The sequence below is a fragment of the Cellulomonas gelida genome, from assembly GCF_006538725.1.
Taxonomy (GTDB): Bacteria; Actinomycetota; Actinomycetes; order Actinomycetales; family Cellulomonadaceae; genus Cellulomonas; species Cellulomonas gelida.
The window spans coordinates 1-42690 of sequence record NZ_BJLQ01000029.1; the positions used below are offsets into that span (position 1 = coordinate 1).

General features: G+C 74.2%; 38 protein-coding genes. 20 read left to right on the forward strand and 18 right to left on the reverse strand.

Going from position 1 to position 42690, the window contains the following annotated elements; translation table 11 throughout:
* On the reverse strand, window positions 1-1622 hold a 1622-nt coding region (locus CGE01nite_RS12330), incomplete at its 3' end, for a penicillin-binding transpeptidase domain-containing protein (RefSeq protein ID WP_141371243.1).
* A 281-nt stretch (window positions 1623-1903) separates the two neighbouring features.
* On the reverse strand, window positions 1904-2116 hold the full coding sequence (locus tag CGE01nite_RS12335; protein ID WP_048342460.1) for a BldC family transcriptional regulator: 213 nt from the start codon (window positions 2114-2116) through the stop codon (window positions 1904-1906).
* 196 nt (window positions 2117-2312) lie between these two features.
* Between CGE01nite_RS12335 and CGE01nite_RS12340 the strand changes: the two genes are divergently transcribed.
* The 4 genes from CGE01nite_RS12340 to CGE01nite_RS12355 all read left to right on the forward strand — a co-directional run bounded on the left by CGE01nite_RS12340 (window position 2313) and on the right by CGE01nite_RS12355 (window position 5327).
* Window positions 2313-2894, forward strand: a complete 582-nt coding sequence (locus CGE01nite_RS12340; RefSeq protein ID WP_229747336.1) for an RNA polymerase sigma factor — start codon at window positions 2313-2315, stop codon at window positions 2892-2894.
* Window positions 2891-3967 carry a hypothetical protein gene (locus CGE01nite_RS12345; RefSeq protein WP_141371245.1) on the forward strand — a complete coding sequence of 359 codons (1077 nt, stop codon included), beginning with the start codon at window positions 2891-2893 and terminating at the stop codon, window positions 3965-3967. Before CGE01nite_RS12340 ends, CGE01nite_RS12345 begins: the two co-directional genes overlap by 4 nt.
* 93 nt (window positions 3968-4060) lie before the next feature.
* Window positions 4061-4501, forward strand: coding sequence for a YciI family protein (locus CGE01nite_RS12350; protein ID WP_141371246.1), 441 nt, complete (start codon window positions 4061-4063; stop codon window positions 4499-4501).
* Between the two features lie 109 nt (window positions 4502-4610).
* Window positions 4611-5327, forward strand: coding sequence for a DUF5701 family protein (locus CGE01nite_RS12355; protein WP_229747335.1), 717 nt, complete (start codon window positions 4611-4613; stop codon window positions 5325-5327).
* Between the two features lie 63 nt (window positions 5328-5390).
* Here CGE01nite_RS12355 and CGE01nite_RS12360 read toward each other — a convergent pair whose 3' ends face one another.
* Window positions 5391-6179, reverse strand: coding sequence for a VOC family protein (locus CGE01nite_RS12360; RefSeq protein WP_141371247.1), 789 nt, complete (start codon window positions 6177-6179; stop codon window positions 5391-5393).
* Between the two features lie 94 nt (window positions 6180-6273).
* Complete coding sequence (locus CGE01nite_RS12365) at window positions 6274-7197, reverse strand: NADP-dependent oxidoreductase (RefSeq protein WP_048342432.1); 924 nt, start codon at window positions 7195-7197, stop codon at window positions 6274-6276.
* 51 nt (window positions 7198-7248) lie between these two features.
* Here CGE01nite_RS12365 and CGE01nite_RS12370 point away from each other — a divergent pair, with 51 nt between their 5' ends.
* The 4 genes from CGE01nite_RS12370 (at window position 7249) to CGE01nite_RS12385 (ending at window position 13581) form a co-directional block, all read left to right on the forward strand.
* On the forward strand, window positions 7249-7974 hold the full coding sequence (locus CGE01nite_RS12370) for a M50 family metallopeptidase (protein WP_048342431.1): 726 nt from the start codon (window positions 7249-7251) through the stop codon (window positions 7972-7974).
* A gap of 90 nt (window positions 7975-8064) precedes the next feature.
* Window positions 8065-8835 carry a YqgE/AlgH family protein gene (locus tag CGE01nite_RS12375; protein WP_141371248.1) on the forward strand — a complete coding sequence of 257 codons (771 nt, stop codon included), beginning with the start codon at window positions 8065-8067 and terminating at the stop codon, window positions 8833-8835.
* A gap of 305 nt (window positions 8836-9140) precedes the next feature.
* Window positions 9141-11963 (forward strand): cellulose-binding domain-containing protein, encoded by a 2823-nt coding sequence (locus tag CGE01nite_RS12380; RefSeq protein ID WP_141371249.1) that lies wholly within the window; start codon window positions 9141-9143, stop codon window positions 11961-11963.
* 115 nt (window positions 11964-12078) lie between these two features.
* Window positions 12079-13581 (forward strand): HNH endonuclease signature motif containing protein, encoded by a 1503-nt coding sequence (locus CGE01nite_RS12385; protein WP_141371250.1) that lies wholly within the window; start codon window positions 12079-12081, stop codon window positions 13579-13581.
* 41 nt (window positions 13582-13622) lie between these two features.
* On the opposite strand, the gene CGE01nite_RS12390 is transcribed toward CGE01nite_RS12385, so the two are convergent.
* Complete coding sequence (locus tag CGE01nite_RS12390; RefSeq protein ID WP_141371251.1) at window positions 13623-15191, reverse strand: YfcC family protein; 1569 nt, start codon at window positions 15189-15191, stop codon at window positions 13623-13625.
* 2 nt (window positions 15192-15193) lie between these two features.
* Complete coding sequence (locus tag CGE01nite_RS12395) at window positions 15194-16558, reverse strand: M20/M25/M40 family metallo-hydrolase (RefSeq protein WP_082156271.1); 1365 nt, start codon at window positions 16556-16558, stop codon at window positions 15194-15196.
* A gap of 146 nt (window positions 16559-16704) precedes the next feature.
* On the opposite strand from CGE01nite_RS12395, the gene CGE01nite_RS12400 reads away from it, so the two are divergent.
* On the forward strand, window positions 16705-18504 hold the full coding sequence (locus CGE01nite_RS12400) for an SLC13 family permease (RefSeq protein ID WP_141371252.1): 1800 nt from the start codon (window positions 16705-16707) through the stop codon (window positions 18502-18504).
* Window positions 18505-18566: 62 nt separating this feature from the next.
* Window positions 18567-19478: a cation efflux transmembrane domain-containing protein gene (locus CGE01nite_RS12405; protein WP_170210965.1), complete on the forward strand. Its 912-nt coding sequence runs from the start codon at window positions 18567-18569 to the stop codon at window positions 19476-19478.
* Between the two features lie 23 nt (window positions 19479-19501).
* Here CGE01nite_RS12405 and CGE01nite_RS12410 read toward each other — a convergent pair whose 3' ends face one another.
* The 5 genes from CGE01nite_RS12410 to CGE01nite_RS12430 all read right to left on the reverse strand — a co-directional run bounded on the left by CGE01nite_RS12410 (window position 19502) and on the right by CGE01nite_RS12430 (window position 25112).
* Window positions 19502-20269, reverse strand: coding sequence for an HAD family hydrolase (locus CGE01nite_RS12410; protein ID WP_307722645.1), 768 nt, complete (start codon window positions 20267-20269; stop codon window positions 19502-19504).
* A 67-nt stretch (window positions 20270-20336) separates the two neighbouring features.
* Window positions 20337-21584, reverse strand: a complete 1248-nt coding sequence (locus CGE01nite_RS12415; RefSeq protein WP_170210966.1) for a M20/M25/M40 family metallo-hydrolase — start codon at window positions 21582-21584, stop codon at window positions 20337-20339.
* A 115-nt stretch (window positions 21585-21699) separates the two neighbouring features.
* Window positions 21700-22686: a YcaO-like family protein gene (locus CGE01nite_RS12420; RefSeq protein ID WP_141371256.1), complete on the reverse strand. Its 987-nt coding sequence runs from the start codon at window positions 22684-22686 to the stop codon at window positions 21700-21702.
* A 9-nt stretch (window positions 22687-22695) separates the two neighbouring features.
* On the reverse strand, window positions 22696-23478 hold the full coding sequence (locus tag CGE01nite_RS12425) for a TOMM precursor leader peptide-binding protein (protein ID WP_141371257.1): 783 nt from the start codon (window positions 23476-23478) through the stop codon (window positions 22696-22698).
* Window positions 23469-25112, reverse strand: coding sequence for a hypothetical protein (locus CGE01nite_RS12430; RefSeq protein ID WP_170210967.1), 1644 nt, complete (start codon window positions 25110-25112; stop codon window positions 23469-23471). The genes CGE01nite_RS12425 and CGE01nite_RS12430 overlap by 10 nt, the downstream gene beginning before the upstream one ends.
* Before the next feature lie 320 nt (window positions 25113-25432).
* Between CGE01nite_RS12430 and CGE01nite_RS12435 the strand changes: the two genes are divergently transcribed.
* A complete protein-coding gene (locus tag CGE01nite_RS12435) occupies window positions 25433-26326 on the forward strand; it encodes an AfsA-related hotdog domain-containing protein (RefSeq protein WP_048343681.1) in 894 nt (297 codons plus the stop codon).
* Here the strand turns inward: CGE01nite_RS12435 and CGE01nite_RS12440 are convergent.
* From CGE01nite_RS12440 to CGE01nite_RS12450, 3 genes are all read right to left on the reverse strand, one after another.
* On the reverse strand, window positions 26323-26949 hold the full coding sequence (locus CGE01nite_RS12440; protein ID WP_048343682.1) for a ScbR family autoregulator-binding transcription factor: 627 nt from the start codon (window positions 26947-26949) through the stop codon (window positions 26323-26325). The genes CGE01nite_RS12435 and CGE01nite_RS12440 overlap by 4 nt on opposite strands.
* A gap of 98 nt (window positions 26950-27047) precedes the next feature.
* Window positions 27048-29252 (reverse strand): putative bifunctional diguanylate cyclase/phosphodiesterase, encoded by a 2205-nt coding sequence (locus CGE01nite_RS12445; protein ID WP_170210968.1) that lies wholly within the window; start codon window positions 29250-29252, stop codon window positions 27048-27050.
* 241 nt (window positions 29253-29493) lie between these two features.
* On the reverse strand, window positions 29494-30060 hold the full coding sequence (locus CGE01nite_RS12450) for a hypothetical protein (RefSeq protein WP_141371260.1): 567 nt from the start codon (window positions 30058-30060) through the stop codon (window positions 29494-29496).
* A 203-nt stretch (window positions 30061-30263) separates the two neighbouring features.
* Between CGE01nite_RS12450 and CGE01nite_RS12455 the strand changes: the two genes are divergently transcribed.
* The 8 genes from CGE01nite_RS12455 (at window position 30264) to pknB (ending at window position 39716) form a co-directional block, all read left to right on the forward strand.
* Window positions 30264-30449: an antitoxin gene (locus CGE01nite_RS12455; RefSeq protein WP_141371261.1), complete on the forward strand. Its 186-nt coding sequence runs from the start codon at window positions 30264-30266 to the stop codon at window positions 30447-30449.
* Window positions 30450-30572: 123 nt separating this feature from the next.
* Entirely contained in the window at window positions 30573-31280 is a 708-nt protein-coding gene (locus CGE01nite_RS12460; protein ID WP_048343687.1) for an FHA domain-containing protein, read from the forward strand.
* Between the two features lie 21 nt (window positions 31281-31301).
* The gene (locus CGE01nite_RS12465; RefSeq protein WP_048343685.1) at window positions 31302-31817 is read left to right on the forward strand and encodes an FHA domain-containing protein FhaB/FipA; all 516 of its coding nucleotides are present in this window, start codon (window positions 31302-31304) and stop codon (window positions 31815-31817) included.
* A 4-nt stretch (window positions 31818-31821) separates the two neighbouring features.
* Entirely contained in the window at window positions 31822-33324 is a 1503-nt protein-coding gene (locus CGE01nite_RS12470) for a PP2C family protein-serine/threonine phosphatase (RefSeq protein ID WP_141371262.1), read from the forward strand.
* Window positions 33325-33329: 5 nt separating this feature from the next.
* Window positions 33330-34874 carry an FtsW/RodA/SpoVE family cell cycle protein gene (locus CGE01nite_RS12475; RefSeq protein WP_141371263.1) on the forward strand — a complete coding sequence of 515 codons (1545 nt, stop codon included), beginning with the start codon at window positions 33330-33332 and terminating at the stop codon, window positions 34872-34874.
* Complete coding sequence (locus tag CGE01nite_RS12480; RefSeq protein ID WP_141371264.1) at window positions 34871-36322, forward strand: peptidoglycan D,D-transpeptidase FtsI family protein; 1452 nt, start codon at window positions 34871-34873, stop codon at window positions 36320-36322. The genes CGE01nite_RS12475 and CGE01nite_RS12480 overlap by 4 nt, the downstream gene beginning before the upstream one ends.
* Window positions 36319-37707 (forward strand): serine/threonine-protein kinase, encoded by a 1389-nt coding sequence (locus tag CGE01nite_RS12485; RefSeq protein ID WP_141371265.1) that lies wholly within the window; start codon window positions 36319-36321, stop codon window positions 37705-37707. The genes CGE01nite_RS12480 and CGE01nite_RS12485 overlap by 4 nt, the downstream gene beginning before the upstream one ends.
* Window positions 37707-39716: a Stk1 family PASTA domain-containing Ser/Thr kinase gene (pknB, locus tag CGE01nite_RS12490; RefSeq protein ID WP_141371266.1), complete on the forward strand. Its 2010-nt coding sequence runs from the start codon at window positions 37707-37709 to the stop codon at window positions 39714-39716. Before CGE01nite_RS12485 ends, pknB begins: the two co-directional genes overlap by 1 nt.
* Before the next feature lie 105 nt (window positions 39717-39821).
* On the opposite strand, the gene CGE01nite_RS12495 is transcribed toward pknB, so the two are convergent.
* The 4 genes from CGE01nite_RS12495 to CGE01nite_RS12505 are packed head-to-tail and all read right to left on the reverse strand — an operon-like array spanning window position 39822 to window position 42292.
* On the reverse strand, window positions 39822-40445 hold the full coding sequence (locus CGE01nite_RS12495; protein ID WP_048344569.1) for an aminodeoxychorismate/anthranilate synthase component II: 624 nt from the start codon (window positions 40443-40445) through the stop codon (window positions 39822-39824).
* Window positions 40445-40603 carry a hypothetical protein gene (locus CGE01nite_RS17015; RefSeq protein ID WP_048344582.1) on the reverse strand — a complete coding sequence of 53 codons (159 nt, stop codon included), beginning with the start codon at window positions 40601-40603 and terminating at the stop codon, window positions 40445-40447. Before CGE01nite_RS17015 ends, CGE01nite_RS12495 begins: the two co-directional genes overlap by 1 nt.
* Window positions 40604-40658: 55 nt before the next feature.
* A complete protein-coding gene (locus CGE01nite_RS12500; protein ID WP_141371267.1) occupies window positions 40659-41450 on the reverse strand; it encodes a class E sortase in 792 nt (263 codons plus the stop codon).
* Window positions 41447-42292, reverse strand: coding sequence for a DUF881 domain-containing protein (locus tag CGE01nite_RS12505; protein WP_141371268.1), 846 nt, complete (start codon window positions 42290-42292; stop codon window positions 41447-41449). The genes CGE01nite_RS12500 and CGE01nite_RS12505 overlap by 4 nt, the downstream gene beginning before the upstream one ends.
* Before the next feature lie 210 nt (window positions 42293-42502).
* On the opposite strand from CGE01nite_RS12505, the gene CGE01nite_RS12510 reads away from it, so the two are divergent.
* A partial coding sequence (locus CGE01nite_RS12510; RefSeq protein WP_141371269.1) for a cell division protein CrgA occupies window positions 42503-42690 on the forward strand: 188 nt, incomplete at its 3' end.

A 42690-nucleotide genomic window follows, 5' to 3' on the forward strand; every position in this document is an offset into this window, starting at 1 on the left:
CCCGCCGCGACGGACGCGGCCACGGCCGCCATGCCGAGCGGTGAGGCGAGCACGCGGCCCTGCCCGATCATCGTCGCGGCGTGGTCGGTGCCGCCGGAGTCCGAGGGGACCGCACCGACGAACGACGAGAAGCCGAGCGACTGCGCCGGCAGCAGCCCGAGCGATCCCGCGGCGTCGACCAGCGCGTCCTGCGGTGCGGCGTCCCGCAGACCGATGAACGCGGTGTTGCACGAGTTCGCGAACGCGGTGCGCAGCGGGACGTCGCCGAGCGACGCCGCCGGGTAGTCGGGGAAGTTGTCGAAGCGTCGACCCTCGACCGTGATGCCGTCCGGGCAGGTCACCGTGCTGTCGGGCGTGAGGCCCGAGCGCAGGAGCGCGAGCGCGCTGACCACCTTGAAGGTCGAGCCGGGCGCGTACTGGCCGAGCGTGGCGGTCGACAGGCCCTCGCTGCCGGGACCGCTCGCGGCGGCGAGCACGTCCCCCGACGAGGGCCGGATCGCGACGATCGCCGACGCGGGCCCCACGCTCGCCAGGATGTTCTCGGCCGACTGCTGCACGAGCGGGTCGAGCGTGATGCGCAGCGGCTCGCCGGGCTTCGGCTCGACCGTGAAGAGCGCGCGCGCCTGACCCTCGGTGGCACTGCCCTCGATCCCACGGGCCTCGATGCGCAGGCCCGGGGTACCGCGCAGCTGCGCGTCGAACTGGCGCTGCAGCCCCGACAGGCCCGTGAGGTCGCCCGCCCGGATCGCGCCCTCGGACTTCTCGACCACCTCAGCCGTGGCCGGGCCGACCGTGCCGAGGATGGGCCGCGCGAACGTGCGCGTGGGTGCGAGCGGCAGCGAGTCCTTCACCGCGTTCACGCCCGGCAGCGCGCGCAACGCCTCGACGTCGTAGCTCCCGTCCTCGCGACGGACGACGATCGCCTCGACGAACGCCTTGGGCCCCGCCGACTCGACGCGCTTGGCGTACTCGTCGGGGTCCATGTCGAGCGCCGCGGCCAGGCCCCGCGCGGCCTCGCCCGCCTCGGCCGCGGGGACCAGGGTCTTGTCGATGCCGATCCGGAGCACGTCCCGCGCCTCGACCAGCACCTCGTCGGCCGCGCCCAGCACGTTCGCGCGTTCGGGGGTCTGACGGGTCAGGACGAGGTCCTCGGTGTCCGTGAGGCCGGGCGCGAGGATCGCCGGGGTCCAGCTGGTGCGCCAGACGTCCTCGTCGTCGCGCGTGAGGCGTGCGGTCGTCGTGTACGTCCACCGGCGGCTCGTGTCGGCGGCAGTCGTCGAGCCCGCCTCCCCGCCTGGGGACCACGTGAAGCCGAGGACCGCCTCGGCGAGCGCGTCGTCGTCCTCGTCCTGCTGCGCGCGCACGACGGTCACACGCAGGGCGTCGTCACCGAACGTCGCGAGCACGTCGTCGAACGCGTCGGTGCGCTGCTGCTCCGCCTGGGCCGCGGTCGTGCCCGCCGCGAACGCGACGCCGTCCAGCGCACCCGACTGCAGGCCGGCCGCGAGCGCCGTCGCCGCGTCCTGCGGTCCCGGCGGGGAGTCCGTGCAGGCGGTCACGCCCAACGTCGTGACCAGGGCGATCACAGCCGTCGTCGCGATCGTCCGTCTCCGCGCAGCCATCCGTCGGCCCCCTTCGTCGCGTGCCTGATCCAGCGTGACCCGCGTCTGCCGGGCGGCTCAGCCCTCACGGCGCGGTCGCGTCCCCGACGCGCTCGCGCCTGCGTACGGCGACGAGCCGGCACCCTGCCGAGCGGCTTCCAGCCTGCGAGACGGGTGTCCACAGCGGGACCTCGGCACTCTATCGGGCACCACTGTCAGCCGCGGAGCGCTTTGCCCTCGGACCCGGCAGAGCGGTGTCAGGACAGAGCGCTGTCCTCGGGCGCTCGCGGAAAGTGCGCTCGCTAGTCGCCCGGCGGGGCCGGCGTCGGAGGCTCGCTCAGCGCCGCCCGGATCTCGGACTCCCGGTACCGCCTGTGCCCGCCCAGCGTCCGGATCGACGAGAGCTTGCCCGCGCGCGCCCAGCGCGTCACGGTCTTCGGGTCCACCCGGAAGAGGGAGGCCACCTCCCCCGGCGTGAGCAGGCCCTCGGTGTGGTTGTCCTCGTCGTGCTGCATCTGCGACATCGGCGCCTCCCGCATCCGTTTCGCGCGGCAACTGATCACCCATGGTGCGCAGACCGTCCCGTTCGCGCCTTTCGCGGTGGGCAGTTCCCCCGAATGCAGTAGCCCGTGCTCCCGGTCGCGAGGCGCGCCGAGTCCGCCCGGGCGATCGGCGATGTGACATCCCGACGCTGCCGGACACTGCATGGATGTGAGCATCCTTCGAGCGGAACGCCTGGCGCCCGACATCGCCGCGGTGAGGTTCGCGTCCCTGTGGGACGAGCACGCCGCGCGCGTGCAGGCGTACGCGGCCCGGCACGTCGGCGTCGAGGGCGCGCAGGACGTCGTCGCCGAGGCGTTCCTGGTGGCGTGGCGCCGACTGGCCGACGTCCCGGACCCGGCCCTGCCGTGGCTGCTGGTCGTCGCCCGGAACACGATCGCGAACGCGCGGCGGTCGTCGTCGCGTCGCAGGGCGCTCGAGGCCGAGCTGACGCGCGTCGCCCACCTCGTGGACCGCGACGACGACCCGCACGTGCCCGTCGGTGAGCGCGAGAGCCTGCTGGCCGCCCTGGCCCAGCTCACGGGGCGGGAGCGCGAGGCACTGCTCCTCGTCGGCTGGGACGGGCTCGGGCCGGTCGACGCCGCGCGCGTCGCCGGGTGCAGTCCCGCGACGTTCCGGATGCGGCTGTCCCGCGCGCGTCGAAGGCTCACCGCGGCCGCCGACGGCCCCGCCCACGCACCCGATCCCGCCCCGTCGCCCGCGAGCGCCCTGAACCTGGGAGTCCAGCCATGACGCGAGACCCGTGGTCCGTCCTCGTCGACGTGGCACCCGCTGCCGTCGACCCGACCTCTCTCGACCGGGCCAGGGCTCGGGTCGAGGCCGACCGCCGCGAGGTCGTGAGCCTCGGTCGGGCGCGTCGCCGCACGCGTCGCGTCGTGCTCGTCGCCGGCCTGTCCGTGGCAGCGGCCGCGCTCGCGGTCGTCGTGCCGGTCCTCGGCCGCGGTGAGACCGAGACGCCGTCACCCGTCGCGCGCATCCTCGGCGTCATCCCGGCCGCGGCCGTCGGTGAGAACTGCTCCAACCAGCAGGACCCGGTACCCGGCCCGGCGGACCCCGACCGGCCCGTCGCGCGCGACCAGTGGGCGAGGATCCCCGCCGTGCGTGGGCTGCTGCACCTCGTCGGGGACCGGGTGCCCGAGCACTCCGCGGTGAGCTCGGGCCCGGGCGTCTGCGACGCGATCCCGGTCGCGGTCCTGCACGACGAGCCCGGCCGACGCGGCATCGTCGTCTACCGCGACGTGACCGAGCCGTTCCGGGGCGTCGGGCCGACCCTCGACGACGCGACGGTCCGCGGGTTCGCCGCGCACGTGCTGAGCCCGCCCGCCGGGCACCACTACGTGGCCTGGACCGACGACGACGGGATCCGCTGGTTCGTCGAGGCGAACGGCATGACCGTGCCGGAGCTCGTCGCGACGCTCGACTCCGCGCTCGACGACACGGGCCTGGCCGCCGTCCCGGACGACTACGTGGCCGTCCCGGTCCCGCCGCACGACCCGACGGGGACGGTGTACCGGTGGACGGTGCAGTACGACGAGGGTGGCTACGTGTACCTGGAGGTCACGAGCCCCGCCCGCACGCCCGTCGACGCCCGCGCGTCCTGGCCGGGCGAGCAGGAGTACACGACCGTCGCCGGCGTGCGCGCGCTGTACCTGCCGCAGGAGCAGGGGGGTGCGGGCCTGCGGTGGTCGACTGCGGACGCGAGTTACCGGCTCGTCGTGGCGGGGGCGGACCTCGCGCAGCTCCGGGAGATCGCCGAGCACCTCGAGCCCGTCTCCCCGGACGACCCCCGCCTGCCCGCTCGGTAGCGCGCGCAGCGGCGACGCGCCGCAGCTGTCGAACATGCGGCCCCTCGCGCGTCACGCTGAGGACAGCACCAGCACCAGCCGAGGGAGACACCCATGCCGCGCTACCTGCTCATCGTCGACTTCCAGCCCGGGACCGACCCGACGCCCATGGAGGAGTGGACGCCCGACGAGGTCGACGCGCACATGGCCTACTACCGGCGCCTCAACGACGACCTCGCCGCGACGGGCGAGCTCGTCGGCGGGGAGATCCTGTCCGGGCCGGACGTCTCCTACGTGGTGCGCTCGTCGGGCCGCGACGCGACGAGCGTCACCGAAGGTCCGTTCGCGGAGTTCAGCGAGTGGGTCGCGGGGTTCCAGGTGGTCGAGACGGCGACGGTCGAGCGCGCGCTCGAGATCGCCGCGCTCGTCTCGGCGGTGCCCGGGCGCGGTGGCCGCCCGCTGGCGCAGCCGATCCAGGTCCGCGAGGTCGTCGGCACGCCCCCGCGGGACGCCGTCGAGATGGCCGGGTGGCTCGACGACGTGCAGGGCGTCTGAGCAGGCGTCCGGCCGCCCGCTTCACCCGGCGCCGGGGCACGAACCGGACGCGCGGCGCGTTGAACCTTCTTGCGCCGCGTTCCCGACGAGCCTGCGGAGGTCCACCGCCATGACCGTGCCCACGACGATCCCCATCGACGCGACGAGCCGCTGGTCGTCGCCGACCGCGGAGTCCTCCGTACCGCCCCTGCCGTCCCTCGTCGACCAGGCCGAGCGCCTCGTCGCGCTCGGCGTCGCGGAGCTCGCGGGCCTCGCCGCCGACGACCTGCGTGGCCTGGCCCGCACGGCCGACCCGGCACCCGGCAGCCTGCTCGTCGTCCCGCCCGAGCTCGCGCCGGTCGCGGCGCTCGCCCCGCTGCTGCGGCGCGGCGAGCGAGCGGGTTTCGTCGTCGAGGACATGACCGACGTCGCGCAGTTCGAGCCGCTCGCGGGGCTCGACGTCCCGGCACCTCCCCTCGCGCGGGCCTACGTGGTGTCCGGTCTCGACCGCGGCGACGACCTCGCGAACTGGTCGCCCGACGAGGCGCTGCCCGCCCTCACGGCGCGCGGCCGCACGCCGCTCACGCTCGCCGAGGGCGTCCACTGGGTGCTCCAGGCGCCCGACGTGCTCGAGCGCAACCACTGCTTCATGACGATCGGCTCGCGCCTCACCAAGGCGAACGGCCGGCTGGACGCGCGCACGCCCGCGCTGTGGATCTCGAACGGCACCGGGCGCGACGGACGGGACCGGCGCGACGCCCCCAAGGTCGGGTGGTGCTGGGCGGGCAACCGCCACACCTGGCTCGGCTTCGCCTCGGCGACCGCGCGCACGCCGTTGGTCGGCTGAGCCGGCTCGTCGGTCGGCCCGAGGTCCGACGAGCGAGCGCGATGCGGTCGGGCGGGTGCCCGGTCAGTCGGGGAGGCGGCCCGTCGTCGGGTCGCGGTCGGTCAGGCAGTACGGGTGGCCGGACGGGTCCGCGAGCGTCGTCCAGCGGGGTCCGTCCGCGAGCACGCGCGCGCCCGCGGCGACGTGCACGCGTGCGAGCGCGGCACGGCGCGTCGTCGCGAGGTCGAGGTGCGCGGTGACCTCGCGGCGCGGGTCGTCGTCGCCCAGGCGCTGCACCATGAGGCGCAGCGGCATGCCGTCGGGGCGGTCGAGCACGACGAACTCGTCGCGGCTGCCGGTGTGCGCGGGCCACCGCGTGAGGGCGGACCAGAACTCGACCTCCGCCGCGAAGCTCGCGCGCGGGACGTCGAGGCAGAGCTGGTCGACGAGCGCCGTCGCGACCGCGCGGGGCTCGTCGGACCGGGCCGGGGTCTGCACCCGCACCGCCCCCGGCCGGCGCGCGTGCCCCGCGTCCCTGACCAGGCAGAAGACGTAGCCGCCGGGCGAGGACAGCACCACGTGCGTGCGCGCGTCGTGCTCGAGGCCCGCCCCCAGCGCCAGCGCGCGCACGAGCTCGGCGCGCACCGCCTCGTCGTCGCCCACGTGCAGGTCCAGGTGCACGCGCGGCCCGTCGGCGAACCGCTGCACGCGCAGGAAGTCGTCACCGTCCGGGGCGACGAGCGTCGCGAACTCGTCGTCGTCACCCCGCCACGGCGACAGGCTCGTGCCCGTCACGCCCAGCCAGAACGCGAGCGTCGCGTCCAGGTCGGCGGGCGGCAGGTCGAGCATCGCGGTCGTCCAGCGGATCGCCATGGACGGTCACGCTAGCCGCCCCCGAGCGCGACGGCCGAGCACGTCCTGCGCCAGCCCCGCCGACCACCCCGCGCGGCCACCCGCACCCGGCGCGTCAGACCCGGACGACGACCTTGCCGCGCACGTGCAGCGACTGGCTCGCCTCGTGCGCCGCGGCGGCGTCGGCGAGGTCGAACACCTCCGCCACGTCGACGCGCACCTGGCCGGCGTCGATCAGGGCCGCGAGCGCCTCGAGGTCCGGCGTGCTCGGCCGCACCCACACGTAGTGCCCGCCGAGCTCGTCGCGCGCCTTCGCGTCGACGATCGACGCGACGCTCCCCCCGGGCCGCAGCAGCGCCCTCGTGGTCCCGACGAGGTCGTCGGTGCCGTAGTCCAGGACCACGTCGACCCCGTCCGGCGCGAGCGCACGCACGTCGTCGACCAGCCCGGCGCCGTACGCGACCGGCTGCGCACCGAGCGCGCTCAGGTGCTCGTGGTTCCGCGCAGACGCCGTGCCGATCACCCGGGCACCGCGCGCCGCGGCGATCTGCACCGCGAACTGACCGACGCCGCCGGCTGCCGCGTGCACGAGCACGGTCTGGCCCTCGCGCACACCGGCGCGCTCGATCGTCTGGAACGCCGTGAGCCCCGCGAGCGGGACCGCGGCGGCCTCCTCGAACGACAGCGTCGCGGGCTTGCGCGCGAGCGTGCGCACCGGAGCCGCGACGTACTGCGCGAACGTCCCCCCGTGCATCCAGTCCTTGCGGACGTAGCCGTAGACCTCGTCGCCGACGCTCAGCTCCGGGGTGTCGAGCCCCACGCGCTCGACGACCCCCGCGACATCCCATCCCGGGACCACGGGGAAGGTCGTGTCCATGAGCCCGTCGAGGTAGCCCTCGCGGACCTTCCAGTCGACGGGGTTGACCGACGCGGCCCGGACCGCGACGAGCACCGAGTCGGGACCGACCTTCGGGACGGGGAGGTCCACGAGCTCCAGGACGTCGCTGTGGCCGTACTTGCTGTAGGCGATGGCACGCATGTGGGGAGCAACCGGGCCGTGGCTGCCGATGTTCCCCGTACGCTCACGCCCGTGGACTGGCTGCGCGAGACCTGGGCGGACGTGACGACGGCGAGCCCGGTGCCGCAGACGTGGGTGGTGGTCGCCACGGCCGTCGCGGTGCTCGTCGCGCTGACCGTGCCTGTGGCGTGGCGGGTCGCGCGGCACGCGCTGACGATCGTGCACGAGGCCGGGCACGCGGGCGTCGCGCTGCTCGTCGGGCGCCAGGTGTCCGGGATCAGGGTGCACTCCGACACGTCCGGCCTGACGCTCTCGCGCGGCAAGCCCCGCGGGCCCGGCATGATCGCGACCGCGTTCGCGGGGTACCCCGCGCCGACGGTCGTGGGCGTCGGCGCCGCGTGGCTGCTGTCGCGCGGGTACCACCTGGCGCTGCTGTGGGCGTTGCTCGTGCTCGTCGTCCTCGTGCTCGTCGCGATCCGCAACTGGTACGGGCTGTGGGCCGTTCTCGTGAGTCTCGCCGCGCTCGTCGTCGTGACGGGGTGGGGCTCGCCCGACGTGCAGGCCGTGTTCGCGTACGTCGTCACCTGGTTCTTCCTGCTGGGCGCCCCGCGCGCGGTGCTCGAGATGCAGTCGGCACGACGAGACTCGCGGCGACGCGGCGGCCGCGACACCTCCGACGCGGGCCTGCTCGGCGGCCTGACGCACACCCCGGGCGCGCTGTGGGTGCTGGTGCTCGGGCTGGTCACCCTCGCGGGGCTCACGCTCGGCGCGGTGTGGCTGATCGGGCTGCAGGTCTAGGCCTGCCGCTGTCGGGACGTGCCGGAACGCCCGGCGCCGGCGCGCCCTTTGTCGGGTGGCGACGGCCGTCCGACCGCTGATGATGGAGGCATGACCCTCAGCGGACGGTTGCTCGTGGCCTCGCCGCACCTCGTCGACCCCAACTTCCACCGCACGGTCGTCCTGCTGCTCGACCACAACGACGAGGGCGCGTTCGGCGTGGTGCTCAACCGCCCGCTGCCCGTCGAGGTGGACGCCGTGCTCCCCGGGTGGCAGGACGTGGTCAGTCACCCTGACGGCCTGTTCCAGGGCGGACCCGTGGGTCTGGACGGCGCGCTCGGCATCGCGGTCCCCGCCGCCGACCCTGCCCGCCGACCCCCGCCCTCGGCGACCGCCCCCGCACCCACCCCGCCCGCGAGCGAGGTCCCCCCGACCGCGTCACCCACCGCGCCCGCAGAGGACCTCTCGTCCGACGCGTGGCCGGGAGACCCCTCGTCGGACCCGTTGCCGGGAGATCCCTCGTCCAGCCCGCTCGCCGGCGCCCTCCTGCCCGGCGGCGCGCGCGGCGACGGCACCGCGCAGCCGCCGGACGACCACCTCGTCGACCGGTTCACGGGGCTGTTCGGGCTCGTGGACCTGGACGCGGACCCGTCGACGGTCGTCGGGCGGTTCACGGGCCTGCGGATCTTCGCGGGGCACTCGGGCTGGGGCGGCGGGCAGCTCGAGGAGGAGATCGGCGAGGGTGCGTGGTTCGTCGTGCCGTCGGAGCCCGCCGACGTCTTCACCGCGGACCCCGAGACCCTGTGGAGCCGCGTGCTGCACCGCCAGGGCGGCGACCTCGCGATGCTCGCCCACTACCCCCCAGACCTCCGCCTCAACTGACCCCTCCCCCCCCCGACCCAGTGATCGCTCCGGCCAACCCGCGCCCCAGCCGGAGCAACCCCTGGGTCACCACCCACCACCGCAACGACCCAGCGCCCACTCCGGCCAACCCGTGCGCAGGCCTGAGCAGGCGCAGGGTCGGGTGGGGGACCTGGGTGGGGTGGGGCGGGTGGCGTAATCGTTTTGCGGGGTGTGGCCGGTCGAAGCGCTTCGATTAACGTCGCCGCTGCCGCGCCGCCTGACGGGTCGACGGCGTCCTGCCGGGGGCCTCTCGGCAGGTCAGCACGCCACGAAGGAGTGAGCGGATGCGCGCCCTGTCCCTGCCCGCGGCATCGATCACCAGGCGCGCGGCGGCGTGCGTCCTCGCGACTGCGCTCGTCGGGACGGGTGTCGCGGTGGTCGCCGCGACCGCCGGTCCCGCGGGCGCCGCGGACGCGCCCGACGCGGCCGGCTACACCTGGAGCAACGTCGAGATCGTCGGCGGCGGGTTCGTCCCCGGGATCGTCTTCAACCAGGGCGAGAAGGACCTCGTCTACGCCCGGACCGACATCGGCGGCGCATACCGCCTCGACAAGACGACGAAGCGCTGGATCCCCCTGCTCGACCACATCGGCTGGGACGACTGGTCCCGCACCGGCGTGCTGTCGCTGGCCACCGACGCGCGCAACCCGGACCGCGTCTACGCGGCGGTCGGCACCTACACGAACGACTGGGACCCCAAGAACGGCGCGATCCTGCGATCGAGCGATCGCGGCGAGACGTGGCAGCAGACCGAGCTGCCGTTCAAGGTCGGCGGCAACATGCCGGGCCGTGGCATGGGCGAGCGCCTGCAGATCGACCCGAACGACAGCCGCGTCCTGTACTTCGGCACCGAGAGCGGCAACGGCCTGTGGCGCTCGACCGACTCGGGTGTCACGTGGGCCAAGGTCACGAGCTTCCCGAACGCCGGCAACTACGTGCAGGACCCGACGTCGAGCAACTCCTACCTGACGTCGAACCAGGGTGTGGTGTGGGTGACGTTCGACCCGACGAGCGGCTCGGCCGGAAGCCGGAGCCAGACGATCTACGTCGGCGTCGCGGACAAGCAGAACGGCGTCTACCGCTCGACGGACGGCGGGACGACGTGGTCGCGCGTCGCCGGTCAGCCGACCGGCTACCTCCCGCACAAGGGCGTGTTCGACAAGGTCGGCAAGCAGCTGTACATCGCGACGAGCGACACCGGCGGCCCGTACGACGGCGCCAAGGGCGACGTGTGGCGCCTCGACACGACGAGCGGCGCGTGGACGCAGATCTCACCTGTACCGTCGTCGAACTCCGACTTGTACTACGGCTACTCGGGCCTCACGATCGACCGCCAGGACCCCGACACGATCATGGTCGCGACGCAGGTCTCCTGGTGGCCGGACGTCATCATCTTCCGGTCCACCGACCGCGGCGCGACGTGGACGCGGATCTGGGACTGGGCGGGCTACCCGGACCGTTCGCTGCGCTACTCGCAGGACATCTCCGCCGCGCCGTGGCTGGGCTTCGGCGCGACGAACCCGCAGCCCCCGGAGCCGGCCGTCAAGCTCGGCTGGATGACCGAGTCGCTGGAGATCGACCCGTTCGACTCGAACCGCATGCTCTACGGCACGGGCGCCACCATCTACGGCACCGACAACCTCACCGCGTGGGACACCGGCGGCACGGTGCGGATCAGCGTCAAGGCGCAGGGCATCGAGGAGACCTCGGTCCTCGACCTCGCGGCCCCGCCCGGCGCGGTCGAGCTCGTGTCCGGGCTCGGTGACCTCGGCGGCTTCGTGCACACGGACATCACCAAGGTGCCCGCCAAGCAGTTCACGCAGCCGTTCCACGGCAGCGGGTCGTCGGTGGACTTCGCGGAGAAGAACCCGGCGACGATGGTGCGGGTCGGCTACGCGGTCTCGGGCACCGTGGAGTCGCACATCGGCGTCTCGACCTCGTCGGGCTCGTCGTGGTGGGCCGGGCAGGAGCCCGCGGGCGTCACGAGCTCCGGGACGGTCGCGATGTCCGCGGACGGCACGACGATCGTGTGGTCGCCCGAGGGCGCAGGCGTGCACAGGTCGACGACGCTCGGGTCGAGCTGGACCGCCGCGACCGGCGTGCCGGCGCAGGCGCGGGTCGAGTCCGACCGCGAGGACGCCAAGGCGTTCTACGCGTTCTCGGCGGGCAGGTTCTACGCCTCGCGCGACTCGGGCGCGACGTTCACGCAGTCCGCCGCGACCGGGTTCGCGACCACCGGCAACGTGCGGTTCGGCGCGGTCCCGGGCAAGGCCGGGCACGTGTGGCTCGCTGCCGAGAACGGTCTGTGGCGCTCGTCGGACTACGGCACGACCTTCGCCAAGGTCGCGGGCTTCACCGACGGCGGCGCGGTCGGGTTCGGCAAGGCGGCGCCGGGGGCTTCGTACCCGGCGATCTACACGACCTCCCAGTACGACGGCGTGCGCGGCTTCTTCCGGTCGATCGACGACGGGTCGACGTGGACGCGGATCAACGACGACGAGCACCAGTACGCGTGGACCGGGTCCGCGATCACGGGTGACCCGGACGTGTTCGGGCGGGTGTACATCGGCACGAACGGGCGCGGCATCGTCGTCGGGAGCACGGGCGTCTCGCCCACCGCCCCGCCGACACCGACGCCCACCCCGACACCGACTGTGACGCCGACGCCGACGCCGACGCCCACGCCCACGCCCACGCCCACGCCCACGCCCACGCCCACGGTGACGCCTACGCCGACACCGACGCCCACGCCGACACCGACCGCGTCGCCGACGGCACCGCCCGCCGGCGGGTGCGCCGTGACCTACACGACGAACGACTGGCAGACCGGGTTCACGGCGTCCGTCAAGCTCACGAACACCCGGGCGAGCGCGCTGAGCTCCTGGACCCTGGCGTTCTCGTTCCCCGGCAACCAGCAGGTGACCAGCGGCTGGTCGGGCGAGTACACGCAGAGCGGCCAGGCGGTCACCGTCACCAACGCCCCGTGGAACGGCGCGATCCAGGCGGGCGGCTCGGTGGACATCGGGTTCAACGGTGCGTTCACCGGCGCGAACCCCCGGCCCACCAGCTTCACGCTCAACGGAGTCACCTGCGCGGTCCGCTCCTGACGCGCGCGCCGGCCACCGGACGTCGAACCTGACGCGTCCGGTGGCCGGCTCGCTGGGGTCAGGCGCCTGTGGATGACGGATCGGGCATGTCGGGGCATGTCGGTACGATTCGAACATGCATTCGAACGTCGCGATCGCTCCGAGCACGGGCGTCGCCGCCGCCGACGAGGCCGCCCGCCTCGGCGCGGTGGCGCGTGCGCTGGCGGAGCTCTCGCGTGGGGCCACGTCGTGGGAGCGCCCGGACAGGCACGCCGTGCTCGCCCGGATCGACGAGGCTGTCGCGGCGCTCACCGCGGCCAAGGCGCACCTGCTGCATGCCGAGCAAGCTGCGGGGACGTGGCAGGGGCACGGCGACCGCGATCTCGCGGCGTGGCGCGGCCGGAGCACGAGGGCCGGGGCAGGAGCCGCGGGGGCTGAGCTGCGCGGGGCGCTCGTCCTGACGTCCATGCCGGCGCTCGAGGACGCGCTGCTGGCCCGGGAGCTGTCGACGACGCACGTCGAGGTGCTGTCCCGCGTGGCCGCCCGCGCGACACCCGCCGTCGCGGCGGCGCTCGCCGAGCCCGCGACCCAGCGCGAGCTCGTCGCTCTGGGTCGTCAGCTCGACGGACGGGAGTACGCCAAGGCGGTCGACCGGTTCGTCGCGCAGACCGACCCGGTGTCGGTCGAACGCGAGCACGCCGCGCAGCGCGAGCGACGGCACCTGTACGTCACCGACCTGCCTTCGGGCACGCGCGTGCAGGGCATGCTCGATGCGCGTGCCGGACACCGGCTGCGGCTCGCGCTCGAGGCCGCGGCGGGTCGCCCGGCTCAGGACGACGAGCGGTCGACGGAGCAGAGGCGCGCGGATGCTCTGGTCGCGCTCGCCGAGCACGCGCTCACCGCGCCGGAGATCGTGGCGGGGGCCGCCTCGCGTCCGCACGTGTCGGTGGTCCTCCGCGAGCAGACCTTCCGCGCGCTCACCCGCGCCCTGCGCGAGGGCGCCACGCCTCGGCCCGCTCGGGACGAGCGGCGTGCGACGACGCCCGCCGACGAGCTCGCGCAGGCCTCGCGCGACGACGCCACTCCTGCGCCCGCCCCGGTCGACCGGCGCACGACCACGCCCGCGGAGGAGCTCGCTGCGGCGCTCGTAGGCGTGCCGGCCGCGACGGACGAGGACGGCACGACCCTCCCGGTGAGCGAGGTCGCCCGCATCCTGTGCGACTGCGCGTTGACGCGCGTGGTGGTCGATGCCGAGAGCCGACCCGTCGACGTCGGCAGGACGCAGCGGCTGTACTCCGGCCACCTGCGGCGAGCAGTCGTCGCGCGCGACGGCGGGTGCGGCTGGTCGGGCTGCGGCAGTCCTGCCCGGTGGTGCGAGATCCACCACATCCGCTGGTGGGACCGCGACCGCGGCGTGACGTCGGTCGAGAACGGGATCACGCTGTGCTCGTACCACCACCACGTGGTGCACGAGCGCGACCTCTCGATCGTCCGCCACCCGCCCGCGCCTCCACCTCCTCAGTCCTCGCGGGGCAGCGCTCGCGCTCCGTCGGTCACGGGCTCGGTCGCCACCGTGACGTACACCTTCCGGACGCGAGGAGGTGAGGTCGTGCGCTCGGGGAGAATCCCCGGCGGCTGAACCCCCGGACGAGCGCGACGATGACCCACCCGGGAGGCGCGTCAGCCCGTGGCTGCGGCGATGCCGATGACCGCGACGACCAGCACGAGGTTGACCACCAGGAGCGGCCAGACGAACTTGAGGTACTTGTCGTAGCCGACCTTGGCGATCGCCAGACCGCCGACGACGACGGCGTTCGTGGGCGCGAACAGCAGCATCCACCCGTGGCCCATCTGGAAGGCGGTGATGACGAGGGCGCGCGAGACGCCGGCGAAGTCGCCGAGCGGGGCGAGCAGCGGCATCGCCAGGGTCGCGTGACCCGACGAGGACGGGATCAGGAACGCGAGCGGGATGTTGACGAGCGTCACGAGGATCGCGAACCCCGCGGCGGACGCGCCCTCGACGGCGCGTTCCATCGCGTGCAGCACGGTGTCGAGCGTCTCGGTGTTCGTCATGATCACCGAGACGCCGCGCGCCAGGAGGATGACGATCGCCGGGCCGATCATGTCGGCTGCGCCGCGGCCGATGAGCGAGACGATCTTGGCCTCGCCCATCCGTGCGACGACGCCGACGAGCACGGCGGCCAGGACGAACAGCATGGTGAGCTGCGGGAACCACCAACCGAGCTCGAACCAGTACGGCTCGGTGGTCGTCTGGTGGACGAGCTCGTCCTCGGCGGGGCCCGCGGTGGCACCGAAGATGCTCGACCAGGGGATGACGGAGAAGATCATCAGCGCGAACGTCAGACCGGTGATGACGAGCACCCAGGTCTGCGTGCGGTCGAGCTTGGTGCCGGGCGCGACGGGCGAGGCGTCGGCCTCCTCGTCGGACACCACCTCGGCGAACCCGACGATCGACGCGGACGGGTCCCGGCGCACCTTCGCCGCGTAGCGCAGCACGAACGCCACGGCGATCGCGGTGAGCAGCACCCACAGGACGACGCGCAGCACGATCCCGTCGCCGATCGACACACCGGCCTCGCCGGACGCGACACCGATCGAGAACGGGTTGACGGTCGAGGCCATCGACCCGGTGAGCGCGCCGAGGATGATCGCGGCGGCGGCGACCATGCGGTCGTAGCCGAGCGCGAGGAACAAGGGGATGAGCAGCGGGTAGAAGCCGAACGTCTCGACCGAGAAGCCCATCGTCGAGCCGAGCAGCGAGAACAGCACCATGATCGCGGCGATCAGCAGCCACCCGCGCGAGCCGAGGCGCTGCGCCATCGAGGAGACGGCGACCTCGAGGCTGCGGGTCGAGAAGCTCACGGAGATGAACGCGCCGAGCGCCATGATGAACATGACGACACCGATCGAGCCGAACATCCGGCCGACGTTCTCGGTGTTGACGAAACCGGTGGTCCCGTCCTGGATGCCGTACAGGCCGTTGACGGGCGACAGGATGAGCTCGCGGATGCGGTCCCAGCCTTCGAGCGGCGAGGGGACCTCCTCGAACGAGCCGGGGATCGGCGCTCCGGTCTCGTCGGTCTGGTACTGGCCGGACGGGATGAAGATCGCCGCGACCCACACCAGGACGGTGACGATCGCGAGCGTGGTGATCGCCGTGGGGAACTTGAGCCTGCGCTTCTTCTTCGGGGCGACCCCGGACGGCTTCTCGGCGGTCGTCGCGCTCATGCTCAGCTCTCCTTCGTCGCCGCGAGCTCGCGCCAGAACGTCGCCATCGCGACGATCGTGCGCTGCAGCTCGTCGATGAGCAGCCGTTCGTTGGGGCCGTGCATGTTGCAGTACCCGTCGCTCGCGCCGAACAGGATCTTCTCGGCGGCGGGCTGGGCCTCGTGGAAGGACATGACGATCGGGATCGAGCCGCCGAGCGCCATGGTCCCGGGCTCGGCACCCCACGCGAGGCGCAGCGCCTGCTCCGCTGCGCGGAACGCGGGGCCGCCGGTCTCCGCGAGGATCCCGTTGCCGGCCTCACCCACCTGCACGTCGAGCTCGATGCCGAACGGCTTGATCCCGCGCAGGAAGGTCGCGAGCGCCTCCCCGGCCTCCTTGGCCGGCTGGGCGGGGTGCACGCGCAGGTTGAGCACGGCCTTGGCCGACGACGCGACCGCGTTGAGCGGCGACGTGGTGGGCGGGGCGTCGAAGCCGATGATCGTCACGGCCGGCCCGGACCAGATGCGCGAGCCCAGGTCGCCGGTGCCGACGAGCGGGACGCCGTCGAGGACCTCGCCGAGCTCGCGGAACTCGTCGTCGGTGTACGTCGAACCGGTCCACGGCTCGCGGCGCAGCCCGGGGACGACCAGGTCGCCGCGGTCGTCGTGCAGCGCCGCGAGCGCCCGGACGAGCGCCGTGCGCGCGTCGGGTGCCGCGCCGCCGAACTGGCCGGAGTGCTTGTCCGAGCCGAGGGTCCGCGCCTCGACGGTGACGGTCACCGACCCGCGCAGGCCGATGGTGAGCGTGGGCTGGCCGGGCCGGACGTTGCCGACGTCGGCGATGACGATCGCGTCCGCGGCGTACGTCTCGGGCGAGGCCGGCGGGTGCTCCTCGAAGACGCTGCCGAACTCCTCGTGACCCTCGAGCACGAATCGCAGGTTCACCGGCGGCTGCGCGCCGTACACCTCGAGCGCGCCGATCATCGCGGCGATGTTCGCCTTGGAGTCCGCGACGCCGCGACCGACGACACGGTCCTCGGTGACCACCGGCTCGTAGGGCGGGCTGGTCCACAGCGCGTCGTCGCCCGCGGGGACCACGTCGTAGTGCGTGTACATCAGCACGGTCGGGGCTCCCGGTGGGCCGGCGACGTCGGCCACGATCGTCGGTGCCGTCATGCCGTCGAGCATGATCTGGTCGATCTGCGTGACTCCCGCCCGCCGCAGGAGCGCGACGACCTCGTCGTGCGCCTCCAGCAGCGGCCCCGGCGGCGAGCCGGGCGCGGCGACGGACTCGATGCGCGACAGGCGCACCACGTCGTCCACCGCACGCGGAAGCAGGTGCGCGGCCGCAGCCGCGATGGCGTCGTCACCCAGCGGCTGGCTGCTCATAGTCGGAAGGTAGCGGCCTGGCGCATGTCACACCATGTCGGACAGAGGCGTGTTCGCCCGCATTGTCCGACCTGACCGCCCGCGACGCGGCAGACTGCGTCCGTGGGCCGGTCGAGCGCCGGTCCGCGCGGCCCCCGGAGGACGACGTGGACGATGCGACGCTGAGCCTGATCGTGCTGGGTGCGACGGTCGCGCTCTTCGTCTGGAACCGGCTGTCCGTGGGCGCGGTCGCGGTGCTGTGCTCGCTGGCGCTGCTCGTCACCGGGCTGGTCGACGCGGGCACGGTCGTCGCGGGGTTCGGCGACCCGATCATCATCTTCATCGCGTGCCTGTTCATCCTGGCCGGCGGGCTCGAGTCGTCGGGCGTCACCGCGTGGGCGGGGCGCGCGATCGTCGCGCGTGCGGGCACGGGACGCGGTCGCCTGACGATCGCCGTGATGGCGCTGGCGGCGGTGCTGACCGCATTCGTGACGCCGAACGGGTCGGCCGCCGCACTGCTGCCGGTCGCGGTGCTCGCCGCGCGGCGCTCCGACCGGTCCCCGTCCTCGCTGCTCATGCCCCTCGCGTTCGCCGCGAGCGCGGGCGGTCTGCTCATGCTCTCGGGCAGCCCCGTGAACGTCATCGTCTCCGACGCGCTCGCGGACGCGACCGGACAGGGGTTCGGGTTCTTCGAGTTCGGGCTCGTGGGCGTGCCGCTCGTGCTCGTGACGATCGGCGTGGTCCTGCTGCTCGGCCCGCGTCTGCTGCCGATCCGTGACGCCCACGAGCTGCCCGCGGACCTTTCGGACCACGTCACCGCGATGCTCGAGCACTACCGGCTCGACGAGGGCTTCACACGCGTACGGGTCCGTGCGACCTCGCCGCTGGTCGGCGCCGCGCCCGACGAGGTGCCGGTCCCCGAGGGTGTGCTCGTCGTGGGCGTGCAGCACGCCGACGGTGTCCCGGGCCATGTCGGCGAAGACGTGCGCGCGGACGACGTCGTGGTCGTCAGCGGCACGTCGTCCCAGGTGGCGCGTCTCGTCTCGGGCTCGGACGTCGAGGTCGTCGCCACCCCGCTGACGCACGAGACCCGCGAGGCGTTGCTGAGCCGCGAGGCCGGCATCGCCGAGGTGGTCGTCGCGCCGCGCTCGGACCTGATCGGGCAGCGGGTCTTCCCGGGCCAGGTCCGCTCGGGGCTCACGGTGCTCGCGGTCCGCCGGCTGGGCAAGGACCGCGGTCCCCAGACCACGATCGCCGCCGAGGGCGACCTGCTCCTGCTGCACGGCCCGTGGCCGCAGGTCGAACAGCTCGAGCGGGACGACGACGTGCTCGTCGTGAACGACCCTGCTGCGGTCCGGCGCCAGAACGCCCCGCTCGGTCCCGCCGCGTGGCGCGCGCTGGCGATCATGGTCGTGACGGTGGCGCTGCTCGCCACAGGCGTCACGATCCCGGCGATCGCGGGGCTCGTCGGCGCGGTGGGGATGGTGCTGCTCGGCGTCGTGACGCCGCAGCAGGCGTACCGGTCCGTCTCGTGGCAGGCGCTCGTCCTGATCGGCGGACTCATCCCGCTGTCGGCCGCGATCTCCTCGAGTGGCGCGGCCGACCTGATCGCGGGTCGCCTCGTGGACCTGGTGGCGGGGGGCGGACCGCACCTGCTGCTCGCCGCGCTGTTCGCGCTGACCCTCGTCCTCGGGCAGGTGGTCAGCAACACCGCGACGGTCCTGGTCGTCACGCCGATCGCCCTGTCCGCCGCGGCGGACGCCGGCGTCGCGCCTGCACCCGTGCTCATGCTCGTCGCCGTCGCCGGCGCCGCCTCGTTCCTGACGCCCATCGCGACGCCCGCGAACATGATCGTCATGGGCCCGGGTGGGTACCGGTTCGGCGACTACTGGAAGCTCGGGATCGCCGTGACCGTCGCGTGGTTCGCGGTGGCGATCGCGCTGATCCCGGTCTTGTGGTCACCGTGACGGTGGGTGGGCCGTGAGCGGGGGTTGGCCGTGAGCGGGGGTTGGCCGTGAGCGGGGGCGGCGTGCGCGACCCGTCCGACGAGGCGCGGCGTGAGACCCGTGCGCTCGTGGTCTCGATCGTCGCGTCCGGCCTCATCGGCCTCGCGGCGGCGGCCTGGGGCGTGCTCGCGCAGGCGGACGTGCTCGTGTTCGACGGGATCTACATGCTCGCGGGGATCGCCCTCGTGGCCGTCTCGCTGCTCGCGTCACGCGCCGCCTCCGCGCCGCCGTCGCCGCGCTTCCCGTTCGGGCGCTCGGCCGCCACGCCGCTCGCCGTCGCGGTGCAGGGCGCGGCCCTGCTGGGGGCGCTGCTGTACGGCGTGGTCAGCGCGATCGCGACGATCGTCGCCGGCGGCTCGCCCGTGTCCGCGACGGTCCTGATCGTGTACGGCGTCGCCTCCGCCGGCGCGTCGTGGCTCGTCGCGACCGTGGTCGCACGCACCGCGCCGGGCTCCGAGCTCGCGGGCGCGGAGGTCGTCGCGTGGCGCTCGGGCGCGGTGCTGAGCCTCGTCGTCGCCGTCGGTGGCGTCGTCGCTGCGGTGCTGCGCAGCGCCGGCCAGGACGACGTCGCCGTGTACGTCGACCCCGCGCTCGTGCTCGTGGCCGTGGCGCTCGTCGTCCACCTGCCGATCCGCCTCGTGCGCGACGGCATGCACGAGCTCCTGGAGGGCGCTCCGAGCGGAGCCCTGGCCACCGCGCTCGACGACGCCGTCGCACGCACGAGGACCGCGTTCGACCTGCCCGAGCCCGCCGTCCGCGCGACGAAGCTGGGCCGCCGCATGTACGTCGAGGTCACGTTCCTCGTCCCGGAGCACCGCTGGGAGGTCGACGACGAGGACGCCGTCCGCCGCGCGCTCCTGACCCGACTCGGGGCGCTGCCGCTCGACGTCTGGGCGACCGTCGAGCTCACCACCGACACGACCCTCGCCGACTGACCGACGGTGGCGGGTCCGGACGGCTACCGGTCGACGGGCCCACCCAGGACGGAGGACTGTGCCGGGACGGAGGACTGTGCCGGGACGGAGGGCTCTGCCGGGATGGTGCGCCACCCGTGCCGAGATGATGCGGCGGTCAGCACCGGGTCCTCGCCGACGACGACGCCCGCGCCGACCGACTCGAGCATCGGCAGGTCGCTCGCGTGATCGCCGTACGCGACGCACTCGTCGGCCGCGACGCCGCGCTCACGCGTCACCTGCCCGACGACGAACGCCTTGCGCGCACCGATCACGGCGTCGGTCGCGACCCCGGTCAGCACACCGGCCACGTCCTCCTGCACGGTGGCGAACCACGCGTCCGCGCCGAGGGCCCGGGCCACGGGCGCGACCGTCGCGGGCGGCGCGCCGGACACCAGCACGACGTAGGTGCCGGCGTCGCGCAGGGCGGTGACCTCGTCGGCGACGCCGGCGTGGAACACGTCGAGGGACAGGTCCGCGAACCAGCGCTCGCCGAGCGCGGCCAGCTCGTCGGCGCGCTCGCCCGCGAACGTCGCGTAGTAGGCGCGGCTCACCGCGTCCCGGTCGCCGCCCACGTCGAGTGCGTGCAGCTCGCGCAGGAGCGCGGAGACCTGCTCCGGGGTGCGCCCCCGGGCGCGCTGGTGCGCGACGAGGAAGCTGCTCATCGAGTTGATCGTCAGAAGGGTCTCGTCCACGTCGAGGAACGCGATGGCGTACCTGGCGCCACTGGGTTCCGCTACGTGCCGCCCGCGTCGCCGAACCGTCACCCGCACACGCTAGCCGCCGCCGGGCGGGGCGTGCCGGGTGCGTCCGCGATCCGCGCGACGCCTCGGTCCGACGTCAGGTGAGCCAGGCCCCGGCGGCGACCAGGAGCGTCCGCGCGGCGTGCACCACGGTGTCGGGGTGCGGCGCGAAGTCGGGGGCGTGGTTCGTGGGAGGCCCGGAGGAGGGCATCCCCGAGGCCGACCGCGTCCCCGCCGCGGCCTCGAGCACGTGCGGGTCGGTCGAGCCCAGGAACCAGTACACGAGCGGGCAGCCCAGCCCGTGCGCGAGCGCGCCCACGTCGTCGCTCGCCGGCGAGGGAGCGGTCAGCGGGTAGGTGGGCATCCGCCGTCCGACGAGCGCACGGTGCACGCGCCGCGCCGCGTCGGCGTCGTTGCGCACGTCACCGAACGACGCGATGCGCTCGACGTCCGCGGGCCGCGGGCACCCCGAGCGGTCGGCGACGTGCCGCGCGAGCGCGCAGACCTCGTCGGCGATCACGTCGAGCACGCGCGCGTCGGCGCCACGCAGCGCGAGCTCGGCGTGCACGACGTGCGGCAGGGTGTTGTGCGAGGCGCCGCCGTGCACCGCGCTGACCGTGAGCTCGACCCCCGCCTCGCCCGCGAGGTCGCCGGCCGCCGCGAGCACGTCGAGCAGCACCGCGACCGTGTCGACCGAGCCGCCCGGGAACGCGACGTGACCGCCCGTGCCGTGCAGCGTCACCTCGAGCGCGATCGACGACGAGAGCATCGCGGCCGCACCGATCGTCACCGCGCCCAGCGGGTCGGGGCTCACGTGCTGCGCGAGCAGCACGTCCGGCGCGGGCACGCGGTCGGCCAGGCCGTCGGCGAGCATGGCGGCGGCGCCGTGGCCGGTCTCCGCGGCGGGCTGCAGGACCGCGACGACCGTGCCCTGCCAGGCACGGCGCGACTCGGCGAGCTGGTGCACGGCCGTGAGCACCGCCGCGAGGTGGACGTCGTGACCGCACGCGTGCGACACGCCGACCTGCCGCCCGCCGAGCGTGGTGCGCCGGTTCGACGCGTACGGCAGGCCGGTCGCCTCGGCGACGGCGAGCGCGTCGAGCTCGGCCCGCAGCGCGACGACCGGGCCGTCGCCGTTGCGCAGCACCCCCACGACGCCGTGGCCGCCGACCCGCTCGAGCACGTGCGCCCCCGCGGCACGCAGCTCGGCCGCGCACATCGCCGCCGTCTCGCGCTCGCGCCCCGACAGCTCCGGTGCGGCGTGCAGCGCACGGTAGAGCGCACCGGCCGCCCGCGCGCGGTCGTCGTCCGGGGTCACGGTCGCGGGGACGATCGTCGTCGTCATCCGCGCCCGCGCCCTGGGCCGCCGGCGCGTCCCGTGGCGGTGCGGAAGGTCCATGCGCTCGCTCGCCCCCCTGCGACGAGCGAGCGCACGAGCTGGTCGGCCGCGCCCGGTCCCCTCACGGGAACGGGTGCGGCACGGGGTTGGGGCGGGGGTCGTCGTCCCACGGCAGGGCTCCTTCCAGGATCGATGCGCCGCGCGCGAGGCGCGGGATGCCCACCGTGCGCCGTTGCCGGTGACCGAACGTCAGCGGGACGGTGCCGGGCACGAGCACCTTGACCGCGTGCACGCCCAGCGCGTCGACGAGCTCGGGTGCGCTCTGGTCGACGACCACGGCGTCCATCCCGAGCGCGTGGGTGCGCTCGAGCAGGAGCCGCAGCGCGAGCGCGACGTCGCCGGTCGGCAGGCGCGGACGTGCGCACAGCGCGGCCTCGGTGACCAGGCCGACGGGGTGCGCGAGGAACTGCCACAGGTGGCGCGACTCCCACAGCCCGTACAGGCCGGCGCGGTCCCGCACCGTGTGCACGAGGTCGAAGTCGTCGAGCAGCGGGCGGCACCGCTCGGCGGGCAGCGACTGGCGCCGGCGCACCCAGGTCGCGTGCATCACCGCCTTCGTCACGCACCGCGCGACCGCCTCCCGGATCGCGGTGCGCGGGTTCGCGGCCGCGCCCGTGGCGAGCGACAGCGCGGGCGCGCGTCCGGCGCGCACGTCGGCCTCGGACGCGGTGACGACCGCGAGCGCGACGGGGACCCGGAAGTCGGAGGTCAGGTCGAGCACCCGCAGGTGCAGCCCGAGCTCGTCCAGCAGCTCCCGTTGCGGGGCGAGGTCGCCGTCGTCGGCGAGCTGCACCTCGACGAGCCGCGCCCTGGCGTACCAGGCGAGCAGGAACGCGTCACGCTCGACGACCTCCAGCAGGCCGTGCAGCACGGCCTCCTCGCGCGTGCCGCCCACCGCGCACCCGTTCGACGACTCCGCGACGAACCGCGAGCCGACGCCGCGCTCGTGCCAGTACGCGACGTGCTCGGGGACCAGCACGGCGCGGTCCTCACGCGTCGAGCGCGCCCAGACCCAGCTCGTCGTGCTGCTCGTCTCGAACCTCTCCAGCGCCGCGCCCTACCCCCCGGGCGCGGGCTCGTGCTCGCCGAGCGCGCGCGGGTCGACCGCGAGGTGCGCGACCTCGCGCCACGACGCGACGACGACCGGCACCGCGGGCCGTCGGTACCCGCCGAGCGCCCGTTCGACGCCCTCGAGCATCGCGGGGACCTCGCTGTCGGCGTACGACGCGGCGATCCCCTGCCCGCCCTCCCGGCGTGACCGGCCGGGCACCGCGGTCTGCGCGTGCGCCACGGCGAGCGGCGACTCCTCGTCGTGCGACACGTGCGCGACCGGCCCGAACCGCGGGTCGAGCAGGTGCTCGCGCAGCGCCTCACGGTCGAACGAGCGTGTGCGCAGCGGGCCCGCGAGCGCGGGCTGCGGCGTGCTCAGGTCCAGCGGCTCGGGCGGCTGCGCGGGGTTCGCGCACGCGACGCACGCCGGGTGCACGAGGAACCGGTGGGTCGACAGGCGCCCGGTGTCGCGGTCGAGCACGAGCACCGCACGCCGCCACAGCGCGGGAGCGTCCGCGAGCACGCGCGCGACCATCGCGCGCACCACGGGCGACCAGTCGAGCCCGACGTCGGCGGGCGGGCCGCCCGCGGTGTGCGGGGACACGTCGGACCACCACGCGAGCGCGCAGTCGGCGCACCCGCCGTGCCCGTCCGGCGCGACGAGCGGGCCGACGAGCACGTGGCTGCCGTGCACGCCCACGGCGAGCGAGCTGGTCCCGGCCGACAGGCGCGCGCGGCCGCGGGTCAGCGCGAGGGCCACCGCGTCGGCGAGGTCGTGCGTCACGTCCATGACGCCACCACCGCGTGCACCCCGACCGTCGCCCAGTCGCCCGCCCGCTCCGGCTCGACGAGGTGCAGCGCACCGGTCGCGACCGCGGCGCGCGCCCACCGGTCCACCTGGCGCCGCACGTCGGGTGAGCGCGTGTCGAGCACGTCGATCGCGGGCTCCGCCGGGACGAGGCCCGCTCCGGACTCCTGCCACTGCGTGAGCCCGACGGCCCGCAGCAGCGCGCCGTGGGTGGCGGCGCTCTCGTCGGCCGCGACCGCGCGCCCGAGGAGGTCGCCGTCGAGGTCCCGGACGTCGACGCGGTGCAGCCCCACCTCCGAGGCGTGCAGCGAGACCGTGACGGGTCGCGCGAGGTGCCGCGTGAGGGCGACGTGCAGCCGGCGCACGTCGGGCCGCATGCTCGCGAGGTCGCGCCAGACGGGGCGCCAGCCCAGGTCGGACCGTTCGACGAGCCGTGCGACCGCGTCCACGCGCGCCGCGGAGGCCGAGACGCCGAGCCCCAGGCTGCCCGCGAGGTGACCGACGGGTCCGTCGGCGGGCAGGCGCAGCGCGTCGAGGGCCGCGTCGAGGCGGGCCGCGGCGGTCGTGGTCCCGACACCGCCGAGGGTGCGGCCGTCGTCGTCCACGAGCGCGGCCAGGCCCACGGGCAGCTGCGGCAGGTCGAGCGACATCGGCTCGCCGACGAGGCCCAGGACCGGGTCCCACACGGGTTCGAGGCGACGCAGCGCGGCGGCGTCGCCGTGCTCGTCGTGCGCCGCGCCCGACGTCCAGGCGTCGACGTCGAGCGCCCGACCCTCGTGCACGAGCCTCGGCAGCGCGACGTGCGTGCGGGGCTCGCTGACGAGCCCGTCGCTCGTGACGAGGTACTCGGGCCATCGCCCCGGCGCGGTGCCGTCGCAGGCCCGGGCGGTCGATGCGAGCACCGCGAGCGCGAGCTGCGCGCCGACGAGCGCTGCCGGCAGCGACTCGGGCGCGGCGGGCTCCTCCGGGGCCCCGAGCCGTGCGAGGCGCGCGAGCGCCGCGACCTCGAGGCACGCGTCGGCGTCGCGGTTCCCCGGCCCGACGACGAGCGTGCGCGAGTCCCCGAGCGCGAACGCGACCCCGTGCCACGCGTCGCCGGCGCCGAGCCGCTCGACGCGCGCCAGCACGTTCGGGGCGTGCGCGGCCGCCGGGTTCGACGTCGTGGGCTGCCCCAGCACGCGCGCGTACCCCGCCGCCGCGAGGTGCGCGCCCACCGCGTGGGCCACGGGACCGTCGCCCGTCACGCGCAGCGTCGTCGACGCGACGAGCCTCGCGGCGGCGGCGGGCCGGCGCGTCACCGTCTCGAGGTGCGCGAACGCCGCGACCTCGTCGGCCGCGGGCTCGACCTCGCGCAGCAGGTGGTGCGCGTCGAGCTGCGCGAGGATGCCCGAGACCACCTCGCGGCCGCCGTCCGGGACCGTGGCGAGCAGCCGGTCGGGCTCGACGCCCGCCCGCAGGACCGGCTCGATCGTCGTCCACAACGCCTGCGCCCCGGCGTCGTCGACGATCACGGCGTGCGCGCCCGCGCTGATCGCGATCCCCCGCCCGTCGAGGGGCCGCGCGCGGGTCCCCCGCCGCAGGCGCACGCCGGCGCGCCCCGCCGCGCGCGCGCTCACGGTCGCCACCGCGTGACCGCGGAGGGCGGGACGCCCGCCGCCTGTCGTCGGACCATCGTGCGCAAGCACCGCTCGGGGGTCTCGTCACTCATGCCAGGCGCCTTTCTCTGGGCGTGTGTCGGCACCTCGTCGTGCGCTAAACAAACCGAACGTCCGGCTTTGTCGAGAATGAACCACTTCCTACCCGGACGTCAAGAGTCCGCGCGCACGAGGGAAGTCCGAGGTAGTAAACCGACCGGCCGCCTTGTTATGACCTGTTCCCGCAGCTAGCGTTCTGGGCACGCGGCGCGCGCCCCGCGCCCCACACGCGGAGGTCAGCCATGCAGATCAGCAGCTTCGACCAGCGGTACGTCCACAAGCTCGACCCGTGGGCGGTCCTCGTCACCCGCGTGCTCGCGCCGTACGCGGACGCGCCCCTCGACACGGAGACGACGTGGGACGTCGAGGTGAGCCTCCCGCTGGGGGTGCCGCACCCCGTCTACGCGCACCAGAGCGCGGTGCTCCTCGGGCTCGAGGCGTTCCGGCAGGCGGGCACCGCACTCGCCCACGTCGCCGGTGGCGTGCCCATGGGCCACGCGTTCGTCGCCACGCGTGTCGCGATGCGCTGGACGGCCGACCCGACCGCACTCGTCGGCATCGTCCCCGCGCGCTTCACGTTCCGGACCCTGGGCGCCGAGCACCGCCGCGGGACGCTCGTGCGCCACGTCTTCGACGCGGACGTCACGATCGACGGCGTCGTCGTCGCGCAGGCCTCCGGCGATCTGCAGTGCGTCGACCCGCGCGTGCACGCCCGGCTGCGCGCCGGCGCGCCGGCGTGGCACGAGCTCGCCCCGCGGCACGACCCTGCGGCGCTCGGCGACGTGCGCACCACGCCCGACGGTCTCGAGGCGTGGCTCGGCTGGGACGCGCAGGACCGCATGGTGTTCGACCACGGGGTCGACCACGTGCCCGCGATGCACCTGGCGCGCGCGGCGATCACCGCGCACCACCTGCTGACCGCCGCCGAGGCCGTCACGTCGATCGACGTGCGCTGCACGCGCTACGTCGAGCTCACGGGCTCCGCGGGCGTGCGCGCCGTGCTCGACGAGGGGCAGACACGCACCGAGATCCTGCAGGACGACTCCCCCGCCGCGGTCATCACGTGCGTGACCGAGCCCCTCGCGCCCGTCACGCGCACCAGCACCGAGGTCCCGGCACGGACCGCCCTGGTCTAGGCGCGCTGCAGCATGTCCGGGATCACGTGCTCGCGGCCCGGCGCGACGATCCCGGGCAGCAGCAGCGTCCACATCTCCCGCAGCCGGTCCAGCAGGTCCTCGAGCCGTGAGGACGCGAACGAGGCCGTCTGGATGCCGGTGAACGCGGCGACCAGGAACCGGGAGAGGGTGTCCGGGTCGATGGTGTCGCGCAGGTCGCCCTGGGCCACGGCGTGGCTGATCACAGCGGACGTGGGCCCGGCCCAGGCGTCGTACGTCGGGCCGCGGTCCTCGTCGTCGTCGGGCACCTCGACGGCCAGGCGCATCGCGGCGAGCGCCACGACGTCGTCGCGCATGAGCTCGCCGAGCGCGCGGACCATGGACACGAGGATCGCGAGCGCGGAGAGGTCGCTCGAGGCGAACCGTTCCTGGAGCTCGTCGTTCAGCTCGCGCTGGCGTTCGATGACCGCCTGGGCGAGCAGGTCCTTCGACTTGAAGTGGAAGTACATCGAGCCCTTGGTCGCCCCCGCGCGTACCGCGATGTCGGCGATGCTCGCCCCCGCGAACCCGTGCTCGATGAACTCGGCCGCTGCCGCTGCGACGATCGCGTTCCTGGTCGCCACCGCGCGCGCCTGCTGCGCCACGTCGTCCTCCCTCGGTCGATGCAGCGGCTATCCAGCCGCGCCCCCGGTCAAAACGTACCGGACATCCGCCTTTGTTTGACAGATACCGGTCGCGTGCATCATGCGATCCGCTCGCTCAGCCGGCGCCGGGTCTGCCGTTCCGCGAGCCACGCCTCGAGCTCGACGAGCGGCAGCGGGCGGCTGTGGAGGAAGCCTTGCGTGCGGTCGCACCCGAGGGCGGCCAACGCCTGGCGAGTCGCGTCGTCCTCGACGCCCTCGGCGGTGACCCGCAGGCCGAGCCGGTGGGCAAGGTCGACCGTACCCGCCACGATCGTGCTCGTGCGCTCGTCGGCCAACAGGCGAGAGGTGAAGGTCTGGTCGAGCTTGAGCTCGCGCGCCGGCAGGTGGTTCAGGTACGCGAGCGTCGAGTGCCCCGTGCCGTAGTCGTCGATGCTCACGTGCACGCCGTACGCGGTCAGGGCGGCGAGCGCGGCGACCGCCTTGGCCGGGTCGTCCATGATCGTCGTCTCGGTGACCTCGAGCGTCAGCAGCCCCGCGGGGAGCTGCGAGCTGTCGAGGGCCGACTCGAGCGTCGTGAACAGGCCCGGGTGGGTCAGGCAGCTCGCTGACAGGTTCACCGAGACGGGCATGGCCCGGCCCGCGCGCAGCCACGCCGTCGCGTCCTGCACGGCGAGCGACAGGACGCGCTCGGTGAGGTGCGGCATGAGCTGGTAGCGCTCCGCGAGGTCGAGGAACTCGGCCGGCGCGAGCAGCCCGAGCCGCGGGTGCTGCCACCGCACGAGCGCCTCGACCCCCACCACGGACCCGTCCGAGCACGAGATCTGCGGCTGGTAGTGCACGACGAGCTCGCCGGCGGCTCGCGACGACGACGTGAGCACCGTGCGCAGGTCCCGCACGAGCCCGACTCGCCGGTCCGCGTCGGCCGCGACCCGCTCGTCGAACACCGTGATGCCGACGCCCGCGCGCTTGGCGGAGTACATCGCGTGGTCCGCGGCGCGCAGCAGGTCCTCGACGGTCTTGTTGCGGTGCCGGGTGCTGACCACGCCGATGCTCGCGTCGATCTGCACGAGCTCGTCGTCGAGCACGACGGGCGCGCGCACCGCCTCGAGCACCGAGAGCGCGGTGCGCTCCGCGAGGGCGTGGTCGTGGCCGTCGAGCAGCACCGCGAACTCGTCGCCCCCGATGCGCGCGAGCATCCCGTCGGTGCTCAGCGCTGCGGCCATCCGTACGGCGACCGTGCGCATGAGCTCGTCGCCGGCCGCGTGGCCGCGGTCGTCGTTGACCGCCTTGAACTCGTCGAGGTCGATCATCATGAGGCTGACCTCGCGCCCGCGACGCAACCGGCGCTCGAGCCGCTCGACGAAGGCCCGTCGGTTCGCCACGCCCGTCAGCCCGTCCGTGCGCGACTCGCGCTGCGCGTCCGTGAGCTCGGCGAAGTCGCGCGCCATGTAGGCCAGCCGGGACGTGCCCGCGAGCGCCGCGAGCGCGGCGAGCAGCGGCACGACCGGCTGCCCGCTCGGCGCCACGGCGTCGACGACGATCATCACGACCGACCCGATCACGACGACGAGCGCGCCGACGGTCGACGCCGTGGGCGAGACGTCGACCCGCGTGCGCACCACGGGCCGGGAGGTGACCGCGCACGCAGTCATCAGCGCGATGCCGACCCAGCCGTGCACCACACCGACCGCCGACGCCTCGACGTGCGTCCCGCCACGGACGGCCCCCACGTACCCGACCAGCTCGGACCCGAGGATCACGGCGACCAGCACGACGAGCGTCATCGCGCGCCAGTCACGCGTCAGGTGCGCGGTGAGCACGATGACGACGAGCGCGGCCATGAGCGTCAGGAGCACCGCGATCCGCACCGTGTGCGCGCCGGTCTGCCACCCGTGCGCCGCTGCGCCGGCGGCGCGGGACGTGCCGTACGCGAGGATCGCCGCCGCGCACAGCGTGCCACCCAGGCCCGCCAGCCACTCGCCCGAGTCCCGGTCGTCGAGGTGTGACCGGTTCCAGTGCTGGACCGCCTGGTAGAGCATCGCGGTCGCGGCGACCGTCCCGACCGTCAGGCCGGCCGTCGCCACGGACGTCCAGGACTCGCCCGTCAGCCACGCGAGCAGGGCCTCGAGCCCGAGGCTGAGGACGATCGTCCACCCGGCACGCCTGAACCAGCGCCACGCGAGCTGCTCCCGGGGCGCACGGCCGCGGGAGGCGCGGGTGGTGACCAGCGCGGCAGCCACGGACGCCGCGCACGCGAGCAGCAGGAGCAGCGCGCCGAGGCCACGGACGGCACCGACCGTCACCAGCACTCCCGCGGCCACGGCGCTCGCCGCGCGCACCACACGCCCACTCGTCACACCGTCGACATCGGTGCCGCGGCGGCACAGGTGAGACGTCCCCGAGCGCGTCACCCGTCGGTGGCGCAGGTACGTCCCTGACGTCCGCATTTCGCCGACGGCGACGGCTCACGCACCACCCGAACGGCGCATCACCCGTCGTTCGGCCGGCTCGACGACGCCGGGCACACCCGGGTGCCGAGCGGCCTCAGGCGACGGACGGTGTCCGAGCCCGCGAGACGCCCGCGACCGCGGCAGCCAGGCCGAGCCGCGGCGCGAGGCCGTCGACCTGCACGACCGCAGCCGGGCCGTGCTCGCTGTAGAGCGCGACGAGCGAGGCGAGCTCGCCGCGGCCGCCGTAGGCGCACGTGAGCTCGAGCAGGGTCTGCGGGCCGTCGTGCACGACGTAGACGACCTCGGCGTCGAACCCGAACGACGGCGACACCCGGAACCGGACCGTGCCGATCTCGACGGGCGGCGGCAGCACCCGGCCGTGCACGTGCGCGATGCCGAGCAGCGCGCTCAGGCCGCGGCGCTCGTCGTCCGCGAGGCCCTCGCACGCGTCGAGCGCGTCCATGTCCACGAGCACGACGCACCCCGGGTCCGGCTCGGACGAGCCCGGGTGCCAGGACGCGTCGGCCTCGAGCGTCAGGAAGCCGTCGTAGGCGCTGTACGCGGTCCGCACCAGCTCCATGCGCTCCTCGATCGGCATGCCCCGCAGGGGGTGGGTGCGCGAGGTCGCGGCCGCGCCGCACGAGCACGAGATCGTCACCATGACCCCCAGGGTGCGCCCGACCACTGACACGCACGCGCCGGACGCGCCGAGGACCAGACGATCCGGACGCCGCGAATCGCCGGAAGGGCCCCGTTCCTCCTGTTCCGCGTGCGAGCGCGCCACGCGCGGACGACACTGTGCGTCTGAGCGCGTCGAGCGGCAGGTCGCAGGGGCTTGCGCGGGCGCGCCGACGGAGGTGCGCGATGGGGCTCGACGACCTGGTCTCGAAGGCCAAAGGCGCTCTGGAAGGGCACGAGGAGCAGGCGAAGGACGCGCTCGACAAGGCCGCCGACGCGGTCAAGTCGCGCACGGACGAGGCGGGTGACGCGAAGGTCGACGAGGTCACCGAGAAGGCCAAGGAGTTCCTCGACCAGCAGAAGAACACCTGAGGCACCCGCGGCAAGACGCCGCACGACGCCGGGGCGCGGATACCATCGAGTCGGATCGTGGACGATCACAGCGTGGCGCCCCTGCCGGTCGTGCGCGCCGTTGTGCCGAAGGGAGGTGCGTTCGTGGGGTTTCTGGACCGTTTTGAGAACGGTGTCGAGCGGGCGGTGAACAACGTCTTCGCCAAGACCTTCCGCAGCGACCTCAAGCCCGTCGAGCTGGCCAGTCGCCTGCGTCGCGAGGTCGACGAGAAGGCGGCCGTCGTCGGGCGCGACCGTACGGTCGTGCCGAACGAGTTCACCATCGAGCTGTCGACCCCCGACTACGACCAGGTCGAGGCCTGGGGTGCCGAGACGCTCGCCGACGAGTTCGCGGCGAACGTCACGGACTACGCCGCGGGTCAGCGCTACGCGTTCGTCGGGCCGGTGACCGTGAGCTTCGCGGAGGACACCGAGCTCGAGGCGGGGCGCTTCGAGGTGCACTCGGCGACCGTGCGCGGTGCCGTGGCCCCCGCGACCACCGCGGCGCCCAGCCCGCGCCACCCGCTGCTCGACATCGACGGCCAGCGCTACCTGCTCACAGGTCCCGTCACGGTGATCGGTCGCGGCTCGGAGGCGGACATCATCGTCGACGACCCGGGCGTCTCGCGCCGCCACCTCGAGATCCGCGTCAACCCGGACAACGTGGTGGCCTCGGACCTGGGCTCGACCAACGGCTTGTTCGTCGAGGGCCACAAGGTGCCGGCCGCGACGCTGCTCGACGGCAACACCCTGACCATCGGGCGGACGCGGATCCTGTTCTGGACGGGCGGGGACCCGGAGCTCGACGAGTGACCGGCCGGTGACGCGCGAGCGATGAGCGAGCTGACCATCACCCTGCTCCGGCTGGGCTACCTGGCCCTGCTGTGGGTCCTCGTGCTCTCGTCGATCGCCGTGCTGCGCCGCGACCTGTACGGCACGCGCATCACCAAGCGCCGTTCTCGTCGGCCCGCGCCCGTCACGGCCGCGGGGCCCGCGGGCACGGGCCCGTCCACGGCCCCCACACCGGTCGTCTCGCCGCGGACGGCGCGCGGCAGCCAGCGCTCGGCGCGCCTCGTCGTCACGCAGGGCCCGCTGACCGGCACGATCGTCCCGCTCGGGCAGTCCGCGGTGGTCGTCGGCCGCGCCCCGGGCTGCACGCTCGTCCTCGACGACGACTACTCGAGCTCGAAGCACGCGCGGATCTTCCCGCAGGGCGGCCAGTGGTACGTCGAGGACCTCGGCTCGACCAACGGGACGTTCGTCGGCGACGAGAAGATCAGCGGGCCCACCCCCCTGGCACCCGGTCGCTCGGTCCGCGTGGGCCGCAGCGTGATCGAGCTGCAGGGGTAGGCGGATGACGGTCGCACTGCGCTACGCCGCCCGCTCCGACGTGGGCCTCGTGCGGAGCAACAACCAGGACTCCGCCTACGCGGGCCCGCACCTGCTCATGGTCGCGGACGGCATGGGCGGTCACGCGGGCGGCGACGTCGCGTCCTCGGTCGCGGTCGCCACGTTCGCGCCGCTCGACGACGAGTCGCACGGCCCCGACGACGCGCTCGACGAGCTCGAGGGCGCGCTCGAGGAGGCACGCGAGGAGATCAGGGCGCGCTCGGGCGCCGAGCCGGACCTCGCCGGCATGGGCACGACCGTCACCGCGATCCTGCGGGCCGGCAACAAGCTCGCGATGGTGCACCTGGGCGACTCGCGCGGCTACCTGCTGCGCGACGGCGTGCTCACGCAGGTCACCACGGACCACACGTTCGTGCAGCACCTGGTCGACATCGGCCGGATCACGCCGCAGGAGGCCGAGCACCACCCGCAGCGCTCGGTCGTCATGCGTGTGCTCGGCGACTTCGAGTCGGACCTGACGCCCGACCTGTCGGTGCGCGAGGCGCGCGCCGGCGACCGCTGGCTGCTGTGCTCCGACGGCCTGTCGGGCTTCGTGAGCGGGCATACCATCGAGACGACGATGCGCGAGCTCACCGACCTCGACTCGTGCGCCGACCGGCTCGTGCAGCTCGCGCTGCGCGGCGGCGGGGGCGACAACGTGACGGTCGTGCTCGCCGACGTGATCGAGCTCGACGACGTCGCCGACGGCGACGCGCCCGGCACGGCGCCGCAGGTCGTCGGCGCGGCCGCGACCACGCGCAACGACCCGACGGTCGCGGCGGACGGTCCCGCGGCGCGTGCGGCTGAGCTCGCGCAAGCCGCGGCGCGCGCGCAGCGTGCGGGCCTGGCGGCGGGCGGGCGTCCGGCCACGGACGACGAGGACGACGACCCGGCCGGGGCACCGGCCACGGTCGGCGCCGGCGGCGCGGGCGACGGCCCCAGCTCGGACGACGACGGCGACGACGCCGACGACACCGAGAGCGCGCGGCCCGGCGGCCGGTCGCGGCGCGGACGTGCGGCGGTCGCGGGCGTCGCGGCGCTCGCGCTGCTGGTCGCGGTGCTCGGGGGCGGGTACGCCTGGACGCGCACGCAGTACTTCGTCGGCGTCCACCAGGGCGAGGTCGTGATCTTCCGCGGCGTGCCCGAGGCGCTCGGACCCGTGGCGCTGTCGGACGTCGTGGACCGCACGGGCGTCCCGGTCGAGGACATCGCCTCGCAGTACGTGCGGGACCGCGTGTTCCAGACCATCCACGCCGACGACCGCGCGGCCGCCCGCCGGCTCGTCGACGAGATCGTCCTGCTCGACGACCAGGCACCCGGCGACCAGGCACCCGACGCCGACGACCCGACGACGGCCCCCACCGCCGATCCGAGCGCCACCGCCGATCCCGGCACCACCCGGCCCACCGGGACCACCTCGCCAGGAACGACAGCCACCGCGCCGGCCACCACCGGCGCGGACGGGTGAACCGCATGGCGACCGTCGAGCCGCACCGCGTGCGCGCCGGCCGCGGCACCGAGCTCCTGCTCCTGGTCCTCGCGCTCGCGCTCGGGATCGGGGCGTACGCGCTCGTCGGGCTGGGAACGTCGGGCGAGGTGCCGCCCGACGTGATCGGCTACGGCGCGGGGCTCGCGGGCCTGGCCGTCGCGCTGCACCTCGTGCTGCGCTGGCGTGCGCCGTACGCGGACCCGGTGATCCTGCCGGTGACGATCGCGCTCAACGGCATCGGCCTGGCGATGATCTACCGGATCGACTTCGCCTACGAGCTGCGCGAGAAGGCCAACGGCTTCGCGGCGCGCCAGCTCTTGTGGACGGCGATCGCCGTCGCACTGGCCGCGTTGGTGCTGATCCTGCTGCGCGACCACCGCACGCTACGGCGCTTCACGTACACCGCGATGGTCGTCGCGCTGGCGCTCCTCGCGCTGCCGCTCGTCCCCGGGATCGGCAAGTCGATCAACGGCGCGCGCATCTGGGTGTACTTCGGCTCGGTCGGCATGCAGCCCGCGGAGTTCGCCAAGCTCGCGCTGGCCGTGTTCTTCGCGGGCTACCTGGTCACGCACCGCGACACCCTCGCGCTCGCCGGCTCGAAGTTCCTGGGCCTGCAGCTGCCGCGCGCACGGGACCTGGGCCCGATCCTCGTCGTCTGGGCCGGCTCGATCGCGGTCCTGGTGTTCGAGAAGGACCTCGGCACGTCGCTGCTGCTCTTCGGCCTGTTCGTCGCGATGCTCTACCTCGCGACCGAGCGGATCAGCTGGGTCGTCATCGGCCTGCTGATGTTCGTCGGCGGCGCCATGGTCGCCGCGACCGCGTTCGCGCACGTCGGCGCCCGGTTCGACGTGTGGCTGCACGCGCTCGACCCCGACGTCTTCGACCGCGATCCGGGCGGCTCGGGCCAGGTGGTGCGCGGGCTGTTCGGCATGGCGAGCGGCGGGCTGTTCGGCACCGGGTGGGGCGAGGGCCGGCCGGACCTCGTGCCGTACGCGGAGTCGGACTTCATCGTCCCGTCGCTCGGCGAGGAGCTCGGCCTGACGGGCCTGCTCGCGATCCTCATGCTGTACGCGGTCCTCACGCAGCGCGGCATGCGCGCCGCGATCGGCGTGCGCGACGGGTTCGGCAAGCTGCTCGCGGGCGGTCTGGCATTCGTGGTCGCGTGGCAGTGCTTCGTCGTCGTCGGCGGCGTCACGCGGCTCATCCCGCTGACCGGCCTGACCACGCCGTTCCTCGCGTACGGCGGGTCGAGCCTGCTCGCGAACTGGATCATCGTCGCGCTGCTGCTGCGCGTCTCGAACGACGCGCGTCGTCCGGCGCCCGCGGCCCGCGGGCTGCGACCCGGCGAGCCGCTGCCCGGTGAGGTGCTTCCTGGCGAGGTGCTGCCCGGCGAGCCGGGCGACGACGCCGCGGACGCCGCGCCGGTCCCGGTGCGTGTCCCGGCGTCCGCTGCCTCCGCGCCGCAGGACCCGCAGGGTCCGGATCCCGACGACGACCAGCCGACCGAGCGGATCGGAGGGCTGTCGTGAACACGCCCCTGCGCCGCGTCGCCACCGTCATGCTCGTGATGTTCCTGGCCCTCATGGGCTCGGCCACGTGGGTGCAGTTCGTCCAGGCGCCCGAGCTCAACGCGGACTCGCGCAACGTGCGGACGCTGTACCGCGAGTACGGCAACGCGCGCGGGCCGATCGTGGTCGCGGGCGAGGCGATCGCGCAGTCCGTGCAGGTCGACGACCCGTTCGGCTACCAACGCCAGTACACCGACGGCGAGCTCTACTCGGCCGTCACGGGCTTCTACTCGATCGTCAACGGCAGCTCGCAGCTCGAGCGCGCCGCGAACGACCAGCTCACGGGCCGCAGCGACCAGCTGTTCTTCTCGCGGCTGCGGGACATCATCACGGGCCGCAAGCCCGAGGGCGCCGCGGTCGAGACCACGCTCGTGGCCGCCGCGCAGCGCGCCGCGCGCGAGGGCCTGGGGGACCAGCAGGGTGCGGTCGTCGCGATCGAGCCGAGCACCGGCCGGATCCTGGCGATGGTCTCGACGCCGGGCTTCGACCCGAACGCGCTCGCGACCCACGACTCCGCGGCCGCCGCCGCGGCCTACACCGAGCTCGCGGGCGCGGCGGGCAACCCGTTGCGCAGCAACGCGACGCTCGAGACCTACCCGCCGGGCTCCACGTTCAAGCTCGTCACCGCGGCCGCCGCGCTCGAGAGCGGCGAGTACGACGCGAGCACCGAGCTGCCCGCACCCGTGCGGCTCGACCTCCCGCAGACCACCGCGACGATCGGCAACTTCGGCGGCGGGGGCTGCGGGAGCAACCCGATCACGCTCGCGAACGCGCTGCGCGTCTCGTGCAACACCGCGTTCGCGCAGCTCGGCATGGACGTCGGCGCCGACGCGCTGCGCGAGCAGGCCGAACGGTTCGGGTTCGACGACGCGTCGCTGACGATCCCGATGCGGGTCGCGGAGAGCCGCTTCCCGCAGGACCCGAACGCGCCGCAGACCGCCCAGTCGGCGATCGGGCAGTTCGACGTGGCGGCGACGCCGCTGCAGATGGCGATGGTGTCCGCCGCGATCGCCAACGACGGCAAGCTCATGCGGCCGTACGTCGTCGAGCGCGTGCGCGCCGCGAACCTCTCGGTGGTCTCGCAGACCGAGCCCTCGCTGCTGTCGACCGCCGTCTCGCCCGGCACGGCCGCGCAGCTCACGGACATGATGGTCGGCGTCGTCGAAGGCGGCTCCGGCACGGCCGCGAGGATCCCCGGCGTGCAGGTCGCCGGGAAGACCGGCACCGCGCAGACCTCGTCGGACGCCGCGCCGCACGCGTGGTTCACCGCGTTCGCCCCGGCGAACGACCCGCAGGTCGCGGTCGCGGTGATCGTCGAGCACGGCGGGTCCGCGGGCTCCGAGGCGACCGGCGGGCGGGTCGCCGCGCCTATCGCGCGGGCCGTCATCGAGGCGGTGCTGGGCTCATGAGGACCACCGCGGGCATCGCGCTCGGCAACCGCTACCGGCTGATCCGGCAGATCGCGGTCGGCGGCATGGGCGAGGTGTGGGAGGGGTACGACGAGTCCCTCGTGCGGCCCGTCGCGGTCAAGGTGCTCAAGCAGGAGTTCGTCGGCGACCAGGGGTTCCTCGAGCGGTTCCGCACCGAGGCGCGCAACTCCGCGTCGCTGTCGCACGCGAACATCGCCCAGCTCTTCGACTACGGCGAGCAGGACGGCGCGTCGTACCTGGTCATGGAGCTCGTGACCGGTGAGCCCCTGTCCGACCTGCTCGAGCGCGAGCCCGTGCTGCCCGTGCGCCGGCTCCTGCCGATCCTCGCCCAGACCGCGCGCGGGCTGCACGCCGCGCACGAGGCCGGCGTGGTGCACCGCGACGTCAAGCCCGGCAACATCCTGCTCGGCCGGGCCGGACGCGTGAAGATCACCGACTTCGGGGTCTCGCTCGCGCGCAACCAGATGACGATGACCGCGACCGGCATGGTCATGGGAACCGCGCAGTACCTGTCGCCGGAGCAGGCGGTCGGACGCCCCGCCACGCCGCTGTCCGACCTGTACTCGCTCGGGATCATCGCCTACGAGGCGCTCGTCGGGCACCGGCCCTTCACCGGGCCGACCGCCGTCGACATCGCGGTCGCGCACGTCAACACGCCCGTGCCGCCGCTGCCCGCCGCGATCGACCCGAAGCTCGCCGCGCTCGTCCTGCGGCTGCTGTCGAAGGACCCCGCGCAGCGCCCGACCTCCGGCTCCGCGCTCGCGCGCGAGCTCGACCGGCTCATGCCGCGGACCCCGCCCAGCGGCGTGCCGATGGTCGTGACGACCCCGCCGCGGCCGGCGACGCGCGCGCTGCCCCCGACGCCCGTGGGCGTGCCGCCCGGCACCCCGCCGCCACCCCCGCCCTCGTCGTCCCCCTCGCCGTCGGAGCCCACCGGCGCCCGGCCGGGCGCAGCGTCAGCGGACACGGGGACGGCGGGCAGGAGCTCCGGCGGCACTCCCCCGGTCCCGCCGCCGCCGTCCTACCCGCCGCGCCGCAACCTGCGGCCGGACTCCGCGCCGCCGCGCGTCCCGCGCTCGACGAGCTCGGGACGCCTGCCCCTGCAGGGCTCCGGTCCGCAGCTCGGCCGGTTCGGCCGGGTGGGCTGGCCCCTGCTCGCGCTCATCCTGCTGATCGGTGCGCTGCTCGGTGCCGGGCTCGCCGGACAGCTCATGAAGGCGGACGGTGCTCCCGAGCAGAGCCCCCTCGCCCGTATCGTGACCTGGACGTCCGTCGGAGCGGCCCCCTCAGGTGGGATGATCGGCCCGGACGTCAGCCCTGCACGCGACAGCCAGGGACCCCAGACGGAAGTGAAGGACGCCTAGTGGTGGACAGCGGACCCCGCATCCTCGCCGGTCGGTACGAGGTCGGTGAGCTCATCGGCCGCGGCGGCATGGCCGAGGTGCACATCGGGCACGACACCCGGCTGGGCCGGACCGTCGCGATCAAGATCCTGCGCTCGGACCTCGCACGTGACCCGTCGTTCCAGAACCGGTTCCGGCGCGAGGCGCAGGCCGCCGCGGCACTGAACCACCCGGCGATCGTGGCGGTCTACGACACCGGCGAGGACGTCTTCACCGAGCCCACGGGCGTCGTGGCGCACGTGCCGTTCATCGTCATGGAGTACGTCGAGGGCCACACCGTGCGGGACATCCTGCGCGACGGCCACGCCGTGCCCATCGAGGAGGCCGTCGAGATCACGATCGGCGTGCTCTCGGCGCTCGAGTACTCCCACCTCGCGGGCATCGTGCACCGCGACATCAAGCCCGCGAACGTGATGCTCACGCCCACGGGCGCGGTCAAGGTCATGGACTTCGGCATCGCGCGGGCCGTCGCGGACTCCGCGGCGACCATGACCGCGACGCAGGCCGTGATCGGCACCGCGCAGTACCTGTCGCCCGAGCAGGCACGCGGCGAGTCCGTCGACGCCCGCTCCGACCTGTACTCCACGGGCTGCCTGCTGTTCGAGCTGCTCACCGGCCGGCCGCCCTTCACGGGCGACTCGCTCGTCTCGGTGGCCTACCAGCACGTGCGCGAGGCCGCGCCGGTCCCGAGCTCGATCGCGTCCGACGTGCCCGAGGCGCTCGACCGCATCACGATGAAGGCGCTCACCAAGGACCGCGACCACCGCTACTCGAACGCGGCCGAGTTCCGGTCCGACCTCGAGGCCGTGCTGCGCGGTGGCGCCGTGGGTGCTCCCCCCGTGGGCACCGCGGTCGTCGCGGCGGTCCCGGCCGCCGAGGCGACGCAGGTCATGGCCCCCGCCGCGGCCGCGACCCAGGCCTTCCCGCCCGCGACGCCGTGGGGCACGACGGGTCTGTCGACCGTTGCCACCACGCCGCCCGACGACGAGGACGAGAACAAGCGTCCCTGGCTCATCTGGGTGCTCGTCGCGATCGCCGTGCTCGCGGTCGCGGGCATCGTCGCGCTGCTCGTCGCGAACTCCGGCGACAAGACACCCGAGCAGGTCGCGGTCCCGAAGCTCGTCGGGCTCACGGAGGACGACGCGAAGGCGGCGATCGTCGCGGCCGACCTGGTGGTCGGCAAGCGCACCACGGAGCCGTCCGACGCGCCGCAGGGCGAGGTCATCAGCTCGAACCCCGCCGAGGCCACGATGGTCGACCCCGAGACGCCGGTCGACTACGTGCTGTCCTCGGGTCCGGACTCCGTCGAGATCGAGGACGTCTCGGGACGCACCGAGTCCCAGGCCGAGCAGACGCTCGAGGGCCAGGGCCTCAAGGTCAACGGGGACCGCCAGGAGGACAACAACCCGAACTTCCCGAAGGGGCAGGTCACCAAGACCGACCCCGCCGCGGGCGAGACGGTCGACGCGGGCTCCACGGTGACGCTGTACGTCTCGACGGGCAACGTCGAGCTGCCGGACCTCGTGGGCAAGACCCAGGAGGAGGCGCTCGACACGCTCGCCAGCCTCAAGCTCGTCTCGTCGGTCCGTGAGGTCACCACGACCGAGAAGGACCCGGGGACGGTGCTGAGCCAGGACCGCCAGGCGGGTCTCGTGTCGCAGGGCACGCGCGTGACGATCGAGGTCGCGATCGCTCCGAAGACCGCGACGGTCCCCGACCTCAAGGGCATGACCTACTCCGAGGCCGTCCAGGCGCTCGCCGCGCTCGGCCTGACGAACGTCCAGAAGCAGGAGGAGGACTCCCAGGACGAGAAGGACCGCGTGCTGTGGACGGACCCGAACAAGGGTTCCGAGGTGGAGCTCGACCAGCTCATCGTCATCCACGTCTCACGCGGCCCGCAGGAGCCGCCGAACCCGCCGGACCCGGGCCAGACCCAGTCGCCGGACCCGGGCGGCAACGACCAGGGCTGACCAGCCCCCTCGTACACGACGACCCCGCGTCTGCTCCGGCTCTGAGCGTTCAGAGCCGGAGCAGGCGCGGGGTCGCTGCTGTGTGTGGCCCGGGGCAGGGTGGTGTCAGAGGCGGACGAGGGGGTGCAGGCCCGCCGAGCGGGCGACCGCCTCGTCGTCGCCGCACGCCTGCAGCCAGTTGGCGAGCAGCCGGTGACCACCCTCGGTGAGCACGGACTCGGGGTGGAACTGCACGCCGTACAGCGGCAGGGTCCGGTGCTGCAGGCCCATGATCACGTCGCCCGTGCGGGCGGTCACGACGAGCTCGTCGGACACCGTGCCGGAGACCACCGCGAGCGAGTGGTAGCGCGTCGCGGTGAACGGCGAGGGCAGGTCCTCGAGCACCCCCTGGCCGTCGTGCTCGACCGGGCTGGTCTTGCCGTGCATGAGCTCGGGCGCGTGCGTGACGGTCCCGCCGAAGACCTCGCCGAGCGCCTGATGACCCAGGCAGACCCCGAGCATCGGGGTGCCGGTCGCGGCGCAGTCGCGGATGACGTCCATGCTCGCGCCGGCCTCGGCGGGCGTCCCCGGCCCGGGCGAGACGAGCACGCCGTCGAACTCGGCCCGCTCGGCGAGTGGGGGGACCGCGTCGTTGCGCACGACGACCGTCTCGGCACCGAGCTGGTTGAGGTAACCCACGATCGTGTAGACGAACGAGTCGTAGTTGTCGATCACGAGGATCCGGGTCATCACTCACCCACCGTGGTGTCGTTGAAGGGCATGAAGGGCGCGACCGCGGGGAACACCCAGGTGAAGCACACCGCGAGCACGGCGGCCACCAGGACCGCGACGAGCACCACGCGCACGGCCACCGGGCCGGGCAGGTGCCGCCAGAGCCACCCGTACATCATCGCCTCCCGCGGTCGTCGCGCCGAGGTGTTTCCCCGGGGCCGACGAGCGTCCTCATGATGCGCCCTCGAGCAGCTCGGCCGGGGTGCCGTCCGCGACGGGTGCCCAGTAGTCGAGCTTTGCGTGCACGATGAACCGCTCACGCGCCGAGAACATGGGGTGGCACGTGGTCAAGGTCAGGTACCGCTCGGTGGGGGACTCACCGGGCTTGCCGGGCACCGGTGCGATGACCTCGGTCTGCCACGGCTTGACGACCTGCGACGACGTCACGCGGTACACGTACCAGGTGTTCGTCCCGGGCCCCCCGTCGGCCGTCGCGGTGCGCACGACGATCGGGTCGCCGACCTCGAGCTCGGCGACCCGGTTGAACGGCTTGGCGTACGTGGTCCGGTGCCCCGCGAGCGCGACGTTCCCCACGCCGCCCGGCATCGCGGTGCCCTCGTAGTGACCGACGCCCAGCACGTCGAGGATCGTCTCGCGGTCGGTGCCCTCGCTGATCGGTCGCTCGGGCTCGCCGTCCCAGCGCGGCACCTGGATCGTCGCGAACGTGGTCGCGTGCTCGACCTCGGCCATCACGGGCGGGTCGTCGTGCCGCGGCGGCGCGACCTGCGGGCCGTTCGCCGACGGCGCCGGCGTGGGCACGGGCATGCGGGGGAGCTCGCGCACCACCTCGGCCTGCGCGCGGTTGCCCTCGACGTCCGTCCACCACAGCTGCCAGACCAGGAACGCCAGGACGAGCACGCCGAGCGTGATGAGCAGCTCGCCGACCACCCCGAGCACGCCGTAGGCCATGCGTGCGCCGCGCGACGGCCGGCGTCGTGCCGGCGCGGGTGGGGTCGTGCTCATCGGGCAGGGGGCCGGTTCGCGTCGGTGGCGCCGTCCGCCCGAGCGTCGGCTGCGGCGGCGGCGTCCGCCGCCTCGTCGTCCAGGCCAGGGAGCACCTGGGTGCCCTCGGGGACGGTCGCGTACCGCAGGTCGGTCGAGCCGGAGTACGCGTCGATCTCGAGATCGCCCTCGGACTCCACCGACCAGCCGAGCCCGACCGAAGCGGCGTCGGCGCGGTAGGCGCGCACCTGCGGCGAGTCGGCGAGCGCCTCGCGGAGCCTGTCGGGGTCGCCGATCGCGCGCACGACGTAGGGCGGCGAGTAGACCTGGCCCTGCAGCCGCAGCACGTTGCCGACGCAGCGGAACGCGCTCGTCGAGATCACGCGCTGGTCCATGAGGGACATCGCCTCGGCGCCACCCGCCCACAGGGCGTTCATCACGGCCTGGATGTCCTGCTGGTGCACGACGAGCACGTCGGGGCTGATCCCCTCGAGCCCCGGCTGGTTCTGCGGGGCGTCGTCGAGCCGGACGGTCAGGCCCGGGCCGGTCACGGGCAGCACCCCGGACTCCACGCGGAAGCCGGTCGGCGGGTCGAGCACCTGCGTGCCGGCCGAGCGCGCGGCAGCCTCGGTGAGGCCGTCGACCTCGCCGCGCAGCGCGTCGACCTCGCCCGTGAGCACCTCGACGCGCTCGACCTCGGCGACCGTGAGCTCGCGCAGGTCCTGCGGGTGCCGCTCGGCGTCGTCGGCCTCGGCGAACTTGGCGTTGGCCGCGAACAGCGCGCCGGACAGGGCGAGGACCACCGTCACGGACGCGGTGCCGCGCGGGACGCGCCGGGACGCGCGGTGCGTGCGATCGGTCACGGCGTCCTCGCAGGTCGCGGGCCCGGTGCTGCCCTGCGGTGCGTGCGGCTGACACGCGTCGGCACGGTATTGTCGCCCACTACGCTAGGCGATGGTGCCGGTAGCCGGTCCGAGCTCGGTCCGACCGCTCGATCCGACCCCGACACCGTCCGACCATCCCCGGTGAGGCGGCCGTGCAGGCGTGGCCTCGTCGCAGAGCAGGAGATCTCGGTGCCCGAGTCGAAGTCGCGCAAGAAGGCCACGTACACCCCTCCCACGGAGAAGGCCGCGGTCAAGCCGAACCCGCGCTGGTGGGTGCCGGTGATGCTCGGACTGATGGTGCTCGGGCTCGTGTGGATCGTGACGTTCTACATCGCTCGCTCGACCAACGGCTCGGACCTGCCGCTGCCGATCGGCTC

What these genes read in the sequence shown, in the direction of transcription:
- CGE01nite_RS12470 (WP_141371262.1), top strand. Translation starts at nt 31,822, where the DNA reads ATGACGGTCGCACTGCGCTACGCCGCCCGCTCCGACGTGGGCCTCGTG.
- CGE01nite_RS12360 (WP_141371247.1), bottom strand. Translation starts at nt 6,179, where the DNA reads ATGGCGATCCGCTGGACGACCGCGATGCTCGACCTGCCGCCCGCCGAC.
- CGE01nite_RS12465 (WP_048343685.1), top strand. Translation starts at nt 31,302, where the DNA reads ATGAGCGAGCTGACCATCACCCTGCTCCGGCTGGGCTACCTGGCCCTG.
- CGE01nite_RS12390 (WP_141371251.1), bottom strand. Translation starts at nt 15,191, where the DNA reads ATGAGCGCGACGACCGCCGAGAAGCCGTCCGGGGTCGCCCCGAAGAAG.
- CGE01nite_RS12475 (WP_141371263.1), top strand. Translation starts at nt 33,330, where the DNA reads ATGGCGACCGTCGAGCCGCACCGCGTGCGCGCCGGCCGCGGCACCGAG.
- CGE01nite_RS12435 (WP_048343681.1), top strand. Translation starts at nt 25,433, where the DNA reads ATGCAGATCAGCAGCTTCGACCAGCGGTACGTCCACAAGCTCGACCCG.
- CGE01nite_RS12500 (WP_141371267.1), bottom strand. Translation starts at nt 41,450, where the DNA reads ATGAGCACGACCCCACCCGCGCCGGCACGACGCCGGCCGTCGCGCGGC.
- CGE01nite_RS12365 (WP_048342432.1), bottom strand. Translation starts at nt 7,197, where the DNA reads ATGCGTGCCATCGCCTACAGCAAGTACGGCCACAGCGACGTCCTGGAG.
- CGE01nite_RS12355 (WP_229747335.1), top strand. Translation starts at nt 4,611, where the DNA reads ATGACCGTGCCCACGACGATCCCCATCGACGCGACGAGCCGCTGGTCG.
- CGE01nite_RS12425 (WP_141371257.1), bottom strand. Translation starts at nt 23,478, where the DNA reads ATGGACGTGACGCACGACCTCGCCGACGCGGTGGCCCTCGCGCTGACC.
- CGE01nite_RS12415 (WP_170210966.1), bottom strand. Translation starts at nt 21,584, where the DNA reads ATGACGACGACGATCGTCCCCGCGACCGTGACCCCGGACGACGACCGC.
- CGE01nite_RS12385 (WP_141371250.1), top strand. Translation starts at nt 12,079, where the DNA reads ATGCATTCGAACGTCGCGATCGCTCCGAGCACGGGCGTCGCCGCCGCC.
- CGE01nite_RS12485 (WP_141371265.1), top strand. Translation starts at nt 36,319, where the DNA reads ATGAGGACCACCGCGGGCATCGCGCTCGGCAACCGCTACCGGCTGATC.
- CGE01nite_RS12335 (WP_048342460.1), bottom strand. Translation starts at nt 2,116, where the DNA reads ATGCAGCACGACGAGGACAACCACACCGAGGGCCTGCTCACGCCGGGG.
- CGE01nite_RS17015 (WP_048344582.1), bottom strand. Translation starts at nt 40,603, where the DNA reads ATGTACGGGTGGCTCTGGCGGCACCTGCCCGGCCCGGTGGCCGTGCGC.
- CGE01nite_RS12455 (WP_141371261.1), top strand. Translation starts at nt 30,264, where the DNA reads ATGGGGCTCGACGACCTGGTCTCGAAGGCCAAAGGCGCTCTGGAAGGG.
- CGE01nite_RS12345 (WP_141371245.1), top strand. Translation starts at nt 2,891, where the DNA reads ATGACGCGAGACCCGTGGTCCGTCCTCGTCGACGTGGCACCCGCTGCC.
- CGE01nite_RS12375 (WP_141371248.1), top strand. Translation starts at nt 8,065, where the DNA reads ATGACCCTCAGCGGACGGTTGCTCGTGGCCTCGCCGCACCTCGTCGAC.
- CGE01nite_RS12495 (WP_048344569.1), bottom strand. Translation starts at nt 40,445, where the DNA reads ATGACCCGGATCCTCGTGATCGACAACTACGACTCGTTCGTCTACACG.
- CGE01nite_RS12450 (WP_141371260.1), bottom strand. Translation starts at nt 30,060, where the DNA reads ATGGTGACGATCTCGTGCTCGTGCGGCGCGGCCGCGACCTCGCGCACC.
- CGE01nite_RS12395 (WP_082156271.1), bottom strand. Translation starts at nt 16,558, where the DNA reads ATGAGCAGCCAGCCGCTGGGTGACGACGCCATCGCGGCTGCGGCCGCG.
- CGE01nite_RS12380 (WP_141371249.1), top strand. Translation starts at nt 9,141, where the DNA reads ATGCGCGCCCTGTCCCTGCCCGCGGCATCGATCACCAGGCGCGCGGCG.
- CGE01nite_RS12350 (WP_141371246.1), top strand. Translation starts at nt 4,061, where the DNA reads ATGCCGCGCTACCTGCTCATCGTCGACTTCCAGCCCGGGACCGACCCG.